The sequence below is a fragment of the Mycobacterium sp. NGS59 genome (genome assembly GCF_059812345.1).
The window spans coordinates 284,546-342,216 of sequence record NZ_JCALCN010000002.1 but is presented as its reverse complement, the minus strand read 5'-3'; the positions used below and the strand labels follow the sequence as shown (position 1 = coordinate 342,216).

51 protein-coding genes (2 of these 51 running past the window's edge) are annotated in these 57,671 nt (G+C 66.2%); 23 read left to right on the top strand and 28 right to left on the bottom strand.

What is annotated here, in order from left to right; translation table 11 throughout:
- A protein-coding gene (locus AC5Y46_RS04150) for an amidohydrolase family protein (protein ID WP_499943430.1) crosses the window boundary here: on the bottom strand, window positions 1-490 show its 5' portion. The gene continues 809 nt to the left of window position 1, outside the view; the window shows 490 of its 1,299 coding nt (coding positions 1-490); its start codon is at window positions 488-490; the stop codon falls past the left edge of the window.
- A 372-nt stretch (window positions 491-862) separates the two neighbouring features.
- On the opposite strand from AC5Y46_RS04150, the gene AC5Y46_RS04145 reads away from it, so the two are divergent.
- Genes AC5Y46_RS04145 through AC5Y46_RS04115 form a run of 7 tightly spaced genes read left to right on the top strand, consistent with a single transcriptional unit; the run spans window position 863 to window position 6,521 of the window.
- Window positions 863-1,414: a carboxymuconolactone decarboxylase family protein gene (locus tag AC5Y46_RS04145; RefSeq protein WP_499943669.1), complete on the top strand. Its 552-nt coding sequence runs from the start codon at window positions 863-865 to the stop codon at window positions 1,412-1,414.
- Window positions 1,415-1,416: 2 nt separating this feature from the next.
- Entirely contained in the window at window positions 1,417-2,694 is a 1,278-nt protein-coding gene (locus AC5Y46_RS04140; protein ID WP_499943431.1) for an aromatic ring-hydroxylating oxygenase subunit alpha, read from the top strand.
- Window positions 2,678-3,001: a hypothetical protein gene (locus AC5Y46_RS04135; protein ID WP_499943432.1), complete on the top strand. Its 324-nt coding sequence runs from the start codon at window positions 2,678-2,680 to the stop codon at window positions 2,999-3,001. The genes AC5Y46_RS04140 and AC5Y46_RS04135 overlap by 17 nt, the downstream gene beginning before the upstream one ends.
- Before the next feature lie 3 nt (window positions 3,002-3,004).
- Window positions 3,005-4,219 (top strand): metal-dependent hydrolase family protein, encoded by a 1,215-nt coding sequence (locus tag AC5Y46_RS04130; RefSeq protein ID WP_499943433.1) that lies wholly within the window; start codon window positions 3,005-3,007, stop codon window positions 4,217-4,219.
- Window positions 4,203-4,625 carry a nuclear transport factor 2 family protein gene (locus AC5Y46_RS04125; RefSeq protein ID WP_499943434.1) on the top strand — a complete coding sequence of 141 codons (423 nt, stop codon included), beginning with the start codon at window positions 4,203-4,205 and terminating at the stop codon, window positions 4,623-4,625. The genes AC5Y46_RS04130 and AC5Y46_RS04125 overlap by 17 nt, the downstream gene beginning before the upstream one ends.
- Window positions 4,622-5,725: an acyl-CoA dehydrogenase family protein gene (locus tag AC5Y46_RS04120; protein ID WP_499943435.1), complete on the top strand. Its 1,104-nt coding sequence runs from the start codon at window positions 4,622-4,624 to the stop codon at window positions 5,723-5,725. Before AC5Y46_RS04125 ends, AC5Y46_RS04120 begins: the two co-directional genes overlap by 4 nt.
- A 28-nt stretch (window positions 5,726-5,753) precedes the next feature.
- On the top strand, window positions 5,754-6,521 hold the full coding sequence (locus AC5Y46_RS04115) for an acyl-CoA dehydrogenase family protein (protein ID WP_499943670.1): 768 nt from the start codon (window positions 5,754-5,756) through the stop codon (window positions 6,519-6,521).
- 72 nt (window positions 6,522-6,593) lie between these two features.
- On the opposite strand, the gene AC5Y46_RS04110 is transcribed toward AC5Y46_RS04115, so the two are convergent.
- Window positions 6,594-7,769 (bottom strand): acyl-CoA dehydrogenase family protein, encoded by a 1,176-nt coding sequence (locus AC5Y46_RS04110; protein WP_499990188.1) that lies wholly within the window; start codon window positions 7,767-7,769, stop codon window positions 6,594-6,596.
- A 212-nt stretch (window positions 7,770-7,981) separates the two neighbouring features.
- Here AC5Y46_RS04110 and AC5Y46_RS04105 point away from each other — a divergent pair, with 212 nt between their 5' ends.
- From AC5Y46_RS04105 to AC5Y46_RS04090, 4 genes are all read left to right on the top strand, one after another.
- Window positions 7,982-8,635 (top strand): TetR/AcrR family transcriptional regulator, encoded by a 654-nt coding sequence (locus AC5Y46_RS04105; RefSeq protein ID WP_499943436.1) that lies wholly within the window; start codon window positions 7,982-7,984, stop codon window positions 8,633-8,635.
- A 223-nt stretch (window positions 8,636-8,858) separates the two neighbouring features.
- Entirely contained in the window at window positions 8,859-10,073 is a 1,215-nt protein-coding gene (locus AC5Y46_RS04100) for a cytochrome P450 (protein WP_499990187.1), read from the top strand.
- Between the two features lie 29 nt (window positions 10,074-10,102).
- Window positions 10,103-10,942 carry a mycofactocin-coupled SDR family oxidoreductase gene (locus tag AC5Y46_RS04095; RefSeq protein ID WP_499943440.1) on the top strand — a complete coding sequence of 280 codons (840 nt, stop codon included), beginning with the start codon at window positions 10,103-10,105 and terminating at the stop codon, window positions 10,940-10,942.
- Window positions 10,943-10,953: 11 nt separating this feature from the next.
- The gene (locus tag AC5Y46_RS04090; RefSeq protein ID WP_499943441.1) at window positions 10,954-11,799 is read left to right on the top strand and encodes an SDR family NAD(P)-dependent oxidoreductase; all 846 of its coding nucleotides are present in this window, start codon (window positions 10,954-10,956) and stop codon (window positions 11,797-11,799) included.
- On the opposite strand, the gene AC5Y46_RS04085 is transcribed toward AC5Y46_RS04090, so the two are convergent.
- The 10 genes from AC5Y46_RS04085 to AC5Y46_RS04040 form a co-directional block, all read right to left on the bottom strand.
- Window positions 11,796-14,192 carry a CaiB/BaiF CoA transferase family protein gene (locus AC5Y46_RS04085; protein WP_499943442.1) on the bottom strand — a complete coding sequence of 799 codons (2,397 nt, stop codon included), beginning with the start codon at window positions 14,190-14,192 and terminating at the stop codon, window positions 11,796-11,798. The genes AC5Y46_RS04090 and AC5Y46_RS04085 overlap by 4 nt on opposite strands.
- Window positions 14,192-15,166 (bottom strand): enoyl-CoA hydratase/isomerase family protein, encoded by a 975-nt coding sequence (locus AC5Y46_RS04080; RefSeq protein ID WP_499943443.1) that lies wholly within the window; start codon window positions 15,164-15,166, stop codon window positions 14,192-14,194. Before AC5Y46_RS04080 ends, AC5Y46_RS04085 begins: the two co-directional genes overlap by 1 nt.
- A gap of 2 nt (window positions 15,167-15,168) precedes the next feature.
- On the bottom strand, window positions 15,169-16,287 hold the full coding sequence (locus tag AC5Y46_RS04075) for a M24 family metallopeptidase (protein WP_499943444.1): 1,119 nt from the start codon (window positions 16,285-16,287) through the stop codon (window positions 15,169-15,171).
- Window positions 16,277-17,503, bottom strand: coding sequence for a M24 family metallopeptidase (locus AC5Y46_RS04070; protein ID WP_499943445.1), 1,227 nt, complete (start codon window positions 17,501-17,503; stop codon window positions 16,277-16,279). The genes AC5Y46_RS04075 and AC5Y46_RS04070 overlap by 11 nt, the downstream gene beginning before the upstream one ends.
- A complete protein-coding gene (locus tag AC5Y46_RS04065) occupies window positions 17,500-18,657 on the bottom strand; it encodes an amidohydrolase family protein (protein WP_499943446.1) in 1,158 nt (385 codons plus the stop codon). The genes AC5Y46_RS04070 and AC5Y46_RS04065 overlap by 4 nt, the downstream gene beginning before the upstream one ends.
- 29 nt (window positions 18,658-18,686) lie before the next feature.
- Window positions 18,687-19,925: a cytochrome P450 gene (locus AC5Y46_RS04060; RefSeq protein WP_499943447.1), complete on the bottom strand. Its 1,239-nt coding sequence runs from the start codon at window positions 19,923-19,925 to the stop codon at window positions 18,687-18,689.
- Window positions 19,926-19,927: 2 nt separating this feature from the next.
- Window positions 19,928-20,122, bottom strand: a complete 195-nt coding sequence (locus AC5Y46_RS04055) for a ferredoxin (protein WP_499943448.1) — start codon at window positions 20,120-20,122, stop codon at window positions 19,928-19,930.
- Complete coding sequence (locus AC5Y46_RS04050) at window positions 20,119-20,790, bottom strand: TetR/AcrR family transcriptional regulator (protein ID WP_499943449.1); 672 nt, start codon at window positions 20,788-20,790, stop codon at window positions 20,119-20,121. The genes AC5Y46_RS04055 and AC5Y46_RS04050 overlap by 4 nt, the downstream gene beginning before the upstream one ends.
- A gap of 75 nt (window positions 20,791-20,865) precedes the next feature.
- Window positions 20,866-22,374: an FAD-dependent oxidoreductase gene (locus tag AC5Y46_RS04045; RefSeq protein ID WP_499943450.1), complete on the bottom strand. Its 1,509-nt coding sequence runs from the start codon at window positions 22,372-22,374 to the stop codon at window positions 20,866-20,868.
- A 46-nt stretch (window positions 22,375-22,420) separates the two neighbouring features.
- Entirely contained in the window at window positions 22,421-23,260 is an 840-nt protein-coding gene (locus tag AC5Y46_RS04040) for a glucose 1-dehydrogenase (protein ID WP_499990174.1), read from the bottom strand.
- 264 nt (window positions 23,261-23,524) lie between these two features.
- On the opposite strand from AC5Y46_RS04040, the gene AC5Y46_RS04035 reads away from it, so the two are divergent.
- From AC5Y46_RS04035 to AC5Y46_RS04015, 5 genes are all read left to right on the top strand, one after another.
- On the top strand, window positions 23,525-24,571 hold the full coding sequence (locus AC5Y46_RS04035; protein ID WP_499943672.1) for a glycosyltransferase family protein: 1,047 nt from the start codon (window positions 23,525-23,527) through the stop codon (window positions 24,569-24,571).
- Entirely contained in the window at window positions 24,568-25,806 is a 1,239-nt protein-coding gene (locus AC5Y46_RS04030; protein ID WP_499943452.1) for a glycosyltransferase family 4 protein, read from the top strand. The genes AC5Y46_RS04035 and AC5Y46_RS04030 overlap by 4 nt, the downstream gene beginning before the upstream one ends.
- A complete protein-coding gene (locus AC5Y46_RS04025) occupies window positions 25,790-26,677 on the top strand; it encodes a glycosyltransferase (protein ID WP_499943453.1) in 888 nt (295 codons plus the stop codon). The genes AC5Y46_RS04030 and AC5Y46_RS04025 overlap by 17 nt, the downstream gene beginning before the upstream one ends.
- Window positions 26,674-27,519, top strand: coding sequence for a glycosyltransferase family 2 protein (locus AC5Y46_RS04020; protein ID WP_499943455.1), 846 nt, complete (start codon window positions 26,674-26,676; stop codon window positions 27,517-27,519). Before AC5Y46_RS04025 ends, AC5Y46_RS04020 begins: the two co-directional genes overlap by 4 nt.
- 67 nt (window positions 27,520-27,586) lie before the next feature.
- Window positions 27,587-29,710, top strand: a complete 2,124-nt coding sequence (locus tag AC5Y46_RS04015; protein ID WP_499943456.1) for a catalase — start codon at window positions 27,587-27,589, stop codon at window positions 29,708-29,710.
- Between the two features lie 30 nt (window positions 29,711-29,740).
- On the opposite strand, the gene AC5Y46_RS04010 is transcribed toward AC5Y46_RS04015, so the two are convergent.
- Entirely contained in the window at window positions 29,741-30,550 is an 810-nt protein-coding gene (locus AC5Y46_RS04010; RefSeq protein ID WP_499943457.1) for an SDR family oxidoreductase, read from the bottom strand.
- A gap of 132 nt (window positions 30,551-30,682) precedes the next feature.
- Between AC5Y46_RS04010 and AC5Y46_RS04005 the strand changes: the two genes are divergently transcribed.
- On the top strand, window positions 30,683-31,438 hold the full coding sequence (locus AC5Y46_RS04005; RefSeq protein WP_499943459.1) for an SDR family oxidoreductase: 756 nt from the start codon (window positions 30,683-30,685) through the stop codon (window positions 31,436-31,438).
- A 7-nt stretch (window positions 31,439-31,445) separates the two neighbouring features.
- Here the strand turns inward: AC5Y46_RS04005 and AC5Y46_RS04000 are convergent, their stop codons facing one another.
- A complete protein-coding gene (locus tag AC5Y46_RS04000; protein WP_499943460.1) occupies window positions 31,446-34,739 on the bottom strand; it encodes a helix-turn-helix transcriptional regulator in 3,294 nt (1,097 codons plus the stop codon).
- Window positions 34,740-34,894: 155 nt separating this feature from the next.
- Here AC5Y46_RS04000 and AC5Y46_RS03995 point away from each other — a divergent pair, with 155 nt between their 5' ends.
- Window positions 34,895-36,097, top strand: a complete 1,203-nt coding sequence (locus AC5Y46_RS03995; protein WP_499943461.1) for a serine hydrolase domain-containing protein — start codon at window positions 34,895-34,897, stop codon at window positions 36,095-36,097.
- 7 nt (window positions 36,098-36,104) lie between these two features.
- Here the strand turns inward: AC5Y46_RS03995 and AC5Y46_RS03990 are convergent, their stop codons facing one another.
- Window positions 36,105-37,487, bottom strand: a complete 1,383-nt coding sequence (locus AC5Y46_RS03990; protein ID WP_499943462.1) for an HNH endonuclease signature motif containing protein — start codon at window positions 37,485-37,487, stop codon at window positions 36,105-36,107.
- Window positions 37,488-37,776: 289 nt separating this feature from the next.
- On the opposite strand from AC5Y46_RS03990, the gene AC5Y46_RS03985 reads away from it, so the two are divergent.
- A complete protein-coding gene (locus tag AC5Y46_RS03985; RefSeq protein ID WP_499943463.1) occupies window positions 37,777-39,381 on the top strand; it encodes a multicopper oxidase family protein in 1,605 nt (534 codons plus the stop codon).
- On the opposite strand, the gene AC5Y46_RS03980 is transcribed toward AC5Y46_RS03985, so the two are convergent.
- The 8 genes from AC5Y46_RS03980 to AC5Y46_RS03945 are packed head-to-tail and all read right to left on the bottom strand — an operon-like array spanning window position 39,369 to window position 48,489.
- A complete protein-coding gene (locus AC5Y46_RS03980; RefSeq protein WP_499943464.1) occupies window positions 39,369-40,196 on the bottom strand; it encodes an alpha/beta fold hydrolase in 828 nt (275 codons plus the stop codon). The genes AC5Y46_RS03985 and AC5Y46_RS03980 overlap by 13 nt on opposite strands.
- Window positions 40,196-41,185 (bottom strand): cyclase family protein, encoded by a 990-nt coding sequence (locus AC5Y46_RS03975; protein ID WP_499943465.1) that lies wholly within the window; start codon window positions 41,183-41,185, stop codon window positions 40,196-40,198. Before AC5Y46_RS03975 ends, AC5Y46_RS03980 begins: the two co-directional genes overlap by 1 nt.
- Complete coding sequence (locus AC5Y46_RS03970) at window positions 41,185-42,000, bottom strand: coniferyl-alcohol dehydrogenase (RefSeq protein WP_499943466.1); 816 nt, start codon at window positions 41,998-42,000, stop codon at window positions 41,185-41,187. The genes AC5Y46_RS03975 and AC5Y46_RS03970 overlap by 1 nt, the downstream gene beginning before the upstream one ends.
- Window positions 42,001-42,009: 9 nt before the next feature.
- Window positions 42,010-43,311 carry an LLM class flavin-dependent oxidoreductase gene (locus tag AC5Y46_RS03965; protein WP_499943467.1) on the bottom strand — a complete coding sequence of 434 codons (1,302 nt, stop codon included), beginning with the start codon at window positions 43,309-43,311 and terminating at the stop codon, window positions 42,010-42,012.
- Window position 43,312: 1 nt separating this feature from the next.
- Complete coding sequence (locus AC5Y46_RS03960) at window positions 43,313-45,052, bottom strand: FAD-binding protein (RefSeq protein ID WP_499990165.1); 1,740 nt, start codon at window positions 45,050-45,052, stop codon at window positions 43,313-43,315.
- A complete protein-coding gene (locus AC5Y46_RS03955) occupies window positions 45,049-45,966 on the bottom strand; it encodes a 3-carboxyethylcatechol 2,3-dioxygenase (RefSeq protein ID WP_499943469.1) in 918 nt (305 codons plus the stop codon). The genes AC5Y46_RS03960 and AC5Y46_RS03955 overlap by 4 nt, the downstream gene beginning before the upstream one ends.
- The gene (locus AC5Y46_RS03950) at window positions 45,914-47,626 is read right to left on the bottom strand and encodes a bifunctional 3-(3-hydroxy-phenyl)propionate/3-hydroxycinnamic acid hydroxylase (RefSeq protein ID WP_499943470.1); all 1,713 of its coding nucleotides are present in this window, start codon (window positions 47,624-47,626) and stop codon (window positions 45,914-45,916) included. Before AC5Y46_RS03950 ends, AC5Y46_RS03955 begins: the two co-directional genes overlap by 53 nt.
- Window positions 47,626-48,489 (bottom strand): alpha/beta fold hydrolase, encoded by an 864-nt coding sequence (locus AC5Y46_RS03945; protein ID WP_499943471.1) that lies wholly within the window; start codon window positions 48,487-48,489, stop codon window positions 47,626-47,628. The genes AC5Y46_RS03950 and AC5Y46_RS03945 overlap by 1 nt, the downstream gene beginning before the upstream one ends.
- A gap of 91 nt (window positions 48,490-48,580) precedes the next feature.
- On the opposite strand from AC5Y46_RS03945, the gene AC5Y46_RS03940 reads away from it, so the two are divergent.
- Together AC5Y46_RS03940 and AC5Y46_RS03935 are read left to right on the top strand one after the other, a co-directional pair.
- Window positions 48,581-49,246 (top strand): IclR family transcriptional regulator, encoded by a 666-nt coding sequence (locus tag AC5Y46_RS03940; RefSeq protein ID WP_499943472.1) that lies wholly within the window; start codon window positions 48,581-48,583, stop codon window positions 49,244-49,246.
- 13 nt (window positions 49,247-49,259) lie between these two features.
- Window positions 49,260-50,879, top strand: coding sequence for an FAD-dependent oxidoreductase (locus AC5Y46_RS03935; RefSeq protein WP_499943473.1), 1,620 nt, complete (start codon window positions 49,260-49,262; stop codon window positions 50,877-50,879).
- A gap of 7 nt (window positions 50,880-50,886) precedes the next feature.
- Here AC5Y46_RS03935 and meaB read toward each other — a convergent pair whose 3' ends face one another.
- A complete protein-coding gene (meaB, locus tag AC5Y46_RS03930; RefSeq protein ID WP_499990161.1) occupies window positions 50,887-51,759 on the bottom strand; it encodes a methylmalonyl Co-A mutase-associated GTPase MeaB in 873 nt (290 codons plus the stop codon).
- Between the two features lie 163 nt (window positions 51,760-51,922).
- On the opposite strand from meaB, the gene AC5Y46_RS03925 reads away from it, so the two are divergent.
- The gene (locus AC5Y46_RS03925) at window positions 51,923-52,780 is read left to right on the top strand and encodes a proline iminopeptidase-family hydrolase (protein WP_499943475.1); all 858 of its coding nucleotides are present in this window, start codon (window positions 51,923-51,925) and stop codon (window positions 52,778-52,780) included.
- A gap of 104 nt (window positions 52,781-52,884) precedes the next feature.
- A complete protein-coding gene (locus AC5Y46_RS03920) occupies window positions 52,885-53,688 on the top strand; it encodes a transglutaminase-like domain-containing protein (protein ID WP_499943476.1) in 804 nt (267 codons plus the stop codon).
- 203 nt (window positions 53,689-53,891) lie between these two features.
- On the opposite strand, the gene AC5Y46_RS03915 is transcribed toward AC5Y46_RS03920, so the two are convergent.
- The 4 genes in view from AC5Y46_RS03915 to AC5Y46_RS03900 are tightly spaced (at most 1 nt apart) and all read right to left on the bottom strand, a layout consistent with a single transcriptional unit that may run on beyond the window.
- Window positions 53,892-54,659 (bottom strand): enoyl-CoA hydratase/isomerase family protein, encoded by a 768-nt coding sequence (locus AC5Y46_RS03915; RefSeq protein ID WP_499943477.1) that lies wholly within the window; start codon window positions 54,657-54,659, stop codon window positions 53,892-53,894.
- A gap of 1 nt (window position 54,660) precedes the next feature.
- Window positions 54,661-55,749 (bottom strand): acyl-CoA dehydrogenase family protein, encoded by a 1,089-nt coding sequence (locus AC5Y46_RS03910; protein WP_499943478.1) that lies wholly within the window; start codon window positions 55,747-55,749, stop codon window positions 54,661-54,663.
- Window positions 55,736-56,641, bottom strand: a complete 906-nt coding sequence (locus AC5Y46_RS03905) for an acyl-CoA dehydrogenase family protein (RefSeq protein ID WP_499943479.1) — start codon at window positions 56,639-56,641, stop codon at window positions 55,736-55,738. Before AC5Y46_RS03905 ends, AC5Y46_RS03910 begins: the two co-directional genes overlap by 14 nt.
- Window positions 56,619-57,671 carry the 3' portion of a class I adenylate-forming enzyme family protein gene (locus tag AC5Y46_RS03900; protein ID WP_499943480.1) on the bottom strand. 348 nt of this gene lie beyond the right edge of the window, so 1,053 of the gene's 1,401 nt are visible here — the last part of the coding sequence; its start codon lies beyond the right edge, outside the window — the gene reads right to left on this strand; its stop codon occupies window positions 56,619-56,621. The genes AC5Y46_RS03905 and AC5Y46_RS03900 overlap by 23 nt, the downstream gene beginning before the upstream one ends.

Genomic DNA, 57,671 nt, shown 5'->3' with positions numbered 1-57,671 from the left:
CGGCGGCACACGCCTCGGCATCCCAGATCACCGGGATCGCCATCGGGATGAACCGAGCCGGGTACGCGCCGCACCACTCGTCGATGTGCCAGTCGTTGTAGGCCTGCACCAGCGCGATCGAGAAGTCGTGGTCGTCAGTGGCGAACAGCCGGCCCGCAAAGCCGGGGAACGACGGGAAACAGATCGAGGCCAGGATGCCGCCGGCATTCATGTCCTTGACCCGTTCGTCCACGTTGTAGCAACCGGGCCGGATCTCGTCGAGCCCGGTCGGCTCGATGCCGTACTCCTCCTTGGGCCGGCCGGCGACGGCGTTGAGGGCGACGTTCGGGATCACCGTGTCGCGGAACTTCCACATGTCCGAGCCGTCGGCGTTGTGCACCAGCCGCGGAGCGTCGTCGATGTACTTCTTGGATAGATGATTCTTGAACATGTCCGGCGGCTCGACGGTGTGGTCGTCGACGCTGATCAGAATCATGTCTTCTTTGTTCATGGCTCCCTCGACATTCTCGAATAGATCGTTCTGAGTGCTCGGGTCTGGAACGGGCGGCCCCCAGGCTGGAATCGACGAGCCGCACATAAGCCAAGCTCTTTATAGGATGAAAACTAGCTTCTCATGCAGCGAGAATCAACATCCAGCATAGTCGGCGGGACACGGCTCCGCGGCTTCGCGCACCTGACGACGGGGGCGAATCGACCCCGGGCAGCGGCGACGATCCCGTCGAATCCGGATGACCATGCGCCGACGGCACCGATCCGCTCGCGCCAGGATTGACCAACCGACCGATCCGTGCAAGTCTATTGGTTGGAAATGAGAATAGGATTCTCGCTCAGTGAGAAGAACACCGAGAGGACCGTCGCCGCGATGCGTCTGCCGCCACTGCCCGCCGACCGGTGGGACGAGGCTGTCGAAGGGGCGCTGGCCGTCATGCTGCCCGCCGAACGGCGCAATCCGCGCGACGCCTCCAACATCCTGGCGACCCTGGTCAACCACCCGGTCCTGACCAAGGCGTTCCTCAAGTTCAACGTCCATCTGCTGTTCTCCTCCACCCTGCCGCCACGCATCCGCGAACTGGCCATCCTGCGCGTCGCCCACCGGCGCAAGTGCGCCTACGAATGGACCCACCACGTCGATCTGGCCAAACGGGAGGGCGTGACCGACGCCGAGATCGAGGCGTCGCGCGCACCCGACGTGACCGCCACCGATCTCGACGCTTTCGAGCGCGTGGTACTGGCCGGTGTGGACGAACTCGACGAGCGCTCTGAGTTGTCCGACGAAACCTGGGCAGCGCTCGGCGAGCGCTTCGACGACCGCCAGCGGATGGACTATGTCTTCACGGTCGGCTCCTACACCATGCTGGCCATGGCCCTCAACACTTTTGGCGTACAGCTCGAAAACGACCACGAAGGAAGGTAGAAGTGGCCCACTTCCCCAAGCCAGCCGCCGGCAGCTGGACAGAGAACTATCCCGAACTGGGAACCGAACCAGTCGACTACACCGACTCGATCGACCCGGCGTTCTTCGAGGCCGAACGCGACGCGGTGTTCCGCAAGACCTGGCTCAACGTCGGCAGGGTCGAACGCCTCCCGCGCACCGGCAGCTACTTCACCAGGGAGCTGCCGTCAGCCGGCAAAGGCACTTCGGTGATCATCACCAAGACCAAGGACGGCACCGTCAAGGCCTACCACAACGTGTGCCGGCACCGCGGAAACAAGTTGGTGTGGAACGACTTTCCGCAGGAGGAGACCTCCGGCACCTGCCGGCAGTTCACCTGCAAGTACCACGCCTGGCGCTACAGCCTCGACGGCGATCTGACCTTCGTCCAACAGGAAGACGAGTTCTTCAACCTCGACAAGAGCCAGTTCGGCCTGGCGCCGGTCCGTTGCGAAGTGTGGGAAGGCTTCATCTTCATCAACTTCGACGACAATGCCGCGCCGCTGACCGACTACCTCGGACCGCTGGCCAAGAGCATCGAAGGCTATCCCTTCGGCGAGATGACCGAGACCTACTCCTACCGGGCCGAGGTCGGCAGCAACTGGAAGCTGTTCATCGACGCGTTCGTCGAGTTCTACCACGCGCCGATCCTGCACCAGGGGCAGTACACCAAGGAAGAAGCTGCCAAGATCCAGAAGTTCGGCTACGAGGCGCTGCACTACGAACTGGCCGGACCGCACAACCTGCAGTCGACGTGGGGTGGTCAGGCGCCGCCGTCGGACATGTCCATGGTCAAGCCGATGGACCAGGTGCTGCGCAGCGGTCTGTTCGGCCCGTGGGACAAGCCGGAGATCATCGAAAACCTGGAATTACCACCGGGTGTCAACGTGAAGCGGGTGCCGCAGTGGGGCATCGACTCGTGGCTGTTCTATCCGAACTTCATGCTGCTGATCTGGGAGCCGGGCTGGTACCTGACTTACCACTACTGGCCGACCGCGGTGGACAAACACATCTTCGAATCGTCGCTGTACTTCGTGCCGCCGCGCAATGCGCGGGAACGCCTGGCCCAGGAGCTGGCCGCCGTGACATTCAAGGAGTACGCGTTGCAGGACGCCAACACCCTGGAAGCCACCCAGACCATGATCGGCACCCGGGCGGTCAAGGAATTCCTGCTGTGCGACCAGGAAGTGCTGATCCGCCATCTGCACCACACCACCGCCAACTACGTCAAGGAGCACCAGCGCAATGTCGCTACCGTCTGAATTCGCGGCCCTGGAGCCGTATTTGGATTGGGATCTGGCCACCGAGCCCGAGCGTTACGCCAAGCGGTTGGCCTCGTCGATGTCGGAGATGCAGGACTTCTACGACGTCGCGTTCCCGTTGCTCAACGACGTGATCGCGTACTGCGACAAGTTCCCGATCGACGACTTGCCCGACGATGCCAAGACCCTGATGCACATCATGCAGTCGCTGGTGATGGTGTCGTTCCCGATCGAGGCCTGGAAGCAGCCCCGGGTGCCCGACAGCGGCGCGGCGTGGGTTGAAGTCCTTCGCGAACCGGTGATTTAACCGGTGCTGACGCTCAAGGCCGCCGGGCTGCTCGACGTCGACGCCGGAGATATCGTCCGGCCCGGCATCCTGCGGATCGACGGTGACCGGATCGTCGGCGTCGGAGGTGAACCCGAGGGCGACACAATAGATCTCGGGGATCAGATCCTGCTGCCGGGGCTGATGGACATGGAGGTGAACCTGCTGATGGGTGGTCGCGGCGAGCGGCCGGGACTGTCTCAGGTTCAAGACGACCCGCCGACCCGGGTGCTGCGTGCGGTCGGCAACGCCCGGCGCACGCTGCGTGCCGGGTTCACCACGGTGCGCAACCTCGGGCTGTTCGTCAAGACCGGCGGCTACCTGCTGGATGTGGCACTCGGCAAGGCGATCGACGCGGGCTGGATCGAGGGTCCACGGATTGTGCCTGCCGGACATGCGATTACGCCGACGGGTGGGCATCTGGACCCGACGATGTTCGCCGCGTTTGCGCCGCACGCGCTGGAGCTGACGGTGGAGGAGGGCATCGCCAACGGGGTCGACGAGATCCGCAAAGCGGTGCGCTACCAGATCAAGCACGGCGCGCAGCTGATCAAAGTCTGCGTTTCCGGCGGCGTGATGTCGTTGACCGGTGAGGCCGGCGCACAACACTATTCGGACGAAGAGTTGCGCGCCATCGTCGACGAGGCGCACCGGCGCGGGCTGCGCGTCGCCGCGCACACGCACGGAGCGGAAGCGGTCAAGCACGCCGTTGCCTGCGGTATCGACTGCATCGAACACGGCTTCCTGATGGACGACGAGGCGATCCAGATGCTGGTCGACAACGACCGGTTCCTGGTGACCACCCGTCGGCTCGCCGAGGCGATGGACGTGTCGCACGCCCCGAAAGAGTTGCAGGACAAGGCCGCCGAGATGTTTCCGAAGGCCAAGACGTCGATCAAGGCCGCCTACGAGGCCGGGGTGAAGATCGCGGTCGGCACCGACGCGCCGGCGATACCGCACGGCAAGAACGCCGACGAACTCGTCACCCTGGTGGATTGGGGCCTGCCGCCGTTGGCGGTGCTGCGCGCCGCTACCGTGACGGCAGCGGATCTGATCAATTCCAAAGACCTGGGCAGGCTGGCCGAAGGCATGCTCGCCGACGTCATCGCGGTGCCGGGAAACCCGTTGGAAGACATCACCGTTACCCGTAACGTCAGCTTTGTCATGAAAGGCGGCAAGGTCTATGCCAACCAGAACTGACGATTTGGTCGAGATCCAGCAGCTACTGGCTCGATACGCGGTAACCATCACCCAGGGTGACATCGACGGACTCGTCGGCGTCTTCACCCCGGACGGGACCTACAGCGCGTTCGGCGACACCTACACCCTGGACCGGTTCCCGGAACTGGTGGCCGCCGCACCCAAGGGCCTGTTCATGACCGGCACCTCGTTGGTCGAGAATCTCGATGGCGACACGGCAACCGGCACCCAGCCGCTGTGCTTCATCGAGCACTCGGCACACGACATGCGCATCGGTTACTACCGCGACACCTATCTGCGGACCGCCGATGGCTGGCGGCTGAAAACCCGTGCCATGACATTCATTCGACGTAGCGGGGTGCACGACTCGGGGCGCCCGCACGCCGTCGGTCGCCCTACGCCGTGAATTCTGGCACCGTCACGGTCGAGCAGTTCCGGGCCGATTTGTGCGCGTGGCTCGACGACCATGACCTAACGCCTGGGCCCGACCATTCGCTGCAGGGTCATATGCGGCAATTCGCCCGAGTCAGCGAGGCACTGTACGACGCGGGTTGGATGCGTTACGGCTGGCCGGTCGAAGTCGGCGGGCTGGGTGGGCCCGCTCTGCTGCGCGCGATCGTCGGCGAGGAGGTGGTCGGCCGGCGGTTGGCCGAGCCCGGCCCTTACTCGATGCTGGAGGTCCTCGCCCCGACGATGATCGATTATGCGCCAACCGAACTCGCTGCCGAAATGGTGCCGTTGCTGCTCAGCGGGCGCGAGCAGTGGTGTCAGGGGTTCTCCGAACCGGGGTCGGGAAGCGATCTGGCCTCGCTGACCACGCGCGCCGCCCAGGACGGGGACAACTGGATCGTCAACGGGCAGAAGGTCTGGACCAGTTTCGCGCAGTACTCCACCCGGTGCGTCCTGCTCACCCGCACCGCGCCCGGCCATGACGGCATCACCGCGTTCTTCGTCGACATGGACACACCGGGCATCACCGTCCGGCCGCTGCACACCATGCACGGCGTCGACGAATTCTGCGAGGTCTATTACGACGACGTGGTGGTCCCGTCCAGCCGGATGCTCGGCAAGCCGGGAGACGGCTGGCGCCTGGCGATGGATCTGTTGCCCTATGAACGCTCGACCTGTTTCTGGCAGCGGATCGCCTATCTGTACTCACGTTTCGACGCACTCATATCCGAAGTGACTGCCGCTGACGAATCCGCTTTGGGCGCAGCCTATCTCGCGTTGCATACGCTGCGCTGCCGGTCCCGCGCCACCCAGCACCGGCTGGCCGACGGGGCCAGATTGGGCCCGGACACCTCCATCGACAAGGTGCTGCTGGCCGGCGCCGAGCAGAAGCTCTACGACACCGTGCACGACCTGCTGCCAGGCGCGCTGGAACTCGACGACACGCCGTGGCGGCCCGAGTACCTGTACTCCCGCGCGGCCACCATCTATGGCGGCACCGCCGAGATCCAGCGCAACATCATCGCCCGCCGGCTGTTGGATCTCGGGAAGGAGTGACGGTGTGACCGATCCCGAAGAACTGCGCATGATCGCCGATTCGCTGCGGACCGCGATGAATGCGCATTCCGGTTCGCGACTCGACTCCGCGCTGGCAGAGTTGGGCTGGCTCGACATGCTGGACGAGATCCCCGACACGGCAATACCTTTGGTCTTCGGATTGCTCGGCGAAACCGGCGCGCACGCCTCGGTTCTGAACGACGTCGTAGGGCAGCCGGGTGGCGAGCCGGTGCCGCTGCCCTACGCCGGCGGGTCCTGGGTGGTCTGGGAACGCACCGACCAGGACACGTCAGCCTTGGACGACGACATTCCGATACACCGGGTGCCCACCGGAGAGCCCCTGACGCCCTCGGTGCTGGCCGCGGGTCGACGGGCGCTGGGCTGGTGGCTGGTCGGCACCAGCCGGGCCATGCTGGCGCTGGCCCGTCAGCACGCCCTCGACCGTGTCCAGTTCGGCCGTCCCATCGCCTCTTTCCAGGCCGTGCGGCACCGGCTCGCCGAAACGCTGGTCGCGATCGAGGGCGCCGAGGCCACCCTGCAGGTTGCCGCGGACCATGACGACGAACTGGCCAGCCTGCTGGCCAAAGCCGCTGCCGGTCAGGCGGCGCTGACCGCAGCACGGCATTGCCAGCAGGTGCTCGGTGGCATCGGCTTCACCGCCGAACACCGGTTGCATCGTCACGTCAAGCGGGCGTTGCTGTTCGACGGGCTGCTCGGCAGCTCCCGCGAACTGACCCGCGAGGCGGGGGCGGTACTGCGGCAGCGGGGTTCGGCGCCCCGCCTGGCCCACCTCTAACGCCGAGTGTGAATCCCACGACGTGACACGCCGTCGGCCCGTCGTGAGATTCACACTCGCGCAGGCTGATAACTAATTGCGCGGCAGTCCCAGTATCCGCTCGGCGATGATGTTGCGCTGGATCTCCGAAGTGCCACCTGCGATGGTGCCGGCGAAGCTGCGCGCGTACCGGTCGAACCAGCTGCCGCTGTGGGCGTCGAGGTCCAGCGGCGCGAACTGCGCAGTGACCGCAGGATGTACCAGGCCGTCGGCGCCGGTGGCGTGCAACGCCTCCTCCGAAGCGCGTTGCAGGGCTTCGGATCCCAGCAGCTTGAGCACCGACTGGGCGGGCACGTCCTCCTCGCCGCGGGCGGCACGGGCCGTCGCCGCCGACCCCAGCAGATGCATCGCCCGGGCATCCATCACCAGCGTCGCGTAACGATCCCGTTCCAGCACCCCGGACGGCGTGTAGTCGACCGTCATCTGGTCCAACAGGTTGGCGTAATCCATCCACAGCATGGCGCGTTCGTGGCCCAGCGAACCGGTCGCCACCCGCCAACCGCCGTTGAGGGCGCCCACCAGATTCTCGGCCGGCACCCGCGCATCGGTGAAGAACACCTCGTTGAACTCGACGTCGTCGTGGTCACACACCGACGGAAACGGTCGCCGCACCACGCCGGGTGTATCCGTCGGAATCATCAGGGCACTGATGCCCTTGTGTTTCGGCGCGTCGGGATCGGTGCGCACGAACGTCAGCAACACGTCGGCGTGGTGGGCGCCGGAAGTCCAGACCTTCTGACCGTTGACCACGAAATGGTCTCCGTCGAGCACCGCCTTGGTCTTCAGCGACGCCAGGTCCGACCCCGCGCCGGGCTCGCTCATGCCCAGCGAGGCGGTGATCTCGGCCCGCAGGATCGGCACCGCCCAGCGCCGCTTCTGCTCGTCGGTGCCGAACGACAGCAGCGACGCGGCGATGATCCCCACACCCTGGGGATTGAAGCTGCGGTAGATCCGCCGCCGGGCCAACTCCTCGGCGCACACGTACTGCTGCAGCAAAGTGGCGTTGCGGCCGCCGAATTCCGGCGGATTCCCGGGTAGTAGCCAGCCGTGGTCGAACATTCGGCGTTGCCAGCGCACCGCCCACTCCGGCAGGTGCGAGCACGAGAGCGGCCGCTCGATTCCCTCGGCCCCGTCCGGCAGATGCTCGTCCAGAAACGCAATGAATTCGGCGCGGAATGCCTCGATGTCGGCGTCGAAACTCAGCTGCACGGCGCTCGCTCCTAGCTGTCCAGAGCTCTCCCGAGCCCCTGTTCTCGGAAATCTGCTTCCCAAACACGCGTCAAAGAGAATAGTATTCTCGTCGTGAGGAAGTTACAATCTCCTAGTCACCGTCCGCGAGGAGGTTGAGCACAGCGATGGCGCGGCGTTCTCCGGTACAGTCCAACCATGTTCTCCCAGCGCGACAATCATCTGAGCCGCCCGTGACAAACCCCAGTGAAGAGCCGGCCTGGAAACAGCGCGCCGTCGAACGCTCCATCAAGACCGCGAAATTGCGGGCGGCGCAGCGCGTGCAGCGCTTCCTGGACGCCGCGCAGGCCATCATCATCGAAAAGGGGAGCACGGACTTCACCGTCCAAGAGGTCGTCGACCGGTCGCGCCAGTCGTTGCGCAGCTTCTACCTGCAGTTCGACGGCAAGCACGAGTTGCTGCTCGCCCTGTTCGAGGACGCTCTGAGCCGCTCCGCGGACCAGATCCGTGCCGCGACCGAGAGTCACACCGACGCGCTGGAGCGCCTCAAGGTCGCCGTGGAGTTGCTCTACGAAGCCTCCCGGCCCGACCCCATGGCCAGACGACCGCTGTTCACCGACTTTGCGCCCCGTTTGCTGGTCACGCATCCGACCGAGGTCAAGGTAGCACATGCACCGCTGCTGGCTTTGCTCACCGAGTTGACCGAAGCCGCCGCGGAGGCCGGCAAATTGCGCGCCGACGTCAATCCCAAGCGGGCCGCCGCCATGACCATGCAGACCGTGATGTTCATCGCGCAGTCCAGCGGCGGCGCTGACGAAGATACGGCCCATCCCATCACCGCCGACGAGGTGTGGGACTTCTGCTCACGGGGATTCGCCGGCAAATAATTCCCCGTCGCGGGGCCGGAATTCCACGAGCCCATTTCGCCAATGAGCGAATATCGCACGTTGCTAAATGGACGAGAATGATATTCTCTGATACCAAGAATCGTAAATAGCCAAAATGGATTCCACGTTGACACTCGTTGGTGAGTGATGACAGAGTTCTACAGGCGGCATGACCGCGCTTCCCCGGGGAGCGGGCGCGGTTCCGGCGAGAGGGCAGTTACCCGTGACAGTCAGCGCACCCAACAGCGCACTCAACGATGTCTACTTCGACCCCTACGACGTCGAGCTCAACGCCGACCCCTACCCGATGTTTCGGCGGCTGCGTGAGGAGGTGCCGCTCTACTACAACGAGCAGCACGACTTCTACGCTCTGAGCCGCTTCGCCGACGTCAACGACGCGCTCGTCGACTATCAGACGTTCAGTTCGGCTAGAGGCGCCATCCTCGAACTCATCCGCGCCAACATCGAGATGCCGCCGGGTGTGCTCATCTTCGAAGACCCACCGGTGCACGACATCCACCGCAAGTTGTTGTCCCGCATGTTCACTCCGCGCAAGATCAACGACCTGGAACCCAAGATCCGCGAATTCTGCGCCCGCAGTTTGGATCCGCTGATCGGTACCGGACGTTTCGACTTCGTCAACGATCTGGGCGCGCAGATGCCGATGCGGGTGATCGGGATGCTGCTGGGTGTGCCCGAGGAAGATCAAGAGGCCGCACGCGATTTCGCCAACGCGCAGATGCGTACCGAAGCCGGCAAGCCGATGGAGTTCTCGGCCGAAGCCATGCTCAGCGGCGAGTTCTTCGGGCAGTACATTGACTGGCGCGCGGAGCACCCCTCCACCGATTTGACCACCGAACTGCTCAACGCCGAATTCGAGGACGAGCACGGCGTCGTACGCCGCATGCGCCGCGACGAACTGCTCACCTACATCACGGTCGTATCCGGTGCGGGCAACGAGACCACCACCCGGCTGATCGGCTGGGCGGGCAAGGTGCTCTCCGAGCATCCGGATCAACGCCGTGCGCTGGCGGAGAACCCGGCGTTGATCCCGGCCGCCGTCGAGGAATTGCTGCGCTACGAACCGCCGGCCCCACACGTGGCCCGCTACGTCACGCGGGACGTGGAGTACTACGGCCAAAAGGTGCCCGAAGGCAGCGTCATGATGATGCTCATCGGAGCGGCCAACCGCGACCACCGCCAATTCCCGCCTGACGGAGACGTTTTCGACATTCGGCGGGAGCCGCACCAACACCTGACGTTCAGTGTCGGCACGCACTACTGCCTCGGGTCGGCGCTCGCGCGTCTGGAAGGCCGGATCGCGCTCGAGGAGATCCTGAAGCGTTTCCCCGAGTGGGAGGTCGACCTCACCGAAGCAAAACTTTCCCCGACGTCGACGGTTCGGGGTTGGGAATCCATGCCGGCCGTGCTCGGCTGAGGCCGGTCGAGCCAACTAAGGAGAGAAACATGTCTGGACGTGTAGAAGGCAAAGTCGCCTTCGTCACCGGGGCGGCACTTGGTCAGGGACGCAGCCACGCGGTGCGGTTGGCGCAGGAAGGCGCCGACATCATCGCCATCGACGTCTGTAAGCGGGTCGTGGAGACCAGTCCCATCCCGGCGGCCACCCCGGAGGACCTGGCCGAGACCGCCGATCTGGTCAAAGGTCTCAACCGGCGGATCTTCACCGCCGAAGTGGACGTGCGGGACTACGACGGACTCAAGGCGGCGGTGGATGCCGGCGTCGACGAGTTGGGCCGGCTGGACATCATCGTCGCCAACGCCGGGATCGGTAACGGCGGCGACACCCTGGACCAGTGCAGCGAGCACGACTGGCAGGAAATGATCGACGTGAACCTGTCCGGCGTGTGGAAGACAGTGAAAGCCGGTGTGCCGCATCTCATCAAGGGCGGCAACGGTGGTTCGATCATTTTGACCAGCTCGGTCGGCGGACTGAAGGCGTACCCGCACTGCGGCAACTACGTGGCGGCCAAGCACGGTGTGGTCGGCATCATGCGTTCGTTCGCAGTCGAGTTGGGACACCACATGATTCGGGTCAACACGGTGCATCCCACCCACGTCAGCACCGGGATGATCATGAACGAGGGCACGTGGAAGCTGTTCCGGCCGGACCTGGAGAACCCCGGTCCCGACGACATGGCCCCGATCTGCCAGATGTTCCACACGCTGCCGGTTCCGTGGGTGGATGCCGTGGACATCAGCAACGCGGTGCTGTTCTTCGCCTCTGACGAGTCCCGCTACGTCACCGGTGTCACCCTGCCTGTCGATGCGGGTAGCTGCCTGAAATAGGGTCCGTCCCTATGGGCGGAATTTCTAGCTACGAAGGCCGCGGGGCGGTCGTCACCGGCGGTGCCAGCGGCATCGGCTTGGCCACCGCGACGGAGTTCGCGCGCCGCGGGGCCAAGCTTGTCCTGGCCGACATCGACGGAACCGGTCTGGAACAGGCCGTTGCGCGGCTGCGCGGCGAAGGATTCGAGGCGCACGGCGTGGTGTGCGACGTCCGGCATCTGGACGAGGTCGTGAACCTGGCCGATGAGTCTTTCCAATTGCTCGGGCAGGTCGATGTGCTGTTCAGCAACGCCGGCATCGGCATCGGCGGCCCGATCGCGCAGATGACGCACGAGGACTGGCGCCTGGTGATCGACATCGACCTGTGGGGCGCCATTCACACCGTCGAAGCATTTCTGCCGAGGTTGATCGAGCAAGGGGCGGGGGGCCACATCGCCTTCACCGCGTCCTTCGCCGGACTGGTGCCGAACGCCGGCCTCGGAGTTTACGGAGTTGCCAAGTACGGAGTCGTCGCTCTCGCCGAAGTGCTGGCTCGCGAGCTCACGCCCAACGACATCGGAGTTTCGGTCTTGTGCCCCATGGTGATCGACACCAAGCTGGTGTCCAACTCGGAGCGGATCCGCGGGGCGGATCAGGCACTGGACTCGTCGCCGGACTCGGCCAACGACCTGGGTGCGCTGCCGGCACAGGACGAGACCGTCAACGTCGACAACTTCGCCCGTCTGACCGCCGACGCCATCGCGGCCAACCGCCTCTACGTGCTACCGCACGAGGCGTCCCGGGCCTCCATCCGCCGACGCTTCGAGCGCATCGACCGGACCTTCGACGAGCAGGCCGCCGAGGGCTGGCGCCACTAGCGTGCGGGCGCCCGGCCGATCACACCGTCGGCTTCCAGGTCGGCGATCTCGGTGTCGGTCAATCCCAGCTCGGTCAGCAGTTCGTGATTGTGTTGTCCCAGCAGCGGTGCGGGCCGGGTGTGAAACCGCTGCGGTCCCTCGGATAGTCGCATGGGCACGGTGCTGAGCCTGGCCGGGCCGCACACCGGATGGTCCACGACCTCGAAGAAGTCGCGCGCGGCCAGCTGAGCCAGTTCCGTCTGGCGGTGCGGCTGCATGACCTTGGCCACCGGCACCCCGGCTTCCCACAGCCGGTCGACGATCTCGTCACCGGTGCGGGTCTCACACCAGCGCGCCAGCTGCTTGTCGAGGTAGTCGTGCTGCTCACGTCGCCCCGCCGCGGTGGCCAGCGCGGGATCGGTTGCCCACGAGGGTGATTCGAGCGCCGCGCACAGCCGGTTCCATTGCTGGTCGGTCGCCACCGCGATCGCCACCCAGCTGTCCAGACGACCGAACTCGTCGACGTCTTTGGTTAGGTACAGGTTCTGCGGGGCGGCGGTCGGCCCCCGGTTGCCCGACCGTTGCAGCAGTGCGCCGTAGGCGGAGTATTCGATGAGTTGCTCGGCGGCGATGTTGAGGGCCGCATCCACCATGGCCGCTTCGACCAACACTCCTTGACCCGTGCGGCGGCGGTGTTCCAGTGCCAGCAGCAGCGCGTTGAGCGCGTGCACGCCGGCGTTGGGGTCGCCGACCGAATACGGCTCGAACGGGGTGCGATCGGGGTAGCCGGTCAACCAGCTCACGCCCGAGGCCGATTCGATGACGTAGGCGAATGCCGGGTTGTCGCGCCAGGGTCCGTCGAGGCCGAAGCCCGGCATCCGCATCAGCACCGCGTCGGCCCGAAGGGCCTGCACCGCAGCGAAATCCAGGCCTATCTGATCGAGGACCCGGGGTGTGAAGTTCTCGGCGATCACATCGCAACCGGTGATCAGACGGTGCAGCAGTTCCCGTCCGCGCGGGTGCTGCAGGTCCAGGGTGATGCCCTTCTTGTTGGTGTTGAGGGCGGCGAAGATGGGTGACTTCTCCCACCACAACTCTTCGGTGACGGGTATGCCGGCTATCAGTCGGGTGCCGTCGGGCCGGCGGGTGGATTCGACGTGGATCACCTCAGCACCGAGCATGGCCAGGAAATGTGTGCAGGAGGGTCCCGCCCAGAACGTCGTCAGGTCCAGGACGCGAAGTCCACTCAGCGGCAACGTCTCTCGGCGCCGGAGAGACGGGCGGGCCACCGGGTCGATTTGCCGGTAGCGGGCGGTGTGCTCACCCAGCCGGGGTGCGGGTCCCGGCGGCCGAAGCTGAGCGGGTCGCATCCGGTAGGGATGACCGGGCTGCAAGAACCCATCGCGCGGATTGCGGGTGAACGTGCCCCGCTCGACGAAGTGGTCCAGCGACATGACGTTGGCGCCATTGGCCACCGGTGCATTCGGGATCCGGAAGGCGGTGGCGAGTTCGCGGATGTCGTCCACCCGTTGGCTGCGTACCCAGGCGTAGATCTCGTCGGCATGGATATTGGCCTGCTCGGTGATGGTGAGCGGTGAGTTCTCGTCGATCCACTCCGGGTGCCCGACCATGGCACACAGATCGAACCACTGTTGCGCGGTCCCGCAGCCGAGGTCGACCAGACCGTCCGCCGCGGCGGCCACACCCGGCACTGTGGGCCGCCGCGCATCGCGCCACGGCCGCCCCAGCATCTCGAAGTAGGTGACCGGATAGTAAGTGAGGCCGAGGATCTGGGTCTCCAGCATGGACAGGTCGACGAGTTGGCCGTCGGTGTCGCGCTGGTAGCGCGAGGCCAGGATGGCCGCGCTGGCGTAGGCGCCGGCCAGGTACTCCCCGACCTGCCCGCCGACGAACACCGGCGCGCGGTCGGCCACGCCGCGGCCCAGCCCGATGATTCCCCCGGACCAGGCCTGCAGGGTGAACTCGGTGGCGGCGCGGTCCCGCCACGGGCCGCGTCGGCCGAACGGCGTGATCGAAGTGACCACCAGATGCGGATGACGCTCCCCGATCTGTTCGGGCGGAAAGGCTTCGGCCACGGCCGATCCCGGCGACCAGACCACGGCCTCCGCGGACGCCAGCACCCGGTCGACCAGGTCGATGTCGCCCGTGCTCGCTGGGTCGGCGACGATGCTGGACTTCGACCCGGCCAGGAAGCTGAACAACGCGCCGTCCGTTGCGCCGTCCTTTCCGAGGTCCGCACCCGACGCCGACCAGGATCGCAGCGGATCACCCTCGGGCGGTTCGATTTTGACGACGTCGGCGCCGCCGTCGGCCAGCAGTTTGGTGCAATAACCGCCCGCGATACCGGTGGACAGATCGACCACCGTGAAACCGGTCAACGGCGAATCGACCACTACCGCTTCTTCTTTCGGCCCTGGCCCTTGCGTGCCTTCTTGCTCAACCGCCAGTCGGGCGGAAACTTGTCGTCATTGTCTTTGACCGCGCCGCCGAGACCCCGCTCGATTGCCGCATCGAGGGAGAAGTCGCCGGTGTCGGCCCGGGCAGCGCCGCCGGCCGACTCGAAGAACCCGCCGAGCACACTGCCCAGGTATTCACCCTGGAACTGCTTCATGATCTCGAAGAACGTCTTCTGCATGAACACGGTGTCAGTGGGCCGGTTACGGGCACACGCGAGAGCGTATTTAGCGACCTCGGCTTCGAGTTGCCCGCGCGGCACCACACTGTTCAGGAAATTGCAGTCGTACATCTCCGCGGCGGTGAAAGCCCGTCCAGTGAACACCATTTCCTGGAACTTGCGGATGCCCATGGTCTGCGCCCACCACCACATCCGCGGTCCCCAGCCGTAATACCGGAAGGACGGATGCCCGAACAGCGCATCGTCGCTGGCGATCACCAGGTCGGCGTCGGCGGCCTGATAGAAGTGCCAGCCGTAGCAGTAGCCTTTGGCTTCGACGATGCTGATCTTCTTGAAGTCCTGCAGCCCGCGGATACCGGAGTTCGGATTCGCATACCACTGTCCGATGGCGCCGCCGTGGCGGAACGACCCCTTCGGCGGGTAGGTGACTTCGCCTGCCCCGATACCGAATTCGGCGAGCAACGCCGCCGGGTCCGCCGACTCCTTGGCTGCCATGAACTCCTCGAGGTCGGCACCGGATCCCAGGTCGGCGCCCTCGCCGCGGATCACCACCACCTTCACGTCGTCGTCGACACCGGCGCGGTGCAGCAGGTCGGCGTAGCGCCGCCGGGCAGCGATCGTCGGTGCGTTCAGGTAGTCGGGCCGATCGAAGGTGATGGTGGCGATACGGGTCTCGACGTCTTTGTCATACCGGATGATCTTGGCGGCCTTGCGGTCCGCCTTGTCGGCCATGTTCAACCGTGCCAGGACGGACTGCTGCTCAGCACTTCCGGGCCGTCGCGGGTGATCAGCACCGCTTCGCGTCCGAACACCGCACCGACACCGGGTTCCCAGACATAGCCCGTGACGGCCAACACCATTCCCGGTTCCAGCCGCTCGTCACCGGCTGTGCGCGGCAGCTGAGCGGAGATCACCGGCGGGTCGAAACCCATGCCCAGACCGCGCGCCACCGGCATCGGCGGCGCCGACTCCCCCGCCGCCTGGTAGGCCGCCAGCAGTTCGCCGGCACCGGTACCCGGCCGACAGGCCGCGATCAGCTTGTCCCACAACCGGTCCCATCGCGCGAAGACCGCCGCTGCCCCCGGTACCGACCCGACCGGCCACGTCCTGCCCACCTCGCCGATGTAACCGCGCGCCACGACGCCGGCCGAGAAGGCGACCAGGTCGCCGGTCTGGATCCGGCCGTCACTGTGGGCGCGCCGCCAGGAGTGCTCACGCGAAGTCACCCACGCCACATCCTGATTCGCCGGGGTGCTCACCCCGCCGGCGGCCAGCGCCTCCAGCAACACCCCGGCCAGCGTCTGCTCGGTCACCCCGGCCCGCAGCTCGGAGACCGCGGCGGCCAAACCCCGGTCGGCCACCGCGACGGACTCGCGCAGAGCGGCGATTTCGTCGTCGGTCTTGATGCGCCGGGCCGCGCGCATCGCGAGTTCACCGTCCACCAGCTCGGCGTGCGGAAACGCCGTCGGCAGCAACTGGGCGAAAACCGGTGACAGCGCGTCGGTTCCGACCCGGCGCGCGTCGGCGGCACCCTCGATGCGCTGCAGCGCCGCGATGGTGTTCACCGGGTTCCACGAGATGCCGTACAGGTTCTCGTGCGGGATGTCCTCGGGCACCCCTTCGTCCCAGGTACTGAGCAGGTGGATGGCACCGGTGGCGCGCACCAGTACGCAGGTGGGCCCGAACGGGCGCGTGCCGGCCACCCACAGTTGCGGTGCGCCGGTGACGTATCGGACGTTGGCCTGCCGGCCCAGGACCAGCACGTCGAGGTCGTACTCGGCCATCTGGACCAGCGCGCGTTCCCGACGGCCCAGGCGCAGCGCCCGGTCGTCGGCCAGGACTTCAGTTGCCATAGGGGTCATAGGGGTAGTCGGTCAATATCGTCGAGCCCTCCTCGGTGATCACCAGGACCTCTTCGCTGCGGTAGCCGCCGGTGCCGTCCTCCCACACCACCGGCTCGACCACCAGCACCATGCCCGATTGCAGCACGAAGTTCTCGTCGAACTCGTCGCCCAGATCCGTTCCGATCATGGGCATTTCGGCCGCGTTGACGCCGATGCCGTGGCCCAGGTAGAAGTGCGGGAGCCATGGCCGGGTGCCGTCGTTGGCCGCGATGGCGGCGCGGCCCAAGTCGGCGGCGGTGACTCCGGCACGGGCCACGCCCAGCACCGCGTCCATGATCTGTCGCCATTTGTCGAACTGGGCCTGCTGGCGCGGCGACGGGTCCTGTCCGACGATCCAGGTACGTCCGAAGTCCGAGCAGTAGCCCTGGTAGGTGATGCTGACGTCGGTCCACAGCACGTCGCCCTTGGCCAGCTCGCGTTCGGTGCTCAGCAACGGCAGCGCGAGGTCACCGTGGGTGGTCCACACCCCCTCGGCCCTGCTGTTCGGCATCACCTGCCAGATCGGTTCCAGCATGCTGGCCATCGCCCCGAGTTCGAAGGCGCGGCGCAGGAACCGGCCGGACAGGTCGACCTGGCGGATGCCGGGGGCCAATGCCTGGTGGACCTCGACCATCGCCTCGTCGGTGATCCGGACCGCGGTGCGGATGCAGGCGAGTTCGTCGGGGGTCTTGACCACCTTCGCGGCGCTGACCACGGCGGCCGCGTCGACGGGAGCGCCCCCCGGGAACAACGACTTCCGGGCACGCGACATCGCACCGGTCAACTCGTCGACGGCCACGGTCGAGCCGGCCGGGATCAGCTCGGCCAGACGGCGGGCGAAATCGGCTACGCCCTCGTCGAATTCGAGGTAGACCGGTCCGTGCAGGTGGTCGGTGGGAAGTTCCGACTCGTGCGCGGCACCTTCGCGGAACGGCAGGAACAGGTGCGGCCACGGGTCGTCGACGAGGACCACCGCTACCGGGCGCTCGACGTAGGAAATTCCGGCATCGCCCAGCGGCCAACTCGTCCCGGTGGCATAGACAACGGCGTTGTTGCCCAGCAGCACCAGGGCGTCGACGCCGCGTTCGGCCATCGCGGTGCGCAACCGCGCTCCCGTCTCGCGGCGCAGCCGGGACAGGTCCGGGGTCTCCGGGATGGTCAGACCGTCGGCCGCAAAAGTCGTCACAGGCCCAGGAATTCGGTGATGTTGCCGCTGACGATGCGGGTGGCGCGCTCCGGCCCGACGGCTTCGACGACGGCGGCCAGCGACTTCTCGGAATAGCCGTAGGTGCTTTCGTTGTGCGGGTAGTCACTGGACCACATGACCTTGTCGACCCCGATCCGGTCGATGAGCTCCAGGCCCAGCGGGTCGACCATGAACGAAGCGCTCATGTGGGTGTCCCAGTAGTAGCGGACGTCGTGTTCCAGCGGCCGGTTGAACATGTGCTGATAGGACGCCACCAGATGCTCCGCGTCTTGCAAAGCCCAAGGTACCCAGGCGATTCCACCTTCGAACCAGCCGATCCGCAGACTGGGATGATCGTCGAGGATGCCGGAGAAGAGGTACTTCGCGAACTGCTCCCGGAAGCCGTCGATATTGATCATCATCCCGACGACGACGCTGTTGAACTGGCACGGCGTTTTCGGCGGGGTCTCACCGATGTGATGCGTAACCGGCAGCCCGGCGGCTTCGATCTCGTCCCACACCGGCTTCATCGCGGTGCTGCCGTAGTCGATGATGTTTCCGTCGTCGTCCTTGCCCGGGTTCAGCGGTAGGAGGAATGTCTTGAGTCCCAACGACTTCAACTCGGCCAGTGTCTTGCGGGTGCCCTCCGGGTCCCACCAGTTGATCAACCCGGCGCCGTAGAAGTGACCGTTGGAGCGTTCCTGCAACTCCGCGATGTACTCGTTGTAGATACGGAAGGTGATCTCACGGAGCTTCTTGTCCGGGTAGTGGAACAACGCCAGAACCGCGTTGGGGAAGGCGAGTTCCTTGTCGACACCGTCTTCGCGCAACTCCTGAATGCGCGCTTCGATGTTGGTGCTGGCCGCCCCGGGCAGGTCGTCGTATTGCATTAGCACGGCACTGAAGTCACCGGGCAGGAACGACTGGCCCTTGCGACCCACTTGATACGCGCCGTCCTCGTACCAAATACGGGGTGCCTTGTCCTTCAGGTCTTCCGGGAAGCGCTCGTAGAAGATATCGGCGGCCAGCGAGATGTGATTGTCGGCGGAGAAAACCTCGGTCCCCGCGGGCAGACCCACGTTGCTGCCGATGGCGTGGCCTTTGCGATCCTTGGGTGCGCCAAAGCCTTTCGGTGGGTAGAGCGTGCTTGTCATCATTGACCTCTCTTGGGCTGTGAAAGGGCTTACCAGGTGATCGGCAGTTCGTGCACGCCGTAGGTGAGCCGGTCGTGTTTGAACGGGATCTCCTCGAACGGGACAGCCAACGCCATGGTGGGAATTCGCTGGAACAGGCTACGGAAGACGATCTGCAGTTCCGCGCGCGCCAACTGTTGTCCCACGCACTGGTGCCGGCCGTAGCCGAAGGCCACATGGCGGTCCGCGTTCGAGCGGTGCAGGTACAGCCGGTCCGGTTCGGTGAACGCTTCGGCGTCCCAATTCGCCGGGGCCAGATCGATGATGATGCCCTCGCCGGCGCGGATGACCTCGCCGGCGATCTGGATGTCCTCGCTTGCGACGCGGCGCTGACCGTTCTGGATGATGCTGAGGTAGCGCAGCAATTCCTCCACCGCATTGGCGACGATCTTCGGGTCTTCGGCATCCCGGATGGCCGGCAGCTGGTCGGGATTTTCCAGCAGCGCAAGCACACCGATGCCGATCATGTTGGCGGTGGTCTCGTGGCCGGCCATCAGCAAGCCACTACTCAACTGCGTGGCCTCTTTGAGGCTGAGATCGCCGGCCTTGACCCGTTCGGCCAGATCGGAAACTGCGTCCTCAGCTGGGTTGTCCATCTTGGCCTCGACCAGTTTGGACAGGTACTTGTACAGGCTCATCGCACCCTTGACGGTGTCCTCGCTGGTCGCGTAGCGAGCAAGTCCGACGTTGGCGTGCTCCTGGAACATCTCGGCGTCCTCGTAGGGCACCCCCAACAACTGACTGATCACCAGCGACGGGATCGGCAGGGCGATCGCGGAGACGAGGTCGGCCGGCTGCGGTCCCGCCAACATCTTGTCGATGTGGTCGTCGGTGATCTGCTGAATTGCCGTGCGAAGGCCTTCCACTCGCCGAAAGGTGAAGGGCTTGGACAACATTCGCCGGAAGCGGGTGTGTTCTTCGCCGTCAGAGGTGAAGACCGACCGGGGTCGCTTGTGCACCGTGGACAGCATGCGTTCGTTCCAGTGGGGAAAGCCAGGTATCCGGTCGTCCACGCTGACCCGCGAATCCGAGAAGAGCTCTCGGCACTGTTCGTAACCGGTGATCAGCCAGGGCGTGCTGCCGTCCCAGATCCGCACCCGGGAAAGTGGTTTCGCGTCAGCTAACGACATGACATCCGGCGGTGGGGCGAACGGGCACCCCGCGGCGCGTGCCATCGGATATTCGGGAATACCGGTGTCAGTGCTGTTATCCGTGAGTGTGTCGGACACGGTCACTCCTCGATCTGAATTGCCAGCGCCGGGCAGAAGGCGGCGGCTTTGCGGGCACCCTCGAACTGCTCGGCGGGTGGAGTGGGGTCGAGCAGGACGACGACGCCGTCCTCGTCGCGCTGGTCGAAAACCTCGGGTGCGTTCATCACGCAATTGCCCGACGATGCGCAGATGTCTTGATCGACAGTGATTTTCATATCTTCGGTGCTTCGCTTTCCGGGGTCACGGGAGCCAGCCACAGGCCCACGATCGCGTCGATGAGACCGGTCGCGGCCGCCCGCCAGGACGGGCGGGGCATCGAAGTGCCTTCGGCGAGTGCGCGTTCGAGATCCGCGCAGGTGTGCATCAACAGGTTGCGCGCCATGATGTTTCGCTCGAACCGCACCGCCACCGGCAGGTCCGGCAGGCAGCTGTTGATGCCGTCGATCACCTGGACCAGCGACGACGAGCTCAGCGCGTCCTTGACGACGATGTTGTGGTAGGCGGGATCGGTCATGGCCTGGGCGGCGAACCGGGCATACCAGGTGGGATTGCCCAGATCCTCCAGGTGCTCGGTGAGGGGGCAGACCAGACAGGCCACCCAGTCACGCATCCCCGCGGAATCCGGCAGGCCGGCCACCATCTGCTCGCGCAACTCCTCGACCGGCCCGCGGTGTTTCTGCTCGATCGCGCGCACCAGGTCGGCCTTGGTGCCGAAGTGGTAGCCGACGGCGGCGTTGTTGCCCTGCCCGGCGGCCTCGCTGACCTGACGGTTGGACACCGCGAACACCCCGTGCTCGGCGAACAGTCGCTCGGCGGCGACCAGGATCGCCTCCTGGGTGGAGCTGGCCCGGTCACTGCGCACCGGCCGGCCGACGGTGGTCATGCCGCCCAGTCAACCCCGCCCGGTGCGGTTAAGTCAAGCGATTGATTTAAAGGATCGGCGCCCGCGGAACGTCGATCAGCTCGATGCGGTCAGGTCGGTGGTGGCCGGCCCCTCCAGCAGCGTCCCGTCGGGCGCGAACCGGGACCCGTGCAGCGGGCATTCCCAGGCCCGATCGGCGTCGTTCCAATTGACGATGCCGCCCAGGTGCGGGCATACCGGGGAGACGACGTGTTCGACGCCGTCGACCCGGGACCGGGCCTCGAGATGCCACGGCGGACCGCTGACCACACCGCCTTCGTCGCTGTCGGGGCTGCGGTTGTGCCACCGCGTCGCCGGGGTGACCCAGCCCTTACCCAGGTTGAAGCCGACCTCGAGGTTGGCCTGCAGAGCCGTCGTCAACCCGGCGAGCTCATGCCGGCTCCAGCTGGCGAACGCGCTGGCCCAGTCCATCCGGCCACCGAGGATCCGACTCGACAGCGCCAGCGCCGCGGCAGGACCGTTGGTCATCCCCCACTTGTTGAATCCTGTTGCGATGTAGATCGTTTCGGAGTTCGGCAAGATCGGCCCGACATAGGGCAATTCGTCGATCGGGCTGTAGTCCTGGGCCGACCAGAAATGCGTCTGCTTCGCGCCCGGATAATGCTGGCGGGTCCATGACGACAGTTCTTCCAAAGCCTTGGTCGGGCTTTTCTCCCGGCCCACCGTGTGCCCCGCACCGCCGACGATCAGCAACTCGCCGTCCTTGACCGGCGCATACCGCACCGAGCGGGTCGGTGAGTCGGCGGAAATCATCATCGGCCGAGTGATGGTGCCCGGCACCTGGTAGGCCATGCAATAGGAGCGCTGCGGCTTGACCCGCGCGAAGTAGCCGCCGCGGTCCAGAATCGGCATCCCGGTGGCCAGCACCAACTGCTCGGCGCGCACGTCGACGTCCTGTCGCGACTCATCGTTGACGCGCAGTCGCACACCGTCGCCGCGGGTGGACACGCTGCGCACCCGGGTGCGCTCCACCAGGCGCCCGCCGTGCTCGAGCAGTTCGGTCACCAGCGCGTCCGAGAACTCCATCGGATCGAACTGCGCCTGCTCGGGCAGCCGAACGCCACCGTGGTACGGGAACGGCACGCCGGCGTCGTCCTCCCAGGTGACCGGCAGACCCACCGTTTGGCACGCTTTGAACTCGGCGCGTACCGAGGGGACGCCCTTGGCCGACTGGGCATAGGTGTAGGCGTCCTCCCGCTGCATCGCGACACCGCGCCGTCGGCAGTACTCCAGCACCCACTCCATGCCTTCCCGGTTGCCGTCCACGTAGGCGCGGGCGGTGTCCCGGCCGTGCCGGGGCAGGACCTTCGACAGGTGCGTGGACTGCAACAGGCTGATCTTGGCGGTCGTGTTCCCCGTCGTGCAGGCACCCACCGTCCGGGCTTCCAGCACCAGCACGTCTTTGCCGGCGCGCGCCAGCAGCACGGCGGTGGTCAACCCGGTGATGCCGGCACCGACCACGATGACGTCGGCCGACAACGGGCCGTCATCGAGCCGGCTTGCGGTCCAGGATGTCATTCGATCGGCAAGCCACAGAGAAGTCACGGAGATTTTGTTACCCGCAATCGCCCTCGACAAACGACCTATCGGGTCACAGGATCGGCCTTCCGCCGGTGACTGCCACACGCGCACCAGACACATAACTGGCCTCGTCGGAAGCCAACAGCACGTACACCGGGGCCAGTTCCGCGGGCTGTCCGGCCCGTCCGAGCGGCACGTCGTCCCCGAACGACGCGACCTTCTCGGTGGGCATGGTGGCCGGGATCAACGGCGTCCATATCGGTCCCGGCGCCACGCTGTTGACCCGGATGCCTTGCGGCCCAAGCAGTTGCGCAAGGCTGGCGGACAGATTGGCGATCGCGGCCTTGGTTGCCGCGTACGGCGCCAAGGTCGGGCTGGGTGAGTCGGAGTTCACCGAGGAACTGCCGATGATCGACGCGCCGGAACTCATGTGCGGCAACGCCGCCTTGGTCAGATAGAAGTAGGCACCCACATTCAGCTTGAAGGTGTGGTCCCATTCCTCGTCGCTGATCTCGTCCAAGCTCTCGTGTGTCATCTGGTATGCGGCGTTGTTCACCAGCACGTCGATGCGGCCGAACTCCGCAACCGCCCGGTCGACGACGGCCCGGCAATGCTGCGGGTCGGACAAATCTCCCGGAACCAGCACGCACTTGCGCCCGGCGTCCTCGACATAGCGCGCGACGTCTCGGGCGTCCTCGTCTTCGTTCAGGTAGGCGATCAGCACGTCGGCGCCCTCGCGGGCATAGGCGATCGCGACGGCGCGGCCGATGCCGCTGTCACCGCCGGTGATGATGGCCGCCTTGCCGGTCAACTTGCCCGAACCGGTATAGCTGTTCTCCCCGCAGTCCGGCACCGGGTCCATCTGCGCCTGACTGCCCGGTACCTCTTGCTGTTGTTCGGGAAAACCCATCGCTCAACCCTTCTCAAGCTCGTCGACTCCCCCTGACACTGGCCCAGTAGTAGCCGCTCCCGGACCGGATAAACCCGTCCATGACAGCCGGCGGCGAGGGGTTCTGTTGGCGCCCCGGTATTGCGTTTGACGGCTTGATTCGCGGGTATGTCCGACGGCACTGTTCTTCAGCCAGCAGGAACTGACTCCGCTTCATTTCAGCGGCCCGCTCGGGCTGTCTGTAGTCGTTGCCCTGGAAGGAACGTGGTGTTACGCGTCGCGTCGGTGCCGGCTTCGCACATCTACGTGCGTCACCTCGCCGACCCCACCACCGCCGACGTGACCAGGCTCGACGATCCCGTCCCGTCCGACGGTCGCAAGGTTCCGGGCGGTTGGTGGCCGCCGCTGATGCTGGAACCGGGCTGGGTCAGTGACAACCACGAGCGGTTCGACGTCTTCCACGTCCACTTCGGCTTCGACGCCGTCGGTCCCGAGGTGCTGGCCGAGGTCGTCCAGGAACTCAAGATGCACCGCAAGCCCCTGGTCTACACCGTCCACGATCTGCGTAACCCGCACCATCCCGATCCGGCAGCCCATGCCGAGCAACAGGATGTGCTGATCGCCGCCGCTGATGAGCTGATCACGCTGACACCCGGTGCCGCGCAGCAGATTTGGCGGCGCTGGGAACGTCGCGCCCGGGTGCTGCCCCACCCGCATGTGCTGGACAGGGACCATATCGAGCAGCCTCGGGGACACCAGGAGCGCTTCGTGATCGGGGTGCACGCCAAGAGCGTGCGTGCCAACATGGATCCGTTGGCGGTGGTGGAAGCCCTTACGCGGGTCGTCTCGGACCTTCCCGACGCGGTGTTGCAGATCGACGTGCATGACGAGATCTTCGATCCCGCCAATCATTGGTTCGCCCCCGAGTTCGGTTTCGCCCTGCTGGAGTACCGCCACCATCCGCAGGTGGACGTGCGGGTGCATCCCTACTTCTCCGACGACGAACTCTGGGAATATCTTGCCGCACTGACGGTTTCGGTGCTGCCGTATCGCTTCGGCACCCATTCGGGGTGGCTGGAAGCCTGCTACGACCTGGGCACCGCGGTCGTTGCGCCCAGTTGCGGGTACTACGATCAGCAGCGTCCGTGTGGCGTGTTCCATTGCGATGAAAGCACTTTCGACGAAGCGTCGCTGCATCGGGCGATCCTCGACGCGCACCGGAGATGGGCGGCCGGTGACGCCGCGCCGCGCGCGACATGGACCGAAAGGCTCGCCGAACGGCGCGAACTCGCCCGCGCGCACCGTCAGATCTATCAGGACGTGCAGTTATGACCGCACCGTTGCGCGTCGCGCTGATCGCCTCGAACCGATTTCCGATCCGCCAACCCTTTGCCGGCGGGCTGGAGGCACACGTCTTCCAGTTGGCCCGCGGACTGGCGGCGCGGGGTTGTCAGGTGTCGTTGTTCGCCGCGCCCGACTCGGACCCGGCACTGGATTGTCAGACGCTGGACGTGCGTCCGCTGGGTTTGTCCGAGGCGGCGCGACGTGACGTGTCGATGCCCTCGGGCACGTTCATGGCCGACCACCATGCCTACCTGTCCCTGATGCTGTGGCTGGCCGGCCCCGGTCGCGCGGAGTTCGACGTCATCCACAACCACAGCCTGCACTACCTGCCGGTGGCGATGGCGTCGGCATTGTCGACCCCGATGCTGACCACCGTGCACACTCCGCCGACACCCTGGCTGGAGTCGGCGATCGACGCGTCCGGCGGAACGCAGGCACGCTTCGCGGCCGTTTCGCGGCACACCGCAGCGTCGTGGCAGGATGTCGCCGGTCCGGTCACCGTGGTACCCAACGGCATCGACACCCGGCAATGGCCGCTCGGTCCCGGTGGGCCAAACCTGTTGTGGTCTGGGCGGATAACTCCCGAGAAGGCACCGCATCTGGCGATTGCCGTCGCCCGGAGCAGCGGCTGGCCGTTGACCCTCGCAGGGCCCATCTGCGACGAGCGGTACTTCGCCGAACAGGTGGCACCCCACCTGCGCTGCGGTATCCGATATGCGGGTCACCTGGACCACGATCGGCTGGCCCGGCTGGTCGGGCGGGCCGCGGCGGCCCTGGTCACGCCGACCTGGGACGAGCCCTACGGGCTGGTGGTCGCCGAGGCGATGGCGTGCGGGACGCCGGTCGTGGCCTTCGCCCGGGGCGGCATCCCCGAACTCATCAGCGAGGACTCGGGCCGACTCGTCGACGCCGGCGACGTGAACGCGATGGCCGAGGCCATCTCCGAAGCGGTTCGGCTGCCCCGAGATCGGGTGCGCGAGCACGCCATACGGCACTGCTCGTCGACGGTGATGGTCGGCGCCTACTGCGGTCTGTATCGCGAGATGATCGACGAGTCGACAGGTGAGGCAGATGATCGGCTACTACATCCACCATCAAGGTTTCGGGCACCTGGCGCGAGCCGTCAGTATCTGCGAGCGGATGCAGACTCCGGTGACCGCGTTGACCTCACTCGATATCACCGGGCCGCAGCCCTTTTCGGCAATCGTGAAGCTATCGCGTGACGACGATGCCGAGCAGGTGCGCGAACCCACAGCCCACGGTGCCCTGCATTGGGCGCCGCAACACGATCTGGGATTCACCGCCCGGATGGATCAGATCGCCCGCTGGGTCGCCGACGCGCGGCCGCAGGCCGTCGTCGTCGATGTGTCGGTCGAAGTGGCAACCTTCGTCCGGCTGCTCGGTGTGCCCGTTGTCGTGATGGCGTTGCCCGGCAAGCGGATTGACGCTCCGCACCTGTTGGTGCACCGCATCGCCGACCACATCGTGGCTGCCTGGCCCAAGGCGTTGTGCGTGCCTTCCTGGCTGCGCCCATACGAAGACAAGACCAGCTACGTCGGTGGGATCAGCCGCTTCGAGGGACGCGCTTGCTCCGGTCCCGACCGTGCGCACCGCACCGCCGTGTCGGTCGAGGACATGCGGGTGCTGGTGTTGGGCGGCGCCGACGATAACTTCGGCGCGGCTTTGGAGCACTGTGCCGCAACGTATCCCGAGTTCAGCTGGACCGCGCTGGGCGGCAAAAGCGGTGTGTGGCACGAGGACCCGTGGCCGGCGATCTGCGCCGCCGACGTCGTGGTCAGCCATGCGGGTCAGGGCGCCATCGCCGATATCGCGGCGGCGCAACGGCTTGCGGTCGTAGTCCCCGAGCCGCGTCCTTTCGACGAGCAGCAGGCCACCGCGAAGATACTGAGGCGGCACCGGCTGGCCGTCGTCGCCCACGATTCTCCGGACCAGCGGGCCTGGCCGGCCCTGCTCGCACACGCCAGTGCCGGTGACCCGGTGCGCTGGTGCCGGTGGCAGGTCGACGGGGCGGCGGCGCGCGCCGCCGCGGCCATCGAGTCCACCGCGCAACGATGCAGGCGGGGGGCGGCATGAAAACCGCGGTCGTCACCGCCGTGCACGGCAGGAGTGCACATCTGCGCAGACAGCTCGAGGGATTGGCCAGCGGCACTCGAGCCGCGGACGTCCACGTCGTGGTGGCGCTCGACGATCCGGCGGTCAGCGCAATCGTGGCCGAGGCGGACGGGCCTACCCTCGTCGTGGACTGCGCGGCCGGCAAACCGCTGCCGGTTGCGTTGGGACGCAACCTGGGTGCGCAAACCGCGATTCGCGAACATGCCGAGCTGCTGATCTTTCTGGACGTCGACTGTATTCCCGGCGCCGAACTGATCGAGCGCTACCATGCCGTCGCGAGCCGGCCCGAGCATGCCAACGCCATGTTCTGTGGACCGGTCACCTATCTGCAGCCGCCGCCGCCATCGGGCTACGTCCTATCCGAGATCCGGGCTCACCCTTATCCGCATCCCGCCCGCCCGGCGCCGCCCGACGGGTCCGTGCTGGACACCACGGATTACACCCTGTTCTGGTCACTGTCCTTCGCACTGAAAACCGTTACCTGGCAACGCATCGGCGGATTCTGTGAGCTCTACCGCGGCTACGGCGGCGAGGACACCGACTTCGCGCAGTGCGCGGCCGCCAAGGCAGTGCCGATGCGTTGGGTGGGCGGAGCGCACGCCTTTCACCAATACCACCCGGTTGCCGATCCACCCTTCGACCACCTCGACGACATCCTGCGCAACGCCGCGATCTTCTACCGGAGGTGGGGCTGGTGGCCGATGGAAGGCTGGTTGTCCTCCTTCGCGGCCCGTGGTGTCATACGCCGCGAGGCCAACGGGCGACCCGTGCGCGTGGGCGTGCGTTCACCGATCGGGCGTTGACGAGTGTCTTGGCAATTAATTGGGTAATCCGCGCGGTATCACCGAACGACAGCCCGGGAGTTGAAACATGCCACCTGCCCGTAAGCCCTCGCAATCCGCCCCCCGCCGCGCCAGCGCGACCGGCGCAACCAGCAACGCCGACAGCGACGCCGACCCGCGTAGCCAGCAAGGCAAGTACCTAACCACAGCCCAAGGTGTGCGCCTGCCGGACACCGACCACTCGCTGAAGGCCGGCAACCGTGGCCCCAGCCTGCTGGAGGATTTCCACCTGCGCGAGAAGATCACCCATTTCGACCACGAACGCATCCCCGAGCGCGTGGTGCACGCGCGGGGCGCGGCCGCGCACGGCGTGTTCGAGGCCTACGGCACCGCGTCGGACTACACCCGGGCCGGCTTCCTGGCCCGCAAGGGCAGGAAGACCGAGGTGTTCTGCCGGTTCTCCACGGTGCTGGGGTCACGCGGTTCGGCGGACACCGTCCGCGACACCCGTGGCTTCGCGGTGAAGTTCTACACCGACGAAGGCAATTTCGACTTGGTGGGCAACAACATGCCGGTGTTCTTCATCCAGGACGGCATCAAGTTCCCGGACGTCGTGCACGCCGCCAAGCCGCATCCGGACCGCGAGATCCCGCAGGCGCAATCCGCCCACGACACGTTCTGGGACTTCGTGTCGCTGCACACCGAAGCCACCCACCACGTGTTCTGGAACATGAGCGACCGCGGCATCCCCCGCTCGTATCGCACCATGGAGGGGTTCGGTGTGCACACCTTCCGGCTGACGAACCGGAAGGGCAAGACCAGCCTCGCCAAGTTCCATTGGAAGCCGGTGGCGGGAGTCCATTCCCAGGTGTGGGAAGAAGCGCAGATCACCGCGGGCTGCGACCCGGACTTCCACCGCCGCGACATGGCCGACGCCATCGACGCGGGTGCCTTCTTCGAATACGAGCTCGGCATCCAGGTGATGCCCGACGACGGAACCGAGACCTACGAGGGGATCGACCTGCTGGATCCGACGAAAATCGTTCCGGAGGAACTGGTTCCGGTCACGCTCATCGGCAAGCTGACGCTCAATCGCAATCCCACCAACTACTTCGCCGAGACCGAGCAGGTGGCCTTCCACACCGGCAACCTGGTTCCCGGCATCGAACCCACCAACGACCCACTGATGCAGGCTCGGCTGTTCTCCTACCTCGACACGCAGCTGACCCGGTTGGGTGGACCCAACTTCGCCCAGTTGCCGATCAACCGCCCGCATTGCCCGGTCAACGACATGTTGCGCGACGGGATGCACCAGACGGCGATCCACGAAGGCATCGCGCCCTACCGTCCCAACAGCATCGACGACGGCGAACCCGAGGTGGCCGATGCCGGCAACGGTGGGTATGTCCAGACGCCGCGCGCCATCAACGGCCCGGCCGTTCGGGAGAACCCGACTTCGTTCGAGGACCACTTCACCCAACCGGCGATGTTCTACCGCAGCCTGAGCCGGGTCGAACAACTGCACGTCATCGAGGCGTTCACCTTCGAACTCGGCAAGTGCTACGAGCAGGCGATCAAGGAACGTGAGCTGGAGGTGCTGGCCAACGTCGACACCGACCTGTGCGAACAGGTCGCGGCCGGTCTGGGTTTGCCTGCGCCCAAAGGCAATCCACCCAAAGAGGTGCAGACGTCGGCGGCGTTGTCCCAGGTGTATGCCGAGCCGGGTCCGGTCGACGGCCGCAAGGTCGGCATCATCGCCGACGCGGGTTCCGATCTCGCGGGTGTGTCGAAATTGATCAAGGCGGTGCTGGCCGCCGGCGCGGTTCCGATGCTCACCGCGCCGGTGGGCGGGAAACTCAAGTCGGGACGACGGGTCGAGATCGTCGAGCGTACGTTGCTGACCGCGCGGTCCGTCGAGTTCGATGCCGTGATCGTCGCCGCGGGCACCCAGCCCAGCGGGGACATCAAGTTGGTGACGTTGCTGCAGGAGGCTTTCCGGCACTGCAAGCCGGTGGGCGCCTGGGGAGATGGCGTCGCTGTCCTGGCGCAGGCGGGCATCTCGCCCGACGATCCCGGGGTGCTGGTCTCCGACGACATTGACAGGAAGGCCACCGCCGCTATCTTGGCCGCGCTCGGGATGCACCGGGTGTGGGCGCGCGAGCCGAAGGTGCTGGCGTCGGCGGTCCCGCCGGGCAAGAACAAGAAGAAGTGACGCTGGCCGCTGCCGACGATGCGTGCCATGTCATGTCTCGCGTTTGCGCGACCGGATCACCTTGCCGGCGACCGTCCCGCCGTCCACCGGTAGCACGGTTCCGGTGACATAGCGGGACCGGTCGGTGGCGAAGTACAGCGCCGCCTCTGCGACGTCGTCGGGCGTGCCCTCCCGCTTGAGCGGCCGGTCGTCGCGCATGGTCTGGCGGATCGACGCCTCGAAACGCTCCAGTTGCTCGGCATCCATGCCCTGGGTGGACGACGCCAGGATGGGTGTGGGTATGTTGCCCGGCGCGATGGCGTTGACTCGAATTTCGTAGTGCGCCAGCTCGATTGCCGCAGACTTGGTGAATTGGATGACCGCGGCTTTGGATGCGCGGTAGGTCGCGACACCGCCGCCGGCCAGGATGCCACCGATCGAGCTCACGTTGATGATGGAGCCGCCACCGTTGGCTACCATGTGCCGGGCCGCGTCTCGGGTGCCCACCATCACCCCAAGGACGTTGACCGCCATCACGCGATGGAAATGCGCGAAGTCGTCGTCGAGTAACCGACCGAGCGGACTGGAGATCCCCGCGTTGTTCACCATGACGTGCAGTCCGCCGAACTTCTCGACAGCGGTCGTCACGGCCGCGCCGACCTGTTCGGGATCGGAGACGTCGGTGCGGTGGAACAGCGTGGAGTCGCCCAGGTCGCGCGAAAGCTGCTCGCCCGATTCCTGTTGCACGTCGGCGATCACGACGCGCGCGCCCTCGGCTGCGAATCGCTGCACGATGCCGCGGCCGATGCCCGAAGCGCCGCCGGTGACGATGGCTACCTTGTCCGCCAATTCATTGACCACCCGTCGAGTTAATCGGCGTGACCGGCATTAAGTCAAGCAGTTGATTTAAGATGACGGGTCGCCTTTGGTCTCGGCGGACCGTTGCGCCATGCTGAACGGGCTATCTACTCGGGCGGTGGGAAGGGCATGGCAATGAAGGTTTTGGTCATCGGTGGCACCGGGCTCATCGGCTCGCAGGTCGTCGCGAACCTCAGCGAACTGGGACACGAGGCCGTCGCGGCATCGCCGCGTTCGGGAGTCAACGCCGTGACCGGCGAGGGCGTCGCGGATGCGATGTCGGGCGTGGATGTCGTTGTCGACGTGGCCAATTCGCCGTCGTTCGCCGACGACGACGTGCTGAACTTCTTCACCACCTCGACGGCGAATCTACTGGAGGCCGAACGGGCAGCCGGAGTGAAGAATCACGTCGCCCTGTCGATCGTGGGCACCGACCGGGTGCCGCAAAGCGGCTACCTGCGCGCCAAGGCCGCTCAAGAGCGGCTGATCACCGAGTCCGGCGCGCCCTACTCCATCGTGCGGGCCACCCAGTTCTTCGAGTTCGTCACGGGCATCGCCGACTCCGCATCCGACGGGAACACGGTGCGACTGTCGCACGACGCGGCCATCCAGCCGATCGCCGCCCAAGACGTCGCGGCCGCCGTCGCCCGCGCGGCTGTGAACCCGCCGCTCAACCGCATCACCAACATCGCGGGTCCGCAGCGATACGGCATGGACGAATTCGTGCGCATCGGCCTTGCGGCTCACGGCGATCCGCGCGAAGTGGTGACGGACCCGACGGCTACCTACTTCGGTGCCGTGCTCGACGGCCGCAGCATCGTGCCGGTCGAGGGTGAGGACGTGACCATCTGCGAGACACGCTTCGAGGATTGGGCCGGCACCCAAGGGTGATGGCGGGCTACGGCAACTGAGTCTGCCGCACAGCCTCCTGAGCAAGCTGCACCCGGGAGGTATAGCCGAGTTTGGTGTACATGTGCGTCAGATGCGCCTGCACGGTGCGCGGCGAGACGAAAAGTCGTTCTGCGATGTCCTTGTTCGCCAGCCCCTGGCTGACCAGACGCGCCACGTCGAGTTCGGTCCGCGTCAATGCCGCCCACCCGCTGGCGGGTCGCTTGCGTTCGCCACGTCCACGCAACGCATAGTTGATCGCGTCATCGGCCGACATGGCCGCGCCGTCGCCCCAGGCTTCCTGGAAAGGACTGTCTCCCAGAGTGTTACGGCACGACTCGACCGCCATGACGTAGGCGTCGTCGAACATGGGCAACCGGAACTCGCCGGTGCGGTCGCGGATCACCGCCGCCGCCGCCAGCAACCTTGCGGCATCGAGGTGATTTCCCGCGTCGACAGTCAGTCTGGCCAGTACCTCCAGGATCGCCGGAACCTGCAGACGCCCCTGATTGTCCAGGGCCATCGACAGCGCCTGGTTGGCGTCACGCCGGGCCTGGTCGTTGTCACCGCGATCCACCGCGATGGCGGCGCGGATGCTTAACGCGAACATCTTGTGCCAGCCGGCCATTGTGGCGACGGCCTCGTCAGCCACCGCTTGCGCCTTGGCCAGATCACCCTCGAGATGCGCGCACTGGGCCATCGAGGTGATGGCAACGGATCCGCGCTGCACGGCCGGCAATTCCCAGACCCTGGCACGCAACTCGCGTGCCGAGACGACATCGCCGTCGGCCACCGCCGCCATGGCCATGACGGTGGTCGCCGCCCGCTCCAGCACCACGCCGCCGAGTTCTGCTCCTGCAGTCATCGCCGCGCGACCGACCCGTCGGGCCGCGGCGATCTGGCCGTGATAGGTCAGTGCGCAGCCCTGGCTGACCAGACACAGGAACGCGACCAGGGCATCGCCGTCGGCTTCGCATTCGGCAGCAACCGACCGGAAAGTGTCGATGGCGCCCTCCAAGTCCGCGCACAACATCTGGGCCATGCCGGTCGCCCAACGACACATCTGCGCGTTCGACGAATCGTCGAGCGCGTCGGCAAGGTCTGCCCCCTCGGTGCCCAGCGTCAACGCCGCCACCGGATCACCGGCCATGGCGGCCAGATATGCCCGCCTACCCAGGATCTGACTGAGCCTCCAGTCGTCACCGGTCGACCGGCACAGCTGAATGGCTTCGGTCAGATACGGTGCCGCGGTGTCGAAGTCGAGTCCGGCGATGCAGCCGCATGCGGTGAGTGTCCGGGCCAGCAGTGCGGGGTCGCCCAGTTGGCGGGCAATCTCGACCGACCGGCGAGCCTCGTCCCAGTTTCCGGTGACGATGGTGAGGGAATCCAGCACGGTCCGGTCGGCGATGGCGCGAGCATGTACCGCCGGGTCCATACCGTCCGGGTCGAAGCCGTCGCCATCGAGGACCGCGGCAAACCAGGCCCGTCCCTCGGGCAGACGTCCGCGCCCCTGCCACAGCGGCTGCAACGACGACGCAAGCTGCAGGGCGGTCGCGTTCTCCCCGATCTCGCAGCAGTAGTCGAATGCTGCTCGCACATTGTCGATTTCGGCCTCGACGCGTCCGATGCTGCGCCGGAAGGTATTGCGCGAGGGCGCGTCCAGTTCGGCAGCCAGCGCGGCGTAGTGATCGCGATGCCGACCGCGCACCGCGCCGGCCTCACCGGACTCGTCGAGCTTTTCGACCGCGTAGGCACGGATGGTCTCCAGCATCCGGTATCGCGCACGGCCGGCGATGTCGTCGGCGTGGACCAGCGACTTGTCCACCAACAGGGTCAATTGGTCGAGCACCTGGTAGCGCTGGGCACCGGTCCCGCCGCACACCGCTACCGCGGCGTCCAGGTCGAAACCTCCGGCAAACGCCCCGAGTCGTCGGAACAGAACGCTCTCGCCGTCGGTGAGCATCGAGTGCGACCAGTCCACCGAGGCGCGCAGCGTCTGTTGGCGTCGCACCGCGGCGTGGTGTCCGCCGGTCAGCAACTCGAATCGGTCGTTGAGACTGTCGCGGATGTCGCGGGCCGACAGTGCCCGCATGCGCGCGGCCGCGAGTTCGAGCGCCAGCGGCATGCCGTCCAGACGGCGACAGATCTCTGCGATGGTCTCCGAATTGTCAACGGTGACAGCGAAATCAGGCCGGACACTACGGGCTCGCGCGCTGAACAACTCCACTGCCTCGTCGATCAAGCGCAGCGACGGTACCTGCCAATTCACCTCCCCTGCGGCGCGCAGCGATTCGCGACTGGTGGTCAACAACCGAACGGTAGGGCAACTGCTCAGGAGCGCCACGACGAGCGCGGCGGCGCCTTCCAACACGTGCTCGCAGTTGTCCAGGACGATCAGCGTCTTACGGTCCGCGACTCGGGTGGCGAGGGTCTCGACGATCGACCGTCCCGGTTGGTTGTGCAGACCAACAGCTTGCGCGACGGCTGCCTCGATGAGATCGGGGTCGGTAATGGGAGCGAGGTCCACGAAATAGCATGACGCGCCGACCTCGTCGCCGAACTGCGCCGCGAGCTGGATGGCGAGACGCGTCTTGCCGACACCGCCCGAACCGGTCAACGTCACCAATCGGTGCTCTTCGAAAAGAGTCCTCAATTCCGCGATTTCGCGTTGCCGCCCGACGAAGCTGGTCAGTGGTACCGGCAACGATTGTGCTACACCGCTTTTCGAGGATCGCAACGGCGGAAACTCGACGCGTAGGTCCGGATGGCACATCTGGGCGATGCGTTCCGCGCGGGCGATGTCACGTAGCTGATGACTGCCGAGGTAGGTCAACCACACTCCGGCAGGCAAGTGGTCGATCACCAGCTGCTCGGTCGCTGCGGTGAGCACCGTCTGGCCACCGTGGGCCAGGTCGCGCACCCGGGCGGCCCGATTGATGGTGGGGCCGATGTAGTTCGCCGCATCGCGCAGCTGGATCTCTCCGGTGTGCAGGCCGATGCGCAGGCGCAGCGGCGCGAGCGGCGCACGCTGGATATCCAAGGCGCACGCGATCGCGTCACTTGCCCGGGTGAACGCGATCACGAAGCTATCGCCTTCGCCCTGTTCGACCGGGCGCACCCCGTGATGGACGTCGACCAGCTGTGACAACGTCTCGTCCAGGCGCGTCACCGCGTCGGTCATCTCGGCCGGGCGGTCTTGCCACAGGCCCGTGGATCCTTCGATGTCGGCCAGCAGCAACGTCACCGTTCCGGTCGGAAGTTCGTGCACGCCCAACTCGCTCCACTTCACCGGGGTCCCACTCATGTTAGCCAGCATGCTCCGTGCCGACGTGTCACCACATCAGCACAAATGCGTAGAAAACGCGCTCGCGTGGACGGTGCGGATTTACGCGATCCGACCAATGCTGTTCGCCGGATCGCGCCCGATAGTCGGGATATCCGGACTTCAAGGAGATCAAAATGACCCAACAGTTCTGTCAGACCGCAATCGACACCGTAGTGGCGGGGCACTACGACCGCCGGTTCAGCGACCTCGTCATGGCTCTGGCCGACGAACTCAGCACCGGCGGTGAGCTCGGCGCGGCCATAGCGGTCGACATCGACGGCGAGATGATCGTCGATGTCTGGGGCGGATATGCCGATCAGGCCAGGACCCGCCAATGGGACCGGGACACCATCGTCAACGTCTTCTCCAGTACCAAGAACGTCACGGCGTTGGCGGCACTGCTGCTCATCGACCGCGGCAGCCTGGACCCGTACGCTCCCGTCGCCCGGTACTGGCCGGAATTCGCCGCAAACGGAAAGCAGGACGTCCAGGTTCGCCACTTACTCAGCCATACCTCCGGAGTCTCGGGATGGGAGCTCCCGTTCAGCATCGAAGAGGTCTACGACTGGAAAAAGTCCACCACACAACTGGCCGCTCAGGCGCCGTGGTGGACACCGGGCACCGCGTCCGGGTATCACGCGGTGACCAGCGGCCATCTGATCGGAGAGGTCATCCGGCGAATCTCTGGTCTGACCTTGAAAGAATTCGTGCGTCAGGAGATCGCGGCACCCCTGCGAGCTGATATCCAGATCGGAGCGCGACCCGAGGACGACGCGCGCATCGCCGAGCTGATTCCTCCCCCACCACTCGACGTGCCGCTGGACGCGGTGCCGGAGCACCATCCGATGCGCAAGACGTTCGGCATGCTTGCGCCGAACTCCGAGGCTGCGTTGCTGGCCCAGACGACCGCATGGCGGCGTGCGGATATCGGCGCGGCTAATGGACACGGCAACGCCCGTTCGTTGGTGCAGTCGCTGCGGGCGATCTCGTTGGGCGGCAACGTCGATGGCCGCCATGTGCTTCGGCCGGAAACTGTCGATCTGATCTTCGATGAACAGGCCAATGGAGTTGACCTGGTGCTTGGTATGCCGGCCCGGTGGGGTATCGGCTTTGCTCTGCCCAAGAAGGAAGCAGTGCCGGACATCCCGGACGGCAGGATCTGCTATTGGGGCGGCTGGGGCGGTTCGACGGTAGTGATGGATCTGGATCGTCGGATGACGTTCGCCTACGTGATGAACAAGATGGGGCAGGTCACGTCGGCCGGCTCCGACCGCACCGAGAAATACACCCGCCTGGTGTACCGGGCGCTGAACGGGTCTGCCGTGCAACCACTTTGAGCACGGGTCATTCGGGTTCGTCGTCGTCGGGTTTGAGTGGTTTTTCGGGGTGGTGCATGCAGTTGACGTAGGGGCGGCCGTGGTCGAGATGTTTGGGCGAGATCCATTCGGTTTGGCCGTGGGCGTTCTTGCAGGTGGTGTATTTGCGTAGTTCGACCATGCGGTTATGCGGTCCGCAGGCCAGGGTCAGTTCGTCGATGTGGGTGCGGCGCTTGGCGAACCAGCCCTCCAGATGATGGACCTGGGTCCAGTAGCCCTTGACCGTGCAACCCGGGCAGGTGCACCCCCGCTCTTTAGACAGCAGCACCAGCCGCTGCTCGGGCGAAGCGATCCGCTTGCCGTGATACAGGGCCTTGGTTTTGTCCTTGTCGAACACCGCCAAATATTGGTAAGCGTGGCTGGCTTGGGCGAGCACATCGGTCATCGGCAACAAGGTGCCTCCGGCGGTCAGCCCGTGTCCGGCGCCGGCTTCGAGTTCGGCCAGGGTGGTGGTGATCACGATGCAGGTCGGCAACCCGTGATGGCGGCCCAACTTTTTCGACATCAACAACGCGCGCAGCGCGGCCAGCAGCCCGTCGTGGTTGCGTTGCTCAGCACTGCGCGCATCACGCTGCACCGCCTCCTGCGGAGCGCGCCCGTCGACCGTCGGGTTTTCATCGGCGGGGTTACACATTCCCGGGGCGCCCAGTTTGGCCAACACCGGCTCCAGGGTGGCCCGAAACTGCGGGGAGATCAGCCCACTGATCTTGGACATCCCATCAGCCTGCTGGCGGCCGATGGTGATGCCGCGTCTGCTGCGGGCCCGCTCGGCCTCCTCGGCTTCGTCGGGCACGAAGTCGCCGTCGGGTTTGAGACAGTCCTTGAGGACCCGGGCATATTCGGCCAGCTCATCGGGGCGAAACCCGGTGCCCACCAACACCAGCTTGGCTTCGGCATCAGCACGGGTGGCCGCGTCCACCGCCTCGGGCAGCTTCTTGAAGAACTTCTGCACGATCCCCACCTGCTCGCTGCCGAGCAACCCCTCACGCTCCGCCGCGGCGGTTTGAGCCAGCACCGGCTCCAGCGGCTCACCCGTGAGCGCGCGGCGCGGACCCAAATCCGCGGCGTGGGCGATGCGCTGAGCGGCCTCGGCCTTGGAGATGCGCAACCGATTCGCCAACGCCTCGCGCAACGAACCACCCAGCTCCTCGGCGGTGGCTTCGGCACCGAGTTGATTGATCAACGCGTGCTGGGGCACCCGCGCCCGACGGATCCCCCGCTCGATGCGGTCCATGATCTCCATCCGCCGCGGATTATCCTGCGCATCAAAACTCAACTCGCACAACCGATCCAAAGCATCACCATACGCGACGAGAACCTCCTCGATCTCCGCGTACGTGCTGGCCGGCATACCATGATTCTATTGAGGGGTACCGACAACTTCGGGCGCGGCCGAGAGCAGAATGCAAGCGGCGCAGACAGTTTCGCTCACGGCGAACATTACCGCCGACCGGAGCTATGTTGCCATTTCGAAGTCGCAGCCGCGAGGCGCAAAGATCACGGAATGACCGAAGATCATGAGACGCCGACGGTGCGCGGGTCACGCACCGACGCAAGTTGCGATGTCCGCCCTACCTGAGCAGGGTGGAAGGCGCATTCCGAAAAACCCCACTCGAGTGGACGCAGACAAGGAGCTGTCAATGCCGGTACCGCTGACCAGGCGCGGGTTCATCGCCGCCGGTATCGCCGGAGGATTTGCGGTAGTGGCCTGCGGACGGCCGAGGGCGGCAAGCTCGCCTCTGTCGAATGCCATCGCCGCAGCCGAGGCCGCCCGCCCGCACAGTGGACGCACGGTGACGGTGACCTTGGCCCCGCAGGCGACCAAGGTCGATATCGGCGGGAAGATCGTCGACACGTTCGCCTACGGCGACACCATCCCGGGACCGTTGATCCGGGCGAACATCGGCGACGAGGTCGTCGTGTCGGTCGCCAACAAACTCGACCGCCCGACGTCAGTGCATTGGCACGGCATCGCGATCCGCAATGACATGGACGGTGCCGAGCCCGCCACCCCGAACATCCCGGCCGGTCGAGACCTCACCTACCGCTTCTCCGTCCCGAACTCGGGTACCTACTGGGCCCATCCCCATACCGGTCTCGACGCCGACAAAGGCCTCTATTTGCCGTTCATCGTCGACGATCCAACCGAGCGAGGCCAGTACGACGCGGAATGGATTGTCGTCCTGGATGATTGGACGGACGGAGTCGGCAAGTCCCCGCAGCAGCTCTACGACGCGTTGACCGACCCGAACAAGCCGCCGATGCAGCCGCAACCGTCGCCCGCCACCACATCACCGTCGGCTTCGACCACACCAACCCGTTCGCCCACCACGACTACCCGGACGACCTCGACGACCTCGACGACCTCGTCCAGTCCGGCCAGTCCGACCAGCGGGATGCCGGGAATGCCGGCCTCCGGAGCGGTCGGCAGCAGTACCCTGCTCGGTGGCGACGCCGGGGACATCGCCTACCCCTACTACCTGATCAACGGCAGAATTCCGGAAGCCGCAACGACTTTCACCGCCAAGCCGCGCCAGCGAATCCGGATCCGCTTCATCAACACCGCGTCCGACACCGCATTCCGCGTGGCGCTGGCCGGACATTCGATGACGGTCACCCACACCGATGGCTATCCGGTGATCCCGATGCAGGTCGACGCATTGCTAATCGGCATGGCCGAGCGCTACGACGTCGTCGTGACCGCAGCAGACGGGGTGTTCCCGCTGGTCGCGGCCGCCGAAGGCAAGAACGCCGTGGCTCGCGCGCTGCTTTCCACCGGAAAGGGCGGTCCGCCGGATCCCCAGTTCAGGCCGCAGGAACTCGACCGGCGGGTCGGCACCGTCGACAAGTTCATTGCGGCAACGTCGGTCAACCTCGGCCGACCCGATGGCAACCTGGACTTGCCGGTGGTACTCGGCGGCACGATGGCCAAGTACGACTGGACCATCAACGGCGAGCCCTACAGCAGGACCGAACCGCTGCACATTCGAGAGGGGCAGCGGCCGACCCTGACGTTCGACAACCCGACCATGATGTATCACCCAATTCATCTGCACGGGCACACTTTTCAGGTGGTCCGACCGGACGGGACACTGGGCGCCCGCAAGGACACGGTGATCGTGCTGCCCAAGCAGAAGATGCGCGCCGTCCTGGCCGCCGACAACCCCGGAACCTGGGTCCTGCACTGCCACAACACCTATCACCAGCACGCGGGCATGATGACGCGGTTGGACTACCTCGCGTAGCAGTCGAAGAAGTCCAGCAGCAATTCGTTGACCACCGACGGCTGCTCGATCTGCGGGCAGTGACCGGCGTTGTCGACGATCACCGATGAAGCGCCGGTGATCTGCCCGGCGATCTCGGCGGCCCAACCGGATGGCAACAGTTTGTCGGCGCCGCCTTCGACCACCAATACCGGCACGCCAATGCGCTCATAGGCCCGCGCGCTCGACGGCGTCGCCGGCGGCGCGGCATTGGGCCGGCGAAAGCGTGCCGCGGCCACCGCCTCCCATGCCCCTGGCGCGGTGCTCGACTCGTAGCGCCGCCACACGTAGTCCTCGTCGGCCGGATACCCGGGGTCGCAGAACAGCGCCTCGACGATGTTGCGCATCGCCGGCAGCGTCGCGTCGTACTGCTGCAACGCATCGAAGTGGTGGTTCTGCTGGATCTCCCCGCCGCCGCAGATGATCGCCATGCTGCGCACCGGCAGCAGCGGCGTTTCCGACGTCGCGTCGGTGAGCAGATTGATTGCGCCCATGGAGTTTCCGGCGAAATGCGCCGAATCGATCCCCAGCACCTGGCAGAACCGGGCCACATGCCGGATGCGCATCGCCCGGCTGTTGACGAAGTCGATGACCTTCGCGGACTGACCGAACCCGAGTTGGTCGGGCGCCAGCACTCGATACCTTGCTGCCAGCGCGGGGATATTGCGCTCCCAACCCAGTTCGGCGCTGGCACCGAACTCACCGCCGTGCAGCAACAGCACCGGATCACCCTGTCCCGCCTCGAGATAACTCGTGACGAGCCCGTCGACCTCGACGGTTCGGCGATGAACTTCCATCACTTGATCGCGATCGGGTTGACCGGAGATCCCACGGCGCCGGTGAATCTCAGCGGCGGAGCGATGAGCTGAAACTCGTAGACGCCGTCGGTGGCACAGTCGGCCGCCAGCGCGGTGAGATCCCAATACTCGCCGAGCATCAGGCCCATGTCACGCAGGCACAACAGATGAAAAGGCAGGAACAGACCGTCGACACCGGAAACCGGGTCCTCGACCTGAAGGTTGTCGGCGGCCACGGCGGCAACTTCGTTGTCGTGCAGCCACTGCGCACAACGCCAGTCCAGTCCCGAATAGGGCTCGACCTTGTCCCCGGTCATCAGAAACCTTGTCCACCAGCCGGTTCGGACCAGCACGATGTCGCCGCTCTGGATCGTGACGCCCTGCGCACGGGCCACCTCGTCCAGTTCCTCTGGCGTGATGGGGTTTCCGTGTTCGAGGAACACCTCCGCGCCGCGATGGCGCACCACATCGAGCAACACCCCGCGCGACGTGATGCCCTTGACGTCGACCTTGTCGATGCCGCAGTGGTAGGCCCCAAGACTGGTCACCGAGCCGGCGGGAAACCCGTTGTACAGCTGGTCCTCGTAGTACACGTGAGACAACGCGTCCCACTGAGTGGCGGCCTGCAGCGGCATGATGATCATGTCGTCGTTGAAGCGGAACGGATTGTCGGCGAGGTAGCTGCTCAGCTGATCGGCCGTCGGGTTCTGTTTCCAGCCGGGACCGTATTGCGTCAGGGTATACGCGTCACCCCCGTCGACGGTCATCACGTGAATCGGGTTGTGCCGGAACCCGAATGCTCCTTGCGGCCCCGACGACCCGAAGTCCACTCCGAGCGGAAAGACCTTGCCGTGCCGGACCAGACCGGCCGCCTGCCGGATTTTGTCGGCGGTGATGAAGTTCAAGGTGCCCAGCTCGTCGTCGTCGCCCCAACGGCCCCAATTGCTCAGATCGGCCGCAACGCGGCGGAATTCGGCCATGGTGGCCATCAAGGTCGTCCTTCCTCGAGTTCACGGGCGATGGCAGCGCCGATGTTCCCGCCGTCCACCCACACGACTTGGCCCGAAATATAGCTTGCCGCGCGGCTGTTCAAGAACAGCAGCACCGCGGCCTGTTCCGCCGGATCGGAGACCCGTCCCAGCGGCTTGGGGATGTCGTCGAGGAATTGCGGCCCGTAGGCGGTGCGGAGCTGGTCGAGGATGGGAGTCTCGGTGACACCTGGTCCGGTGCAGTTGATCCGGATGCCCCGCGCGCCGAGCTCCACGGCGCTACGCATGGTGTACAGGATCAGCGCTTCCTTGGACAGTTGATAGCCGGTCCCCAACGCGTCGGGATGCCTTGCGCACCAATCGATGCCATCCCGCATCGTGGGAGTGCGCAACAGGGGCGCGACATCACGCAGATGCTCGCGGTAGCCCGCTGCGGCCAGCGACGACACGCTCACGATCGATGCCCCCGCGGGCATCCGGGGCAGCAGCGCTTCGGTCAGATGCCGCAAACCGAGGAAGTTGACGGTGACGATCAGTTGCGGGTCACCGATTCCCGACGAGACACCGGCGACGTTGAACAGGGCGTCGACGGGTCCGGGGATGGACGCGACGGCCTCGTCGATCGAGGCGGGATCGGCCAGGTCGACTTCGTGGAACTCATCGAGCTCGGCAGCGGGCCGTCGCCGGTCCAGCCCGGTGACCCGGGCGCCGAGTTCGCTGAGCTGGTGCACGACATGCGCACCGATGCCCGACGCGCACCCGGTGACCACGGTGTGACGACCGTCGTAACGCCACAGCTCGTCGATTCGGGTCAACTCCTCAGCTCACTTGCCCTGTTCCTTCAGCCGTTGCGCCGCCTGGACGCGGCCCTCGTTGATCTCGGCCATCGCCTCGGGAATCTCACTGGCGGTGAACTTTCCGCCCCGTCCGGTCGGCAGGCCGCCGAACGAGTAGTGCTCGTCGAACGGCGGGATGGTGGATTCGGGCCGTCGCGCCTCGACCTTCTCGATGATCGGCGCCAGCCGTGTGGCCTTGTCGGCCACGGCCTTGCGGTCACGTTCGATGAACTCCGGCAGCACCTCTTTGCCCATCAACTCGATGGACTCCATGGTTCCCTCATGGCTGCGCGGGTTGAGCAGCAGGATGATCTCGTCCACGCCGCTTTCCTCGTAGCCACGCAGGAATTCGCGCACGGTGGCCGGTGAGCCGATCGCACCGCGGCCGGGTCCGTAGGCCAGCGTGGGGTCCTTCTCGACCTCTTCCAGATAGCGTTCCCAGACCCCGGTACGCCCCGGGGTGTGCACACCGGTCATGTAGTAGTGCATGATGCCGAACGAGAAGAACCCGCCGCCCTTGCCGAGGCGCTCGAGCGCCTGCTCGTCGGTCTTGGCGACCATCATCGACAGGTCGCCTCCGATGGCCAGGATGTTCGGGTTGATCTGCGGGGTGATCGGCACCCCGTTCTCCTCGAACTCCTTGTAGTAGCCGTTGACCCGCTCGGTCAGTGGCCCCGGGCCAGTGTAGGCGAAACTCAGTGCGCCGATACATTTCTGGGCCGCCATCTGCACGCTGGCCGGCCGGGTGCAGGCAACCCAGACCGGCGGGTGCGGCTTCTGCAGCGGCTTGGGAATGACGTTGCGGGCCGGCATCTCGATGTGCTCGCCCTTGAAGCCGGAGAACGGTTCTTCGACCATGCAGCGGATCGAGACCTCGAGCGCCTCCTCCCACTGTGAGCGTTTGTCGGCGGGGTCGATGTTGAACCCACCGAGCTCACCCACTGAAGAGGACTCGCCGGTGCCGAATTCGACTCGCCCGTTGGAGATCAGGTCCAGGGTGGCGATGCGCTCGGCCACCCGGGCCGGGTGATTGACCGCCGGCGGCAGATGCATGATGCCGAACCCCAGCCGGATGTCCTTGGTGCGCTGACTGGCCGCCGCCAAGAACATCTCCGGCGCGGTGGAATGGCAGTACTCCTCGAGGAAGTGGTGCTCGGTGAGCCAGACCGTGGAGAACCCCGCCTTGTCCGCGGCCTCGACTTCGTCCAGGCAGTCCTGCAGCATCTGGCGCTCGTCGTCGGGCACCCACGGCCGCGGCAGGGCGAACTCGTAGAACAGGGATATTTTCATGTTACCTCCTATAGGATCTTGTGGTATTAGTTAAGGCTTGTGCGGCAACGTGTTTCGCCGCGACGAAACCGAAAGTCATGGCGGGTCCGATCGTGGCGCCGGCGCCGGCGTAGCTGCGTCCCATCACCGGTGCGGAGACGTTCCCGACGGCATAGAGTCCGCGCACCACGGTGTCGTCGGCACGCAGCACCCGGGCGAACTCGTCGGTGCGCAGTCCGCCCGAGGTGCCCAGGTCCCCGAGCACGATGCGGAATGCGTAATAGGGCGGCTCGCCCAGCGGATACAGGTTCGGGTTGGGCAGCGTCGGGTCGCCGTAGTAGTTGTCGTAGACGCTGTCGCCGCGGTTGAAATCGTCGTCATGTCCCCGGTGGGCGAGGTCGTTGAACCTGGTGGCGGTGGCCCGAAGTCGTTGTGCCGGAACACCGATCTTGTCGGCAAGATCCTCCCAGGACGATGCGGCCTTGACGACGCCGGATTCCAGCCAGGCGGCGGGCACCTTGCGTCCGGTGGGCACCGGGGCTCCCGGCACCTTCGGGATCGGCAGATGACCGCTGACGACATAGCGGTTGAAGGATCGGTGGTCGGTGATCAACCAGCACGGGATGTGCGTCACGCCGGATTTCTGGCCTTCGATCATCGCGTGACCGAAATCCATGTACGGTGCCGCCTCATTGATGAAACGCTCACCGGCGCCGTTGACGATGAACTGCGCGGGCATCATCCGTTCGTTGAGCATGAATTGCATTCGCCCGTCCGGCCATTGGATGGCCGGGAACCACCAGGCTTCGTCGAGCAGATCGGCGGTTGCGCCCACCTGCTGGCCGGCGCGGATGCCGTCGCCGGTGGCGGCCGGGTTGCCGAAACTCCAGTCCTGGTCGACGACGGGTTGATGCTCTTTGCGCCAGGCCATGTCGTGGTCGAAGCCGCCCGAGGCCAGGATCACTCCGTGGCGGGCCCCGATGCGCCACCGCTCGCCGCCGCGGTCCACGGCCGCACCGATCACCGATCCGTCGGCGTCGGTGAGCAATTCGGTCATCGGTGTGTCCAGCCACAGCGGGATCCCGCGGTCCTTCATTGCCAGCCGCAACCGGGCCGCCAGCGACTGACCGATCGCCGCCATCCGCTCACCGAGGACCCTGGCCCGGACCATCCGCGAGATCAGCTTCAGCAGTACCCCTTTGCCCTCCCAGGACTGCCGGATCCGGTAGAAGGACCGCAATTCCTTCGGACCCAGCCAGATCCCTTTGGGCGCCAACGCCAACGGCGTCAGCAGCCGTTGCTCGTCGTCACCAAGTTCCCGCAGGTCGATCGGCGGCACGTTGATGGTGCTGCCGAGCTCGGATCCGCCGGGCAGCTCCGGATAGTAGTCGGCATAGCCTGGCTTCCAGACGAATTCGAGCCACGGACTGAGTTCTTCCAGGAACTCCAGCATCCGCGGTCCCGACTCGACGTACTGCCGCAGCCGTGCGTCGCTGACCAGTCCGTCGGTGATCCGGCACAGGTATTCCACGACGCCATCCGGTGTCGGCGAGTAGCCCGCCCTGCGTTGAGCGGGTGCCCCCGGGATCCAGATGCCTCCGCCGGACAGTGCGGTCGATCCGCCGAATTGCGGTGACTTCTCGATGACCAGCGCGTCCAGTCCGGACGCGTGCGCGGTGAGCGCGGCCGTCATGCCGCCACCGCCGGATCCCACGACCAGCACGTCCACCTGGTGGTCGAAGTCGTCCGCAGCCGAGTTCACGCCGGCACCGCCGTGCGGATGGCGAAACCGGCGATCAGATCGGCGGCCTGCTTGTAGTAACGGAGCGAGGTGCGATAGGGGCCCGCGGCCGCCAGTGCTGCGAAAGCCGCTATCCAGGTACGGATCTCGTGTGCCGAACTGCCGCCCTCGTGGGTCACGAACGAGTTCGACCATTGGTCCAGATCGGCCAGGTGCCCGCTGTCCAACAGGTCCAGGAAGCGGTGATCCCACGCCGGATTGAGGGGCTGCAGGTCACTGTCTCCGCCGGCGAAGCTCTTGGCCGCTTCGATGACCTGCGTCTGCCGGGCCTGGCGCTGTTCGGTGGTCATCGGTTCGCCGTGCACGATCCGTTGCAGCACCGCCGGGGCGGCCGTCGCCAACGTCGGCACCGGCGGGCTGTGGGAAAGCCCGCCGGACCCGACCAGCAACACCCGCTTGTCCAGCGAAGCCGCGAAATCGCCGACCGCGGTGCCCAAGGCGCGGCACCGGTGCAACGGTCCCAGTGGCACCGCGATCGCGTTGATGAAGACCGGGATCACGGGACAGGCGGTGGCGCTGCCCAACAGTTTCTCCAGCGGCTGGACGGTGCCGTGGTCGACGTCCATGCTGGTCGACACCGCGATGTCGACCCCGGCGCCGAGGATGGCCCGCGCGCATCCACCGGCGATGTCCTCGGCGACGTCCAACGGTCCGGAATGGGTGCCGTAGTCACCGATCCCGTTGGCCTGCAGCCCGATACAGAACGGCGGCATCACCTTGTAGAAGAAGCCGTTGTAGTGGTCCGGGGCGAAGACGACGACGAGTTCGGGGTCGTAGTCGGCGACGAAATCCCGTGCCTGCGCGATCGCGGCTTCGACCTCGTCAAGCAGATCCCGCGGCGGCCCCGGTAGATTCAGCAGCGGGCTGTGGGACATACAGCAAAGAGCCAGTGGCACTGTCGACTTCACCTCCTCGCGGTGTCAGCGCGAGCGCGTCGACGAGGGCGGCACTCAACTCCGGTGAGCGTTGCGCGATGCACGCCCCGGCGATGCACCGGTCCGGGCGCAAGAAGACCACCGATTCCTCGTGCACGTCGAACCAGGCTTTCAGGGCGCCGGACCGGTCCCCCACCACCAGCACGTCGGGGTCGTCGTGCCCGGCCCAGTGCAGCTGGGTCTGCGGCCGCAAGGCTACGAAGCGGGCGCCCAACGCCTTCCAGTCCGCGAAGGCGCGCTCGCCGAGGATGCTGCGCGGGTTGTTGTTCCAGCACAGGACCGCGAACCAGGACCCCAGCACGTCGTCGAGCAGGACGTTCTGCTGCGTGCGGGTATCCACCCGAGGTTGGATGAACAACGTGCCGACCGGCGAATCCAACTGCTGCCCAACGGACTTCGAATGCACCACCGCGCCCTGTTCGTAGCGCGGCATCGGCTTGAACCGCATCTCCAGCACATAGCGTTTGAGGGTCGGCACCACCGACGCCGATCGGATCAGCACGTCACGCGCGGTGGCGACCCGGCGATTCGTCGGTGAGATGACGCGACCCACCATGGTCGACAAATCGATCATCGCCCGCGCGTGCTTGCGTCGTTCCACGTCGTAACTGTCCAACAGGGCGTCCCCGGCTTGACCGTTGACCACGGCGGCGAGTTTCCAGCCCAGGTTCGCGGCGTCCCGGATGCCGCTGTTGTAGCCCTGTCCCTGCCACACCGGCATCAGGTGCGCGGCGTCCCCGGCCAGCAGTATGCGGCCGCTGCGGAAGGCGCCGGCGATGCGCGAGTGGTGGGTGTAGACCCGGCGACGGATCACGTCGACCCGATCGGGGTGGGGCACCATGCGGGCCAGCATCCGGGTCAGGAATGCCGGATCCTCCGCCTGTTCGTCGGTTTCGTGGGCGTGGATCAGGAACTCGAACCGGCGGATTCCGTGCGCGATCGAGATCGACGCGTACGGACGTTCCGGGTCGGCCCCGACCTCGCTGTTGGGGTGGCCCAACGGGTCGTTGGCGATGTCGACGACCAGCCAACGGGTGGGTGACGTGGTGCCGTCGAAGGACACACCCATCATGCCGCGCGTGGCGCTGCGCCCGCCGTCGCAGCCGACGACATAGCGTGCCTGCACTATCGACCCGCCGCCGAGTTCGGCGGTCACCGAATCGTCGGTCTGCGCGCAAGAGATCATCGGGTGTCCCCAGCGCACCTGCACATGTTCGAATCGTGCCAGACCGCCCAGCAATTCGGCGTCGACCAGTGGTTGCACGAAGCCGTTGCGCTTGGGCCAGCCGAATCGCGCGTCCGGCGGCGCCATTTCGGCGAGCACCCGGCGTTTGCGGTCGTAGAACCGCAGGATCTGGTTGGGCACGGTGTGCGGAAGCACCTGGTCCACCAGTCCGATCGACTGGAAGGTGCGCAGCGCTTCGTCGTCCAGCCCCACGCCGCGGGGATAGTCGATCAGGGTCGCGCGTTCCTCGACGATCAATGTGCGAACACCTTGCAGGCCAAGGATATTGGCCAGGGTCAGACCGACCGGGCCGGCGCCGACGACCAGCACGTCGAAGTTCTCGACGCCGTCCTGAGCCGGTCCGGTGCCATCCATCAGCGGCCCAGCAGGAAGTCGATGTGCAGTTGGTTGAAGGTCTTGGCGTCTTCGTACTGCGGCCAGTGACCGCACCCCGGCATCACCTCGAAGCGCGCGCCGGGGATCATCGAGGCGATGCGTCGGCCTTCGGGCACGTCGGCGGTGGGGTCGTCGCTGGTCCACAGCACCAGCGTGGGCGCGGTGATGGCGCCGTATTCATTCGGCCCCAACAGGTTTCGATCCCGGATCTCCGGATCCTGCAGCGCCATGATGTCGCGCATGGCGGCCACGAAGCCCGGTTGCCGGTAGATGCGCTGCCGGCTGGCGACCAGGTCGTCGTAATCCCTGGTCTTGTCGGCCATCAGCCATTTGATCCGCGCCTGCACGGTCTCCCAGGTGGGATCCTCGGCGGCGGCCATCGACAAGGTGATGATGCGCTTCATCACCGCCGGGTCGGCCTGGGAACCGCCCGCGGTGTTGAGTACCAGGCGCTCGATGACGTCGGGGTGGTCGATCGCGGCGCGCGCGGCCACCCAACCGCCCAACGACTCGCCGCTGAGCCTGATCCGGTCGGCACCGATCGTGCGTACCACGGTCATCAAATGTTGGACGTAGTGCGGGATTTCGAGCGGGTGACCCGGTTTGTCGGTGTATCCGTGCCCCAACATGTCGATCGACCAGGTCCAGAAGTGCTCGGCGTGCGCGGCCAGATTCCGGACATAGGCTTCGGCGTGACCCCCGGAACCGTGCAGCAGGATCAGCACGGGCTGGCTCGCGTCGCCCGCCCGCAGATAGCGGGTGCGTACCCCTTCGGCGTCGAGGTACCCCTGCTCGAAGGGCACGCCCTGCAGGTCGCTCCACACGCTTTCGAACTCGGCCACGGTTCCTTCCGCAGAATTTTATGTGCTAATATCGCACGCTAATGTGCGTTATTTATAGAGCTTGGCTTTCCTGCGAAGGTCTGTCAAGACCGTGACGGGTTCGCAGACGCTGGCCAGGGGCCTCACCGCGCTGCAGTTGGTCGCGGCGTCGCCGACCGGGCTCACCATGCAGGAGGTCGCCGACCAGGTCGGTGTGCACCGAACCATCGCCTACCGGCTGTTGGCCACGTTGGCGCAGTTCCGGCTGGTGACCAAGGGTGAGGACGGCCGCTATCGGCCCGCGGCGGGTCTGGCCACCCTCGGCGCATCTTTCGACCACAACGTGCGCCAGCTGTGCCTGCCGACGCTGCGCGGGTTGGCCGACGAGCTCGGCACCACCGTGTCGCTGTTGGTGGCCGAGGCCGAGGAGCAGGTCGCGCTGGCGGTGATCGTGCCGACCCAGGTGCCCTATCAGCTGGCGTTCCACGAGGGCAGCCGGTATCCGCTGGACCGCGGCGCGGCGGGGATCGCGCTGCTCGCGAGCATGCCGCCCCGGCCGGGAGAACGGGAGCTGGTGACCGGCGCACGTCAGCGCGGCTGGGTGACCACTCACGGGGAGATCGAACCGAACACCTACGGCCTCGCGGTGGCAGTGCACCGGCCGGCGCCGTCGCCGCCCACCTGCATCAACCTCATCTCGCACCGCGAAGAAGTGGTGATGCGCGGCAAGGACGCGGTGATCCGGGCCGCGCAGAAGTTGTCCACGCTGTTGAGCTGAAGGGACACGTGTTATGCCAGAACACAATTGGGACGACGAGTACGACGTCGTGGTGCTCGGCAGCGGCGCCGCCGGCTTGACGGCCGCGTTGATCGCGGCGGCCACCGGTGCCTCGGTGCAGGTTTTCGAGAAGGCGGCGACCGTCGGCGGCACCACCGCGGTGTCCGGTGGCATCGCGTGGATCCCGGCGCACAACCGTTGTCCCGACCGGGAATTGACGGTTGCGGACGCATTGCAGTACCTGCACGCTCAGTCGTTCGGTTCGATGGACGACGAACTGGTGGAGACGTTCGTGCGGACCGGTCCGTCGATGCTGGACTTCGTCGAGTCGCACAGCGCTCTGCGTTTCGAGGTCGCGGCGGGTTTTCCCGATTACCAGCCCGAGCTGCCCGGCGGCCAGCCCGCCGGCGGCCGTTCGCTGGGTGCGGCGCCCTTCGATCTCAGTCAGCTGGGTGACTGGGCGACCCGGATCACCGCCTTCCCGGCCGACTGGTCGAATGTGGGTTTCGACGCCGAAACCCGGGCGCGTCTGCACGCCGACGTCGACGCGCAGGGCGAGGTCTGTGTGGCCGGGACCGCGCTGATCGCCGGGCTGCTGAAGGGCCTGCTGGAGATGGGGGTCGAACCGTGCACCAGCGCGCGGGCCACCGAACTCATCACCGACGCCGACGGTGTTGTCGGCGTGCGGGTTTCCCGACCGGAACAGACCATGGACGTTCGCGCGCGCCGCGGGATCATCCTGGGCACCGGCGGTTTCGAATGGGATCCGTTGCTGGCGCAGGCTTTTCTGCGTGGGCCGATGCACGGCGCCGTGTCGCCGCCGAACAACACCGGCGACGGGTTGCGGATGGCGATGGCACTGGGGGCGGACCTGGCGAACATGGGTGAGGCGTGGTGGGTGCCGATCGTGCAGATCCCCGACGACACCATCGAGGGCAGGCAACGCAGCCGCAGCGTGCGACTGGAACGGACCCGCCCCCGCAGCATCATCGTCAACCGGACGGGTCGGCGGTTCGTCAACGAGGCCGGTGAGTACAACTCGATGGCCGGCGCGTTCCAGTACCTGCACCCGGGTAAGGGCTATGTCAATGACCGGGCCTGGATGGTCTTCGACTCGATTCACCTGCGCGAGTACGGTTTTCTCGGTGTCGCGCCGGGCGAAGCGGTTCCGGACTGGTTCTGTGAGTCGGCCGATCTCGTCGAACTGAGCGCCAAGACCGGCATCGACGCCGACGGATTGGCGGCCACCGTCGAACAGTGGAACCGCAATGTGACCGCGGGCGCGGACCCCGACTTCGGCCGCGGCTCCAGCGCCTACGACGGCTACTGGGGTGACGAACGCGCCACGACGCTGGCCGGAAAGACGTTGGGACCCATCGACACCGCGCCCTTCTACGCGGTGCCGATCAGTATCGGGTCGATGGGCACCAAGGGCGGCCCACGCACCGACCCCGACGGCCGGGTGCTGCACGTCAACGGTCAACCGATCGCCGGGCTGTTCGCCGCGGGCAACGCCATGGCCGGCGCGACCGGTCGCGCCTACGGCGGCGCGGGCGGAACCATAGGTCCGGCAATGGTTTTCGGCTACCGCGCCGGCTACGCGGCCGCCACGGGCGAATCCGTCAAAGCTTAAAAGCGGCTCAGTCCGGCGGCGGTGCGAGCAGCCGCTCGGCCGCCCGGTAGGGGTCGTCGTGGCCGTCGACGACGGACTCCGCGAGTCGATCCAAGTCGGTGCGTGACCGCAGCCGGGTCTGCGCCAACGACAGGATCTGCGCGCGGGCCCGGGCCAACCGACGGGCACGGTTGTCGGCCCGGTGGTGTGCGTCGATCGCGGTCACCAGGTCGGTGAGACCGTCGCCGCGGGCTGCGACGAGGCTGACGATCGGCGCCTTGGTCTCGGCCCGCAAGTCCCGCACAGTCTGCTCGGCGCCGTCGCGGTCGGCCTTGTTCACCACCACGATGTCGGCGACTTCCAGCAGACCGGCCTTGGCGGCCTGCACCGCGTCACCGGCCCCCGGGTTGAGGATGACGATGGTCGGGTCGGCGGCGGCGGCGATCTCGATCTCGGACTGGCCCACGCCGACGGTCTCCAGCAGCACCACGTCGTAGCCGATGGCGCCCACCAGCCGGATGGCGGCCGGGACCGCCGCGGCCAGGCCGCCGAGATGACCCCGGCTGGCCACCGAGCGAATCAGCACATCGGAATCGTTGATGTGGGCCGTCATTCGGATGCGATCACCCAGCAGTGCGCCGCCGCTGAACGGCGAGGACGGGTCTACGGCCAGCACGGCCACCCGGCTACCGCGCTCGCGGTAGGCGCCGACCAGAGCGCCGATCGTCGTGGACTTCCCTGCGCCCGGCGGGCCGGTGATACCGACAACCCGGACCGGTTGCACCGGGCCGATGCCGGCCAGCACCTCGTCACGCCGCTCACTTTCGACGAGGCTCAGCAGGCGGCCGGCGGCTCGCGGAGAACCGCTGCGCGCCTTGGTGATCAACTCGGTGACGTCCACGGCGGCGCTTACCCGGTAGGCACTTCGAAGATCACGCCTGCAGGCACAACTCTCTCCACTTCGGGTCACACGGCACCGGCACGAGAACCACATTCTCTCAGTCGGAGAGCCGTAGTTGCAAGGCGGCTTTGCGTCCGCTCGCGCAAGAGACAATTGTGGCAGCGTGAAAACGATAGAGGTCCCGGGCGGCCGGGTCTGGTTCAAGCGGGTGGGCAGCGGGACGCGCCAGCCGCTGCTGGTAGTACACGGCGGCCCGGGACTGCCGCATTACTACCTGAGTTCGCTGGAGCGCCTGGCGGACGAGCGTGAAGTCGTCTTCTGGGATCAGCTCGGGTGCGGTAATTCCGAGCACCCGTCTAACCCCGGACTATGGACCATGCAGCGGTCGGTAGCCGAAATGGACTCCGTCATCACAGCTCTGGAACTCGACGGCTTCCATCTCTTCGGGAACTCGTGGGGTGCGATGCTGGCGCAGCAGTACGTGCTGGATGTGCCGTGCACGGCGGTCAGCTTCACCATTTCCAACAGTGCCGCGTCCATACCGGTGTTCGCCGACAACGTGATTCGCCTGAAGGCGGAATTGGATCAGGCCACCCAGGACGCGATCGACCGTCACGAGGCCGCCGGCACCACGGATTCCGCCGAGTACCGTGCCGCGGTGACGACGTGGAACCAGACATACCTGTGCCGCAAGCTGCCGTGGCCGAAGGATCTGTTCGAGGCTTTCCAGAACATGGGAACCGAGATCTTCGAAACGATGTTCGGACCCAGTGACTTTCGCATCGTCGGGACCATCCGGGACTGGGACGTCGTCGACCGGCTCACCGAGATCACGTTGCCGACCCTGCTCCTGTCCGGCAGGTTCGACGAGTGTTCACCGGAGCACATGCGTGAGATGCACCGACTCATTCCAGGATCGCGCTTCGAGTTCTTCGAGCACAGCGCGCACCTGCCCTTCATCGAGGAGCCGGACCGCTTCGATGCGGTGATGCGCGATTTCCTGCGACAGCACGACAGTTGACGGCCGCCCGGCGGTTGAAGTGCTCCGAGGTGCGGGTACAGACCACGCATGATTGGCTGCTTGCCATGAAGCTGCGACGAAATCGGAACAAGGGGGGCGCGTCGATGAAGCGTGACGTAAGGGCGAGTCTGCAAGTCACTGTCACCGACCCCACGGCGTTGGAGTTCCAGGTCGCCGTCGCACGACTGCCGGGCCTTGAGATCCGCGAATCGTTGACCGCGACCCTGGACGGCGACCCGATCTCGTTGCGGGAGATCACCGGCGAGTACGGCACCCGGATTCACTCGGTCGAGGTGGGGACCGGGGATCTTCAGCTCGAGTACGAAGCCACCGTCACCGGGCGGGCAGAGCCGCCGCCGGTCAGGGACATCGAGGTCTCGACCTATCTACGGCCGAGCCGCTACGCCGAGGCCGACAAGTTCTTCGGTTTCGCGGCCACCGAGTTCGGCCAGTACACCAACTCGGCGACGCTGCTGGAGAAGGTGTCCTCCTGGGTCGGGACGAGGCTGAAATACGTTCCGGGATCGAGTGATCCGATCGACGGCGCGACCGACACACTTTTGGCCGGCGCCGGGGTGTGCCGTGACTACGCTCATCTGGTCATCGCGCTGTTGCGTGCGGTCAACGTCCCGGCCCGGCTGGTATCGGTGTATGCGCCGGGCTGCGACCCGATGGACTTCCACGCCGTGGCTGAAGCGTTGATAGACGGACAGTGGCAGGTGGTCGATGCCACGTGCCTCGCGCCGCGCCAGGCGATGCTGCGAATCGCCACCGGCCGCGACGCCGCGGACACCGCCTTCCTGGACAATCACGGCGGTGCGATCGACCTGACCAAAATGGAGGTCACCGCCGTCAGCGACGGTGCGCTGCCCCGGGATTCGGTAGAGGACCTGGTGTCTCTGGGCTGACACCCACGGCGTTCTGGCGTGCTCCACGCCCTCGGTGTTCGGTGTGAAACCTTGGCGTTGATTGTGAAACGAGGGCTTTCGGTGTGAGCCCAGGGTGGGAAAATCGGCGAGATCCCGCCCAGGCTTCACCCGCAAAGCCCACACTTCACGCGCAACGCCCAGGCGTCACCCGCAACGCCCACGCTTCACGCGCAAGCCGCCGCTCAGTTCTTGCCGGCGTTGAGCTTGCTCACGATCGACCGGAAGTCCTCGGTGACGAACGACTGATGCTCGGCCGACAACGCGTAGTCGATGCTGGCCAGCACGGCGCGCTCGAGGTGGATGTTGAGCACCCGCTTGGTACTTTCCACCGCCTGCTGCGGCAGCTCGAGGATCTTCTTCGCGGCGGTGATCGCGTCGGCGACCGGGTCGTCGGAGACATGGTTGGCCAGGCCGAGTTCGACGGCCCGCTCGGCCCGAATCCTGGTGCCGGTCAACGCATATTCCTTGGCCAGTAGCAGGCTGATATGCAGCGGCCAGGTCAGCGGTCCCCCGTCGGCGGCCACCAGGCCGACCTGTACGTGCGGGTCGGCCAGGAACGCGTCCTTGGCGATGTAGACGATGTCGCTCAGTGCCACCAGGCTGCACCCCAACCCGACGGCGGGCCCGTTCACGGCCGCTACCACCGGGATTCGGCAACGCGCCATGCCCAGCACGATCTCGCGTCCGTCCCGGATGGTCTTGGCACGCAGGTCGGCGTCTTCGGCCAACTCGGCGAGATATGCGAAATCGCCGCCGGCCGAGAAGGCCTTACCCGCCCCGGTCAGCACCGCGGCACGGGCGGAGGGGTCGTCGGTCAGGCGCTGCCACAACCGCGCCAGCCCGACGTGCAGATTGTCGTTGACCGCGTTCAGATCGTCCGGCCGGTTCAAGGTGATGATCCGCAGCGGCCCGTCGGCGCGCACGTCGATTTCGCTTGGCATGTCGTACATGTCAGACTCCCAGTCCCAAGATTCTCGAGGCAATGATGTTCTTCTGGATTTGCGAGGTCCCGCCCATCACGCTCTGCGCGCGGCTGTACAGGTACGCGCTGAGCAGGTCCGGGTCCCGGGTGCCGGCGACGGACAACGCCGCATGCCCGACGGACTGTTCCACCCAGGTCATCAGCAGCTTGTCCAGCGACCCTTCGGGACCGTGGGAAACTCCGTCCAGCTGTTCGGAGAGCCGCCTGCGGACATGGTGGGTCAGCATCTGCGCCTGGACGGCCGCCCAGGCCACGTCGTCGTCGACCGGGCCTTCGGTCTGCGCCACCAGTTGCGCGACCAGCTTGTTGTAGCGCGCCGCGTAACCGAGGGTGGACGGTTCACGCTCGTGCCCGACGACGGTCATCGCGACCGCCCAGCCGTCACCCGGTGCGCCGACCATCCGGTCCGCCGGGACGCGGGCGCCGTCGAAGGCGACCTGGCCGAATTCGTTGGTGACGCCATTGATCATCCGCAGCGGACGTTGTTGCACGCCAGGCTGTTTCATCGAGACGATGAACGCCGACAGACCGCGGTGACGTTTGGCGTCGGGGTCGGTGCGGGCCAGCAGCAGACACCAGTCCGCGACGTCGGAGTAGCTGGTCCAGATCTTGTGCCCGTTGATCACGTACTCGTCACCCTCACGGATGGCGGTGGTGGTCAACGACGCCAGATCCGAACCCGCGCCCGGCTCGCTGAAGCCCTGACACCAGCGCTCGGTGCCGTTGATGATGCCGGGCACAAAGCGTTGCCGCAGTTCGTCGCTGCCGTGCCGGCCGATCCCGATCACCAGGTAGCCGACACTGGGTCGGGGCGGGGCGCCGGCGCGCGCCAGTTCTTCGTCGACGATGACGTCGTAGACCGCCGGCAGTTCCCGCCCGCCGTACTCACGCGGCCACGACAGCCCGAAGAACCCTTCTTCGTAGAGTGCGCGGTGCCAGTCCGCCTGGCGAGCCCAGTACTCGTCGCCTGATCCGCCGAACTGTTTGGCGTGCAACGAAAGCCAGGACCGCAGCCGGTCCCGGAACTCGGCTTCCTCCGGTGAGTCACGAAAGTCCACGGCCGACCTCCTTCAGGCTGACCGGCCACAGCTCGGTCGATGTCAGCGCCCGGCGCAGATACACGTGCACCAGGCATTCCCAGGTGTTGCCGATCCCACCGTGCACCTGCACCGCGGTCTCGCAGACCGTCCGGGTGGCGCGGGCGCAGTAGACCTTGGCCACCTGCGCCGCCCGGATCGCTTCGTCGGGTTCGAGTTCGTCGACGGCCCATGCGGCATGGCGCAACACGCTCACCGAGCCTTCGATCAGCGCGAGACTTTCGGCCAGCAGGTGGGCGACGGCTTGGTACGACCCGATCGGTTTGCCGTACTGCTCACGGATTTTCGCGTAGTCGCAGGCGACGGCGTGCGCGCCCCGCGCGTCTCCGACCAGGTCGGCCGCGGTGACCACCAGCGCCAGCGCCCGCCACCGGTCGGCGGCCTCGGCGGGTACTTCGCCCAGCGGCGTCGCCGCTTTCTGCAGGGACGCGTAGGCCCGGGTCAAGTCTGCGCCGTCGTCGCCGCCGCCGACGGGGACCGAGAGAACCATGTTGCCCGACAACAGCAATGCCCGGTCACAACCGCGCGCGTCGATCGCGCGATCGTCGACGGCGACCGTCGTCACCGACGCGTCGACGTCGAGGTGACGCGCCAGGTCGTCGGCCAGCACCGGACCCAGAAAGGGTGCGTCGACCAGTCGCCGTCCGAATTCCTCTGCGACGATGGCCACTTCGACGCCGGATGCCCCGTCCGAGCGCAGCGACCGCCACCCGGTGAGTCCGATCTGCTTGTCCAGCCGGGCAATTCGGCCTTGGTCAGCGAGGTCCTGGACCGCGCCCGGACCGAGGTCGTCGGCCATTTTGGCGGCGGCGTCACGTAATTGCTGCTGTTCAGCCGTCAGACGTACATCCATAGCTCTCCTTGAGCGCTCTGCGTAACACCTTGCCCGAGGGCAGGCGAGGAATGTCGGGGACGAACACCACCCGGCTGAGCCGTTTGTACGACGCGAGTTTCGCGTCCACCCGGGCGGTGAGTTCGGCAGCATCCAGCGGCATATGGGTGGCCACGGCCGCGATCACGGCCTCACCGTTGGCGCCGTCGGGCACCCCGAAGACCGCGCAGTCCCGCACGGCCGGATGCCCGTGCAGCACGGTCTCGATCTCGGCGGGCGCGACCTGGAATCCGCGCACCTTGATCATCTCTTTGAGGCGGTCGGTGATCCGCAACCAACCGTCGTCGTCCACCGAGCCGACATCCCCGGTTCGATACCAACCGTCGTCGAACACCTCTGCGGTCGCCGCGGCGGGCAGATAACCCGCCATGATCGAGTCCGACCGCGCCTGGATCTCCCCTACCTCACCCGGTGCGACCGGCTTTCCCGTCTCCAACGACACCACCCGGATCCGCACGCCGGACACCACGCGTCCGACCGAGTCGAGTCGGGCACCGTCGACGGGATTGCATGCGATGACGGGTAACTCGGTGGTCCCATACGCGGGCACCCAACCCACGCCGGTGCGCCGGGTCACCGTGTCGGCGATGCTGGCGGTGACCGGCGTTGCACCCCACATGATGTAGCGCAACGAAGACAGGTCGTAGGACTCGAGGTCGGGGCGCGAGGCGATGGCCAGCGCGATGGGCGCGACGGCCATTTCGACTGTGATGCGGTCGGTTTCGATGTGCCGCAGCATCTGTTCGACGTCGAACCGGCGGTGCAACCGCAACCAGGCTCCGGTCCGCAGCGCGGTGAGGATGTTCAGCAGGCCCAGGATGTGCGATGGCGGGGTGGCGACCTGGATGCGGTCGCGGTCGGTCAACCCCAGCGCCGCCCGCCAGTGCCGCACGGCGGCGTCCAGCGATGCGTGGGTGTGGCGCACGGCTTTCGGCAGTCCCGTGGTGCCGGAGCTGAACACCAGTACCGCGTCGCCGGCCGGCGCTGCCGG

Excerpts from the sequence above, each read along its gene's own strand:
- AC5Y46_RS04145 (WP_499943669.1), top strand. The coding sequence starts at position 863 with ATGCGTCTGCCGCCACTGCCCGCCGACCGGTGGGACGAGGCTGTCGAA.
- AC5Y46_RS04135 (WP_499943432.1), top strand. The coding sequence starts at position 2,678 with ATGTCGCTACCGTCTGAATTCGCGGCCCTGGAGCCGTATTTGGATTGG.
- AC5Y46_RS04125 (WP_499943434.1), top strand. The coding sequence starts at position 4,203 with ATGCCAACCAGAACTGACGATTTGGTCGAGATCCAGCAGCTACTGGCT.
- AC5Y46_RS04115 (WP_499943670.1), top strand. The coding sequence starts at position 5,754 with ATGATCGCCGATTCGCTGCGGACCGCGATGAATGCGCATTCCGGTTCG.
- AC5Y46_RS04095 (WP_499943440.1), top strand. The coding sequence starts at position 10,103 with ATGTCTGGACGTGTAGAAGGCAAAGTCGCCTTCGTCACCGGGGCGGCA.
- AC5Y46_RS04090 (WP_499943441.1), top strand. The coding sequence starts at position 10,954 with ATGGGCGGAATTTCTAGCTACGAAGGCCGCGGGGCGGTCGTCACCGGC.
- AC5Y46_RS04080 (WP_499943443.1), bottom strand. The coding sequence starts at position 15,166 with ATGGCCGACAAGGCGGACCGCAAGGCCGCCAAGATCATCCGGTATGAC.
- AC5Y46_RS04075 (WP_499943444.1), bottom strand. The coding sequence starts at position 16,287 with ATGGCAACTGAAGTCCTGGCCGACGACCGGGCGCTGCGCCTGGGCCGT.
- AC5Y46_RS04065 (WP_499943446.1), bottom strand. The coding sequence starts at position 18,657 with ATGACAAGCACGCTCTACCCACCGAAAGGCTTTGGCGCACCCAAGGAT.
- AC5Y46_RS04055 (WP_499943448.1), bottom strand. The coding sequence starts at position 20,122 with ATGAAAATCACTGTCGATCAAGACATCTGCGCATCGTCGGGCAATTGC.
- AC5Y46_RS04050 (WP_499943449.1), bottom strand. The coding sequence starts at position 20,790 with ATGACCACCGTCGGCCGGCCGGTGCGCAGTGACCGGGCCAGCTCCACC.
- AC5Y46_RS04040 (WP_499990174.1), bottom strand. The coding sequence starts at position 23,260 with ATGGGTTTTCCCGAACAACAGCAAGAGGTACCGGGCAGTCAGGCGCAG.
- AC5Y46_RS04030 (WP_499943452.1), top strand. The coding sequence starts at position 24,568 with ATGACCGCACCGTTGCGCGTCGCGCTGATCGCCTCGAACCGATTTCCG.
- AC5Y46_RS04020 (WP_499943455.1), top strand. The coding sequence starts at position 26,674 with ATGAAAACCGCGGTCGTCACCGCCGTGCACGGCAGGAGTGCACATCTG.
- AC5Y46_RS04015 (WP_499943456.1), top strand. The coding sequence starts at position 27,587 with ATGCCACCTGCCCGTAAGCCCTCGCAATCCGCCCCCCGCCGCGCCAGC.
- AC5Y46_RS04005 (WP_499943459.1), top strand. The coding sequence starts at position 30,683 with ATGAAGGTTTTGGTCATCGGTGGCACCGGGCTCATCGGCTCGCAGGTC.
- AC5Y46_RS04000 (WP_499943460.1), bottom strand. The coding sequence starts at position 34,739 with ATGAGTGGGACCCCGGTGAAGTGGAGCGAGTTGGGCGTGCACGAACTT.
- AC5Y46_RS03995 (WP_499943461.1), top strand. The coding sequence starts at position 34,895 with ATGACCCAACAGTTCTGTCAGACCGCAATCGACACCGTAGTGGCGGGG.
- AC5Y46_RS03990 (WP_499943462.1), bottom strand. The coding sequence starts at position 37,487 with ATGCCGGCCAGCACGTACGCGGAGATCGAGGAGGTTCTCGTCGCGTAT.
- AC5Y46_RS03985 (WP_499943463.1), top strand. The coding sequence starts at position 37,777 with ATGCCGGTACCGCTGACCAGGCGCGGGTTCATCGCCGCCGGTATCGCC.
- AC5Y46_RS03980 (WP_499943464.1), bottom strand. The coding sequence starts at position 40,196 with ATGGAAGTTCATCGCCGAACCGTCGAGGTCGACGGGCTCGTCACGAGT.
- AC5Y46_RS03975 (WP_499943465.1), bottom strand. The coding sequence starts at position 41,185 with ATGGCCACCATGGCCGAATTCCGCCGCGTTGCGGCCGATCTGAGCAAT.
- AC5Y46_RS03965 (WP_499943467.1), bottom strand. The coding sequence starts at position 43,311 with ATGAAAATATCCCTGTTCTACGAGTTCGCCCTGCCGCGGCCGTGGGTG.
- AC5Y46_RS03955 (WP_499943469.1), bottom strand. The coding sequence starts at position 45,966 with ATGTCCCACAGCCCGCTGCTGAATCTACCGGGGCCGCCGCGGGATCTG.
- AC5Y46_RS03950 (WP_499943470.1), bottom strand. The coding sequence starts at position 47,626 with ATGGATGGCACCGGACCGGCTCAGGACGGCGTCGAGAACTTCGACGTG.
- AC5Y46_RS03935 (WP_499943473.1), top strand. The coding sequence starts at position 49,260 with ATGCCAGAACACAATTGGGACGACGAGTACGACGTCGTGGTGCTCGGC.
- AC5Y46_RS03920 (WP_499943476.1), top strand. The coding sequence starts at position 52,885 with ATGAAGCGTGACGTAAGGGCGAGTCTGCAAGTCACTGTCACCGACCCC.
- AC5Y46_RS03915 (WP_499943477.1), bottom strand. The coding sequence starts at position 54,659 with ATGTACGACATGCCAAGCGAAATCGACGTGCGCGCCGACGGGCCGCTG.
- AC5Y46_RS03905 (WP_499943479.1), bottom strand. The coding sequence starts at position 56,641 with ATGGATGTACGTCTGACGGCTGAACAGCAGCAATTACGTGACGCCGCC.